The 52537-nt window shown below is 68.4% G+C and carries 39 protein-coding genes and 1 pseudogene; 26 read left to right on the forward strand and 14 right to left on the reverse strand.

The annotated features are described in order from the left end of the window. Positions 1-33 precede the first annotated feature (33 nt). The 6 genes from rplO to rpsH are packed head-to-tail and all read right to left on the reverse strand — an operon-like array spanning position 34 to position 2711. Positions 34-474 carry a 50S ribosomal protein L15 gene (rplO, locus tag ACFUEJ_RS07000; RefSeq protein ID WP_004023566.1) on the reverse strand — a complete coding sequence of 147 codons (441 nt, stop codon included), beginning with the start codon at positions 472-474 and terminating at the stop codon, positions 34-36. After that, positions 471-656, reverse strand: a complete 186-nt coding sequence (gene rpmD / locus ACFUEJ_RS07005; RefSeq protein ID WP_058251976.1) for a 50S ribosomal protein L30 — start codon at positions 654-656, stop codon at positions 471-473. Before rpmD ends, rplO begins: the two co-directional genes overlap by 4 nt. A 2-nt stretch (positions 657-658) precedes the next feature. Beyond that, the gene (rpsE, locus tag ACFUEJ_RS07010) at positions 659-1306 is read right to left on the reverse strand and encodes a 30S ribosomal protein S5 (protein WP_058251977.1); all 648 of its coding nucleotides are present in this window, start codon (positions 1304-1306) and stop codon (positions 659-661) included. Between the two features lie 46 nt (positions 1307-1352). Further along, the gene (gene rplR / locus ACFUEJ_RS07015) at positions 1353-1757 is read right to left on the reverse strand and encodes a 50S ribosomal protein L18 (RefSeq protein ID WP_058251978.1); all 405 of its coding nucleotides are present in this window, start codon (positions 1755-1757) and stop codon (positions 1353-1355) included. Positions 1758-1760: 3 nt separating this feature from the next. Further along, the gene (rplF, locus tag ACFUEJ_RS07020; RefSeq protein ID WP_058251979.1) at positions 1761-2297 is read right to left on the reverse strand and encodes a 50S ribosomal protein L6; all 537 of its coding nucleotides are present in this window, start codon (positions 2295-2297) and stop codon (positions 1761-1763) included. Between the two features lie 15 nt (positions 2298-2312). Further along, positions 2313-2711, reverse strand: coding sequence for a 30S ribosomal protein S8 (rpsH, locus tag ACFUEJ_RS07025; RefSeq protein ID WP_004023571.1), 399 nt, complete (start codon positions 2709-2711; stop codon positions 2313-2315). A 273-nt stretch (positions 2712-2984) separates the two neighbouring features. On the opposite strand from rpsH, the gene ACFUEJ_RS07030 reads away from it, so the two are divergent. The 11 genes and pseudogenes from ACFUEJ_RS07030 to ACFUEJ_RS07080 all read left to right on the forward strand — a co-directional run bounded on the left by ACFUEJ_RS07030 (position 2985) and on the right by ACFUEJ_RS07080 (position 17318). Next, positions 2985-4085, forward strand: coding sequence for a sorbosone dehydrogenase family protein (locus ACFUEJ_RS07030; protein WP_068969971.1), 1101 nt, complete (start codon positions 2985-2987; stop codon positions 4083-4085). A gap of 285 nt (positions 4086-4370) precedes the next feature. After that, positions 4371-4712 carry a cupin domain-containing protein gene (locus tag ACFUEJ_RS07035; protein ID WP_083229291.1) on the forward strand — a complete coding sequence of 114 codons (342 nt, stop codon included), beginning with the start codon at positions 4371-4373 and terminating at the stop codon, positions 4710-4712. Between the two features lie 124 nt (positions 4713-4836). Next, positions 4837-8580, forward strand: coding sequence for a nitrate reductase subunit alpha (locus ACFUEJ_RS07040; protein WP_388028310.1), 3744 nt, complete (start codon positions 4837-4839; stop codon positions 8578-8580). Beyond that, positions 8580-10268, forward strand: a complete 1689-nt coding sequence (narH, locus tag ACFUEJ_RS07045; RefSeq protein WP_388028312.1) for a nitrate reductase subunit beta — start codon at positions 8580-8582, stop codon at positions 10266-10268. The genes ACFUEJ_RS07040 and narH overlap by 1 nt, the downstream gene beginning before the upstream one ends. Continuing rightward, on the forward strand, positions 10265-10930 hold the full coding sequence (gene narJ / locus ACFUEJ_RS07050; RefSeq protein WP_205333226.1) for a nitrate reductase molybdenum cofactor assembly chaperone: 666 nt from the start codon (positions 10265-10267) through the stop codon (positions 10928-10930). Before narH ends, narJ begins: the two co-directional genes overlap by 4 nt. Before the next feature lie 8 nt (positions 10931-10938). Next, positions 10939-11688: a respiratory nitrate reductase subunit gamma gene (gene narI, locus ACFUEJ_RS07055; protein WP_058251983.1), complete on the forward strand. Its 750-nt coding sequence runs from the start codon at positions 10939-10941 to the stop codon at positions 11686-11688. After that, a complete protein-coding gene (locus tag ACFUEJ_RS07060; RefSeq protein WP_078113085.1) occupies positions 11685-12893 on the forward strand; it encodes a NarK/NasA family nitrate transporter in 1209 nt (402 codons plus the stop codon). Before narI ends, ACFUEJ_RS07060 begins: the two co-directional genes overlap by 4 nt. Before the next feature lie 85 nt (positions 12894-12978). Next, entirely contained in the window at positions 12979-13590 is a 612-nt protein-coding gene (locus ACFUEJ_RS07065; protein ID WP_058251985.1) for a DUF4262 domain-containing protein, read from the forward strand. A gap of 138 nt (positions 13591-13728) precedes the next feature. Further along, positions 13729-15129 carry an O-antigen ligase gene (locus tag ACFUEJ_RS07070; RefSeq protein ID WP_068972027.1) on the forward strand — a complete coding sequence of 467 codons (1401 nt, stop codon included), beginning with the start codon at positions 13729-13731 and terminating at the stop codon, positions 15127-15129. Between the two features lie 32 nt (positions 15130-15161). Continuing rightward, positions 15162-15791 (forward strand): annotated as a pseudogene (locus tag ACFUEJ_RS07075) (glycosyltransferase); the annotation flags it as partial. Positions 15792-15824: 33 nt separating this feature from the next. Then, positions 15825-17318, forward strand: a complete 1494-nt coding sequence (locus ACFUEJ_RS07080; protein WP_388028363.1) for a sugar transferase — start codon at positions 15825-15827, stop codon at positions 17316-17318. Positions 17319-17340: 22 nt separating this feature from the next. On the opposite strand, the gene ACFUEJ_RS07085 is transcribed toward ACFUEJ_RS07080, so the two are convergent. Together ACFUEJ_RS07085 and ACFUEJ_RS07090 are read right to left on the reverse strand one after the other, a co-directional pair. Next, on the reverse strand, positions 17341-17481 hold the full coding sequence (locus tag ACFUEJ_RS07085; RefSeq protein WP_165629719.1) for a hypothetical protein: 141 nt from the start codon (positions 17479-17481) through the stop codon (positions 17341-17343). A 257-nt stretch (positions 17482-17738) separates the two neighbouring features. Continuing rightward, the gene (locus ACFUEJ_RS07090) at positions 17739-19181 is read right to left on the reverse strand and encodes a PLP-dependent aminotransferase family protein (RefSeq protein WP_249356183.1); all 1443 of its coding nucleotides are present in this window, start codon (positions 19179-19181) and stop codon (positions 17739-17741) included. A 191-nt stretch (positions 19182-19372) separates the two neighbouring features. On the opposite strand from ACFUEJ_RS07090, the gene ACFUEJ_RS07095 reads away from it, so the two are divergent. The 8 genes from ACFUEJ_RS07095 to ACFUEJ_RS07130 all read left to right on the forward strand — a co-directional run bounded on the left by ACFUEJ_RS07095 (position 19373) and on the right by ACFUEJ_RS07130 (position 29829). Continuing rightward, positions 19373-20488: a DUF559 domain-containing protein gene (locus ACFUEJ_RS07095; protein ID WP_388028317.1), complete on the forward strand. Its 1116-nt coding sequence runs from the start codon at positions 19373-19375 to the stop codon at positions 20486-20488. Continuing rightward, positions 20470-21150 carry a MarR family transcriptional regulator gene (locus ACFUEJ_RS07100; protein ID WP_388028319.1) on the forward strand — a complete coding sequence of 227 codons (681 nt, stop codon included), beginning with the start codon at positions 20470-20472 and terminating at the stop codon, positions 21148-21150. Before ACFUEJ_RS07095 ends, ACFUEJ_RS07100 begins: the two co-directional genes overlap by 19 nt. A gap of 4 nt (positions 21151-21154) precedes the next feature. Then, positions 21155-24583 (forward strand): helicase HerA domain-containing protein, encoded by a 3429-nt coding sequence (locus tag ACFUEJ_RS07105; RefSeq protein ID WP_388028322.1) that lies wholly within the window; start codon positions 21155-21157, stop codon positions 24581-24583. A gap of 46 nt (positions 24584-24629) precedes the next feature. After that, positions 24630-26057, forward strand: a complete 1428-nt coding sequence (locus tag ACFUEJ_RS07110) for an AIM24 family protein (protein WP_226513836.1) — start codon at positions 24630-24632, stop codon at positions 26055-26057. Positions 26058-26138: 81 nt separating this feature from the next. Continuing rightward, the gene (locus tag ACFUEJ_RS07115) at positions 26139-26747 is read left to right on the forward strand and encodes a DUF4262 domain-containing protein (RefSeq protein ID WP_211538351.1); all 609 of its coding nucleotides are present in this window, start codon (positions 26139-26141) and stop codon (positions 26745-26747) included. A 195-nt stretch (positions 26748-26942) separates the two neighbouring features. Continuing rightward, positions 26943-28256, forward strand: coding sequence for an HNH endonuclease signature motif containing protein (locus ACFUEJ_RS07120; protein ID WP_226513837.1), 1314 nt, complete (start codon positions 26943-26945; stop codon positions 28254-28256). Positions 28257-28662: 406 nt separating this feature from the next. Further along, positions 28663-29115 (forward strand): SRPBCC family protein, encoded by a 453-nt coding sequence (locus ACFUEJ_RS07125; protein WP_205333230.1) that lies wholly within the window; start codon positions 28663-28665, stop codon positions 29113-29115. Between the two features lie 441 nt (positions 29116-29556). Continuing rightward, positions 29557-29829 (forward strand): hypothetical protein, encoded by a 273-nt coding sequence (locus ACFUEJ_RS07130; RefSeq protein WP_240199056.1) that lies wholly within the window; start codon positions 29557-29559, stop codon positions 29827-29829. 123 nt (positions 29830-29952) lie between these two features. On the opposite strand, the gene ACFUEJ_RS07135 is transcribed toward ACFUEJ_RS07130, so the two are convergent. Genes ACFUEJ_RS07135 through rplN form a run of 4 tightly spaced genes read right to left on the reverse strand, consistent with a single transcriptional unit; the run spans position 29953 to position 31410 of the window. Then, positions 29953-30138 carry a type Z 30S ribosomal protein S14 gene (locus ACFUEJ_RS07135; RefSeq protein ID WP_004019490.1) on the reverse strand — a complete coding sequence of 62 codons (186 nt, stop codon included), beginning with the start codon at positions 30136-30138 and terminating at the stop codon, positions 29953-29955. A gap of 1 nt (position 30139) precedes the next feature. Then, positions 30140-30721, reverse strand: coding sequence for a 50S ribosomal protein L5 (gene rplE / locus ACFUEJ_RS07140; protein WP_055475154.1), 582 nt, complete (start codon positions 30719-30721; stop codon positions 30140-30142). 1 nt (position 30722) lies between these two features. After that, positions 30723-31040 (reverse strand): 50S ribosomal protein L24, encoded by a 318-nt coding sequence (gene rplX, locus ACFUEJ_RS07145; protein ID WP_005197643.1) that lies wholly within the window; start codon positions 31038-31040, stop codon positions 30723-30725. A 1-nt stretch (position 31041) separates the two neighbouring features. Continuing rightward, positions 31042-31410, reverse strand: coding sequence for a 50S ribosomal protein L14 (gene rplN / locus ACFUEJ_RS07150; protein ID WP_004019493.1), 369 nt, complete (start codon positions 31408-31410; stop codon positions 31042-31044). A gap of 604 nt (positions 31411-32014) precedes the next feature. Between rplN and ACFUEJ_RS07155 the strand changes: the two genes are divergently transcribed. The 7 genes from ACFUEJ_RS07155 (at position 32015) to ACFUEJ_RS07185 (ending at position 51016) form a co-directional block, all read left to right on the forward strand. After that, positions 32015-45898 carry an amino acid adenylation domain-containing protein gene (locus tag ACFUEJ_RS07155; RefSeq protein ID WP_388028329.1) on the forward strand — a complete coding sequence of 4628 codons (13884 nt, stop codon included), beginning with the start codon at positions 32015-32017 and terminating at the stop codon, positions 45896-45898. After that, positions 45895-46152, forward strand: a complete 258-nt coding sequence (locus ACFUEJ_RS07160; RefSeq protein ID WP_137809561.1) for an MbtH family protein — start codon at positions 45895-45897, stop codon at positions 46150-46152. The genes ACFUEJ_RS07155 and ACFUEJ_RS07160 overlap by 4 nt, the downstream gene beginning before the upstream one ends. Continuing rightward, positions 46130-47401, forward strand: coding sequence for an ABC transporter ATP-binding protein (locus ACFUEJ_RS07165; protein ID WP_388028332.1), 1272 nt, complete (start codon positions 46130-46132; stop codon positions 47399-47401). The genes ACFUEJ_RS07160 and ACFUEJ_RS07165 overlap by 23 nt, the downstream gene beginning before the upstream one ends. Then, the gene (locus ACFUEJ_RS07170) at positions 47391-48173 is read left to right on the forward strand and encodes an ABC transporter permease (protein ID WP_058252001.1); all 783 of its coding nucleotides are present in this window, start codon (positions 47391-47393) and stop codon (positions 48171-48173) included. The genes ACFUEJ_RS07165 and ACFUEJ_RS07170 overlap by 11 nt, the downstream gene beginning before the upstream one ends. 91 nt (positions 48174-48264) lie before the next feature. Continuing rightward, the gene (gene sigK / locus ACFUEJ_RS07175; RefSeq protein WP_388028335.1) at positions 48265-48873 is read left to right on the forward strand and encodes an ECF RNA polymerase sigma factor SigK; all 609 of its coding nucleotides are present in this window, start codon (positions 48265-48267) and stop codon (positions 48871-48873) included. 7 nt (positions 48874-48880) lie between these two features. Then, positions 48881-49822 (forward strand): anti-sigma factor, encoded by a 942-nt coding sequence (locus tag ACFUEJ_RS07180; RefSeq protein ID WP_388028338.1) that lies wholly within the window; start codon positions 48881-48883, stop codon positions 49820-49822. 144 nt (positions 49823-49966) lie between these two features. After that, positions 49967-51016 carry an alpha/beta hydrolase gene (locus tag ACFUEJ_RS07185; RefSeq protein WP_388028340.1) on the forward strand — a complete coding sequence of 350 codons (1050 nt, stop codon included), beginning with the start codon at positions 49967-49969 and terminating at the stop codon, positions 51014-51016. A 25-nt stretch (positions 51017-51041) separates the two neighbouring features. Here the strand turns inward: ACFUEJ_RS07185 and ACFUEJ_RS07190 are convergent, their stop codons facing one another. Together ACFUEJ_RS07190 and ACFUEJ_RS07195 are read right to left on the reverse strand one after the other, a co-directional pair. Beyond that, entirely contained in the window at positions 51042-51392 is a 351-nt protein-coding gene (locus ACFUEJ_RS07190; protein WP_388028343.1) for a response regulator transcription factor, read from the reverse strand. 135 nt (positions 51393-51527) lie between these two features. Then, complete coding sequence (locus ACFUEJ_RS07195) at positions 51528-52202, reverse strand: LuxR C-terminal-related transcriptional regulator (RefSeq protein WP_226514275.1); 675 nt, start codon at positions 52200-52202, stop codon at positions 51528-51530. Positions 52203-52537: the final 335 nt, after the last annotated feature.

The raw sequence follows: 52537 nt of genomic DNA on the forward strand, positions 1-52537 counted from the left end.
GCGATGCTGCCGCCCGACCGCGGTGTGTGTCCGTCAGAGTTCGGTGACGCTGCCACCGGCAGCGGCGATCTTCTCCTTGGCGGAGGCGGTGAACTTGTCGGCGGTGATGTCGACCTTGACCGACAGGTCACCGTCGCCGAGAACCTTCACCAGCTTGTTCTTGCGAACGGCGCCGGCCGCGACGAGCTCGTCGACGCCGATGGTGCCGCCCTGCGGGAACAGGCGGGCGATGTCGCCGACGTTGACGACCTGGTACTCGATCCGGTTGCGGTTGGTGAAGCCCTTGAGCTTCGGCAGCCGCATGTGGATCGGCATCTGGCCACCCTCGAAGCCGGCGGGCACGTTCTTGCGTGCCTTGGTGCCCTTGGTGCCGCGACCGGCGGTCTTACCCTTGGACCCCTCACCGCGACCCACGCGGGTCTTGTCGGTCTTCGACCCCGGAGCGGGGCGAAGGTGATGGAGTTTGATGGTCATGCTTGAACCTCTTCGACTGTCACGAGGTGACGAACCGCGTTGATGAGGCCGCGGTTGATCGGCGTGTCCTCGCGGGTGACGGTCTGGCGGATGCCCTTGAGTCCGAGGGTCCGCAGGCTGTCACGCTGGTTGCTCTTGGTACCGATGGTGCCCTTGACCTGAGTGATCTTCAGCTGAGCCATGATCAGACCCCCTGTCCTGCGCGAGCGCGGAGCATACCGGCCGGAGCGACATCCTCGATCGGCAGACCGCGGCGGGCCGCGACCTCTTCGGGACGCTGCAGCATCTTGAGTGCCGCGACGGTGGCGTGCACGACGTTGATGGCGTTGTCCGAGCCGAGGCTCTTGGCGAGGACGTCGTGGACGCCCGCGCACTCGAGCACGGCACGCACCGCGCCACCGGCGATCACACCGGTACCGGGGCTGGCCGGGCGGAGCATGACGACACCGGCGGCGGCCTCACCCTGGACCGGGTGGGTCACTGTGCCGGCGATCAGGGGCACGCGGAAGAAGTTCTTGCGAGCTTCCTCGACACCCTTCTGGATCGCGGCCGGGACTTCCTTGGCCTTGCCGTAGCCGACGCCGACCATGCCCTGGCCGTCGCCGACGACCACGAGAGCGGTGAACGAGAAACGACGTCCACCCTTGACCACCTTCGAGACGCGGTTGATGGTCACCACGCGCTCGAGCTGGTTGCGGTCCTGGTCGCGGCCGCCACGATCGCGACGGTCGCCGCGGCCACCGCCGCGACGGTCGTTGCCGCCGCCCTGGTTGTTCTGGTTGTTGTCGTTACCGGCGGGTCCGTTTCCGCCGTCACGCTGACGTCCGGGCATCAGAGGTTCCCTCCGGTCATGTGGGTGTAGCTGTTCGAGATGGTCATCAGAAGCTCAGGCCTCCCTCGCGGGCGGCGTCGGCGAGCGCGGCGATCCGGCCGTGGTAGTCCTTGCCACCACGGTCGAACACGACGGCGTCGACGCCGGCAGCCTTGGCGCGGGCGGCGATGAGCTCGCCGACCTTGCGGGCCTGCGCGGACTTGTCGCCGCCGGCCGCACGCACATCGGCCTCGATCGTCGATGCCGCGGCCAGCGTCTTGCCGGCCAGGTCGTCGATCAACTGGACGTGGATGTGGCGCGAGCTGCGCTTGACCGCGAGACGCGGACGGGCCGGGGTTCCGCTGACCTTCTTGCGGAGGCGGAAGTGACGGTTGCCGGTCGCCTTGCGACGACGCGTCGAGACGTCCTTGCCGATCGGCTTGCGCACTGTCTTGGTAGCTGAATCACTCATGGCTTACTTACCCGTCTTTCCGACCTTGCGACGGATCTGCTCACCCTCGTAGCGAATGCCCTTGCCCTTGTAGGGGTCCGGACGACGCAGGCGGCGGATGACCGCCGAGATCTCGCCGACTTGCTGCTTGTCGATACCCGAGACCGAGAACTTCGTCGGGGACTCCACGGCGAACGTGATGCCCGCCGGGGCCTCGATCGGCACGGGATGGCTGTAACCGAGCGCGAACTCGAGGTCGCTGCCCTTGGCCTGCACGCGGTAACCGACACCGAAGATCTCCATCTTCTTGGTGTAGCCCTGCGTGACGCCCACGACGAGGTTGTTCACGAGCGAACGGCTCAGGCCGTGCAGCGCGCGGCTGCGACGCTCGTCGTTGGGGCGGGTCACGACGATGGAGTTGTCCTCCTTGGCGACCGAGATGGGCTCGGAGACGGTGAGCGAGAGCTCACCCTTGGGGCCCTTCACGGTGACGTTCTGGCCGTCGATGGTGACGTCCACGCCCGCGGGGATCTCGATGGGGTTCTTTCCGATACGCGACATGTGTTGTTACCTCCCCTACCAGACGTAGGCGAGGACTTCGCCGCCCACGCCCTGGTTGGCTGCCTGGCGATCGGTGAGCAGGCCCGACGACGTGGAGATGATGGCCACGCCGAGGCCGCCCAGAACCTTGGGCAGGTTGGTGGACTTTGCATAGACCCGGAGACCGGGCTTGGAGACGCGGCGCAGACCGGCGATGGAGCGCTCGCGACTCGGGCCGTACTTCAGGGAGACGACGAGGTTCTTCCCGACCTCCGCGTCTTCGGTGCGGTAGTCGGTGATGTAGCCCTCGCGCTTGAGGATCTCGGCGATGTTCACCTTGATCTTCGACGAGGGCAGTGTCACCTCGTCGTGGTACGCCGAGTTGGCGTTACGCAGACGCGTCAAGAAGTCTGCGATCGGGTCAGTCATGGTCATGGGTGACCGTCAACCTTTCTCGTAGCGGTTCCCATACAGCGCCGGTGGCCGGAAAAATCCCGGTGACCTGCGGTGGGCCTTCCACGAAGTGGATAGTTGTTTGGAGAAGGTTCTCGCCGCCGATGCCCTTGGCTTTTCGCCGGCACCGGAGACTATTCAGTTGTGTCCCGGACACCTGAGGTGCACAGGCAACCGGTCTAGTGTAGGGAATCCGCAGCGTAGACCCAAATCGGCACCGGTCGGCAGTGGCGACCATCAGGCACCATCGAGGGTATGGATCGACGCAAACTCCTCAAAACGGGCCTGCTCGGGGCCGGGCTGCTCGGCATCACCGGTACGTCGCTGGTGACCGGGTGCGCCACCGACGATCCGCCGACGCGGGATCGATCCGGCTCGGGTCCGACGGGCACGTCCGCAGACGCCGCGTCGGTCGAGACCGTCGCATCCGGGCTGAACGTGCCGTGGGCGCTGGCCTTCCTCGGTGACGGCGATGCCCTCGTCACCCAGCGCGACGACGCCACGATCGTCCGGGTGTCCCCTGGGGGTGAGGTCCGGACCGTCGGCGAGTTCGCTGACGCCGCTCCCCGCGGCGAAGGCGGGTTGCAGGGCATCGCGGTGGCGCCAGGCGACGAGAGCGCGGTGTTCGTCTACTACACGACCGCCACCGACAATCGGCTGGTGCGCCTGGACTTCGACGGCGACCGGCTCACCCGTCCCCGACCGCTGATCACCGGACTCGACGCGGCCTACAACCATCACGGCGGCGCCCTCGCCTTCGGTTCGGACGGAAGCCTGTTCGTCGCGGTCGGCGATGCCGCCGTACCCGAGGTCGCCCAGGACGTCACCGCGTTGAACGGCAAGATCCTGCGGGTGGACCGGGATGGCCGCCCGTGGCCGGGCAACCCGTTCGGCAACGAGGTCCACTCGTACGGGCACCGCAACGTCGAGGGCCTGGCCTTCGACGGCGCAGGCCGGCTGTGGGCCAGTGAGTTCGGACAGAACCGTCGTGACGAGCTCAATCTGATCCGACCGGGTGGCAACTACGGGTGGCCGGAGGTCGAAGGCGATTCCGATGATCCGCGGTTCGTCGCGCCGGCCGCCACCTGGACCACGCAGGAGGCGTCCCCGGCCGGGCTGGCGATCATCGGCGACCGCGCCTACATGGCCGCGCTCCGCGGCCGGCGGCTGTGGGAGATACCGCTCACGGGGTCGGCCGCCGGCGAGCCGGTGAGCAGGTACGCCGACGAGTTCGGCCGGCTGCGCGTCGTGGCCGCCGCGCCCGACGGCTCACTGTGGTTCGGCACGAGCAACACCGACGGACGCGGCCGGCCGGCCGACGGGGACGATCGTCTGCTCCGGATGCGGCTCGGCTGACCACAGTTCCGGCGCGCGGACCAGAAGCCATCCGACGGGCGCCGATCGGTTCTGTACGGAATCGACAGTTCGATTCTCGAATCATTTCGCGGAACCATTTTCCGAAATCGTCTCATCGCCGGACTCTCATGGGTGCGAGCCCGTCATCACCGGGTGTTTTCGCAACGATTGTGTGGCCTATTCCAGGCGGCAGGATCACCGCGTCGGTCGACAGCGTAACAACGAACTGGCCTCGATCCGCCGAACATCACCTCGTCGCCGCGCCGCGATGTCATGGTGGAACACGTGGATTCGACTCATCTTCCCGAGCTCGTCGACGAGCTCCTGTCCTCGGCCCGCGAAGCGTCGAGCCGACGGGCCTCTCATACGTTGCACGGCAACTCTTCTCGACATCTTCGACAAACGGTGATCGCACTGGTCGCGGGCGCGGCACTGTCGGATCACGACAGTCCCACCGAGGCCACGCTGCAGGTCCTGCGCGGGCGTGTCGTCCTGACCTCGGCGGACGGCGATCCGGCCGGCCGGTGGGAGGGCGCCACCGGCGACCTGGTGACCATTCCGTCGACGCGTCACGGCCTGACCGCACAAGAGGACTCGGCGATCCTGTTGACGGTTGCCACGCGTTGACCTAAGCGACCAGATTGTTTCCCGAATGACCGACGGGTGTATTTCCCACAAACGTTTTCGGCATATCTGATCGACTTTGCGATTCGGGAAGAAACAATTGCCGACCCTCCGTATGGTGTCGCTCATGGCCCGGTCAGAAGATGTACAGGGTTCTGCAGCCACCGCACTGTTGGACATCGGCAGGTTCTTCACCCGATGGGACGAGACCGACGATCGTCGTGTCGTCTTCCGGGACGGCGGTCGGGCGGGTGACGTCTTCTACCGGGATCGATGGAGCCACGACAAGATCGTGCGCTCGACACACGGCGTGAACTGCACGGGCTCCTGCTCGTGGAAGGTCTACGTCAAAGACGGGATCATCACCTGGGAGACCCAGGAGACCGACTACCCCTCGGTGGGCCCGGACCGGCCCGAGTACGAACCCCGCGGGTGCCCGCGGGGCGCGGCCTTCTCCTGGTACACCTACTCCCCCACCCGGGTCCGACACCCGTACGCCCGGGGTGTGCTGGTGGAGATGTTCCGCGAGGCGAAGCGCCGGCTCGGCGATCCCGTGCTGGCGTGGGCCGACGTCGTCGGAGACCCGCTGCGCCGACGCTCCTACCAGCGCGCACGGGGCAAGGGCGGGCTCGTTCGCGTCTCCTGGGACGAGGCCGTCGAGATGGCCGCGGCAGCGCACGTCCACACGATCAAGGCCCACGGTCCGGACCGGTGCGCGGGTTTCTCCCCGATCCCGGCCATGTCGATGGTCAGCCACTGCGTCGGCACCCGGTTCATCCAGCTGATCGGCGGGGTGATGACCTCGTTCTACGACTGGTACGCCGATCTGCCGGTGGCCAGTCCCCAGGTGTTCGGCGACCAGACCGACGTCCCGGAGTCCGGGGACTGGTGGGACGCGACGTACCTGATGATGTGGGGTTCCAACGTCCCGGTGACGCGGACCCCGGACGCGCACTGGATGGCCGAGGTGCGCTACCGCGGCACCAAGGTGGTCTCGGTCAGCCCCGACTACGCCGACAACACCAAGTTCGCCGACGAATGGCTGCCCGCGCAGGCCGGCACCGACGGGGCGCTCGCGATGGCGATGGGACACGTCATCCTCACCGAGTTCTTCGTCCGGCGCTCGACCGGGTTCTTCGACGACTACGTGCGCCGCTACACCGACCTGCCGTTCCTGATCCACTTGGACGAAAAACCGGGCGGGCCGGACGGTGACTCGACCGGCACCGACGTCCCCGGAAAATTCGTCCCTGGGAAGTTCGTGACCGCCGACGAGTTGCCCGGCGCGGAACATGTTGCCTCCGAGGACGTCTGGAAGACGGTGTGCTGGGACGAGGCACGCGATGAGCCGGTGGTGCCCAACGGCTCGATGGGGTTCCGGTACGCCGACTCCGGTGCGGGGCGATGGAATCTCGATCTCGGTGGCGCGCAACCCGCGCTGACACTCATGAGCGATGCGGCCGAATTCGTCGAAGTCGCGTTCCCGGTCTTCGACGCCCCCGACGGCAGCGGCGCCGTGGTCCGCCGAGGTGTCCCCGCGCGGCGGATCGGGGGACGGCTCGTCACGACCGTCTTCGATCTGATGCTCGCGCAGTACGGCGTCACCCGGGACGGGCTCCCCGGCGAGTGGCCCACCGGCTACGACGACGCATCGGCGCCGTACACACCGGCGTGGCAGGCCGAGATCACCGGCGTGCCGGCCGCGGCGGCGATTCGCGTCGCGCGCGAATTCGCCGCCAACGCCGAGGAATCCGGCGGCCGCTCGATGATCATCATGGGCGCCGGGATCTGCCAGTGGTTCCACGGCGACGCGACCTATCGGGCGATCCTGTCCCTGCTCATCCTCACCGGATGCATGGGCCGCAACGGCGGCGGTTGGGCGCACTACGTCGGGCAGGAGAAGTGTCGTCCGATCACGGGCTGGATCTCGCTGGCGAACGCGCTGGACTGGACGCGCCCGCCGCGGACCATGACCGGGACCTCGTACTGGTACATGCACACCGGGCAATGGCGCAACGACGGGTACTCGACATCCTCACTCGCCTCCCCGCTGTCGCGCGGCACGATGGACCACGAGCACACCGCCGACGCCATCGCCCAGTCGGCGCGGCTCGGCTGGATGCCCTTCTATCCCCAGTTCTCCACCAACCCTCTCGACGTCGCCGACGAGGCGACCGCCGCCGTGGATCGCGGTGACGCCGCCGATCCGGCGTCCTACGTCGCAGAGCGTCTGCAGAACGGCCAACTGACATCCGCCATCACCGACGTCGACGCACCCGAGAACTGGCCCCGGACCCTCGTGCTGTGGCGGTCCAACCTGCTCGGTTCGTCGGCGAAGGGCAACGAGTACTTCCTCCGGACCCTGCTCGGCACCCACCACAACGTGCTCGGCGCCGAGAAACCCGAGACCCCGAGGCCTGCCGAGATCCGTTGGCACGACGACATTCCGGAGGGGAAGCTCGACCTGCTGCTGTCGGCGGATTTCCGGATGACCTCGACCACGCTGCTGTCGGACATCGTCCTGCCTGCTGCGACCTGGTACGAGAAGCACGACCTGTCCTCGACGGACATGCACCCGTTCGTCCACGCGTTCACGCCGGCGATCGACCCGCCGTGGGAGGCGAAGTCCGACTTCGACCTGTTCCACCGGCTCGCACGCAAGCTGTCGGACCTGGCACGCACCCACCTCGGTACACGGCGCGATCTCGTCAGCGTCCCTCTGCAGCACGACACCCCCGGCGAGGTTGCACAACCGCACGGCCGGATTCTGGACTGGCGACACGACGGCGTTGTCGGACAGCCAGGCCGGAACATGCCGAACTTCACCGTGGTGGAACGGGATTACACCGCGATCGCGGACAAGCTGGCGTCCATCGGACCGCTCGCGGACACCCTCGGCTTCACCGTCAAGAACGTGACCTACCCGCTCGAGAAACAAACACGCACACTCGCCGAATCCAACGGCGTGATGCTCGGCGGCGCCGGCGACGGACGACCGGCCATCGACACCGACGAGAAACTCGCCGAGGCGATCCTGACGTTGTCGGGCACCACGAACGGCGAACTCGCGGTGGCCGGCTTCGAACAGCTGCAGCAACGCGTCGGCTTCCGCCTCGACGACCTCGCGCGCGGTTCGGAGGAGAAGCGCATCCGCTTCGCCGACACCCAGAAGGCACCCGTGCCGGTGATCACGTCGCCGGAGTGGTCCGGGTCGGAGACCGGCGGCCGCCGGTACGCACCGTTCACGGTGAACATCGAGCGGCTCAAGCCGTTTCACACGCTCACCGGACGGATGCACTTCTATCTGGACCACGACTGGATGATCGACATGGGCGAGTCGCTCCCGATCTACCGGCCGCCGCTGGACATGCACCGCCTGTTCGGCGAACCCAAGCTCGGACCCGACGGCGCCCGGGAGATCACGGTGCGGTACCTGACGCCACACTCCAAGTGGTCGATCCACTCCGAGTACCAGGACAACCTATTCATGTTGTCGCTCTCCCGCGGCGGGCCGATCGCCTGGCTGAGTCCCCAGGACGCCGCCTCGATCGACGTCGCCGACAACGACTGGATCGAATGCATTAACGCCAACGGCGTTTTCGTGTGCCGTGCAATCGTCAGCCATCGCATGCCGGCCGGGGTCTGCTACGTCCACCACGCCCAGGAACGCACGATCGACGTCCCGAAGTCGGAGGCGACGGGCCGCCGGGGCGGCATCCACAACTCGCCGACGCGGCTGCTGGTGAAACCGACCCACCTCATCGGCGGTTACGCCCAGTTGTCCTACGCCTTCAACTATCTCGGACCGACCGGCAATCAACGCGACATGGTCTCGACCATCCGCAAACGCAGCCAGGAGGTGACGTACTGATGCGGGTCATGGCCCAGGTCGGGATGGTGATGAACCTCGACAAGTGCATCGGGTGCCACACCTGCTCGGTGACCTGCAAGCAGGCGTGGACCAATCGGTCCGGCACCGAGTACGTGTGGTTCAACAACGTCGAAACCCGTCCCGGACAGGGGTATCCGCGACGGTACGACGACCAGGAGACCTGGCAGGGCGGCTGGGTCCTCAACCGCAACGGCAGGCTGCGCCTGCGCGCCGGCGGCCGCGTGCGGAAGCTGTTGACCCTGTTCGCGAGTCCGGTCCAGCCGACCATCGAGGACTATTACGAACCCTGGACCTACGACTACCAGACCCTCATCGACGCCCCGCTCGGCGACGATTTCCCGGTCGCCCGTCCCAAGTCCCTGCTCACCGGCAAGGACACCAAGGTCACCTGGTCGGCGAACTGGGACGACAACCTCGGCGGTGCACCGGAACTCGCCGAGCGCGACCCCATCGTCGAGAAGCTCCGGCGCGATTCCGAAGACGCGGTGAAGTTCGGCTTCGAGCAGACCTTCATGTTCTATCTGCCGCGGATCTGCGAACACTGCCTCAATCCGTCATGCATGGCGTCGTGCCCCTCCGGTGCGATCTACAAACGCAGCGAGGACGGCATCGTGCTCGTCGACCAGGACCGCTGCCGCGGCTGGCGGCAGTGCATCACGGGCTGCCCGTACAAGAAGATCTACTTCAACCACAAATCCGGCAAGGCCGAGAAATGCACGCTGTGTTACCCGCGCATCGAGGTCGGGCAGCCGACGGTGTGTTCCGAGACGTGCGTCGGCCGGCTTCGCTACCTGGGCATCTTCCTCTACGACGCCGACGCCGTGACTGCGGCCGCCTCGGTCCCCGATGATCGCGATCTGTATGAGGCGCAACTCGATCTGATGCTCGACCCCGAGGATCCGGCGGTGATCGCCGCCGCTCGACGCGACGGCATCCCGGACGACTGGCTCGAGGCCGCGCGCCGATCGCCGGTCTACGCGCTGGCGAAGAAGTACCGTGTCGCGCTCCCGCTGCACCCGGAATACCGCACGATGCCGATGGTCTGGTACGTCCCACCGCTGTCGCCGATCGTCGACCTGCTCGCCGAGCAGGGTCACGACGCCGAGGGCGCGGGAACGCTGTTCGGCGCGATCGAGGCCCTTCGGATTCCGGTGGAGTACCTGGCCGAATTGTTCACCGCCGGTGACACGGTCGTCATCGACACGGTGTTGCGCCGCTTGGCCGCCATGCGCTCGTACATGCGCGACGTGACCCTGGGCCGTGAACCCGACGCCGGAATACCGGCCGCGGTGGGGATGACCGAGGAAGAGGTGTACGAGATGTACCGCCTGATGGCGATCGCGAAATATGAAGAGCGATACGTGATCCCCACGGCTCATCTCGAACAGGCCGAGAAACTGGACGAGATGGGGTGTTCGCTCGACTACGACGACGGGCCCGGCATGTTCGACTCGTCGCCGTTCGGCGAGGCCAGCGGTCGTCCCGCGCCGGTGTCGGTGGAGACGTTCCATGCGCTGCGTCAGCGTCAGACCACTGACACGGCGGCCGGCGAGCACACGATGGCGGGCCGGACCAACCTGCTCAACTGGGACGGCAACGGGGCCCCGCCGGGCCTGTTCCCCGAACGCGTACCCGGGCCGTCGACTCCCGACGAGGAAGCACGATGAGGGGACCACGGTTGTTCGCACGTCGCTCGCGGGCGACCGACGAGGGCACCGTCATACGGTTGATCGCGTCCTGGTGTCTGAGCTATCCCGACGACGAGGTCCTCGGCCGCGTCGATCTGATACGGGCCGCCCTCGCCGAACAGGACGACTCCCTGGCGACAGAATTGCTGCGACAGACCGTCGATCACCTCGGCGGTGGCGATCCGGCAGCGCTGCGCCGCGAGTACATCGAGCTCTTCGATCTCTCGAAACGGCACACGCTCTACCTGTCGTACTGGTCCGATGGGGACACCCGGCGTCGGGGCGCGTCGCTGGGCGAGTTCAAGCAGGCCTACCGCGACAGTGGATTTCTCGTGGACCTGCGCGGTGAACTGCCCGACCATCTGCCGATCGTGCTCGAGTTCAGCGCGCGGGCCGATCCGGGCCGCGGCGTCGAGCTGCTCGAGAAGCACCGTGCAGCACTGGAATTGATCCGGTTCGCCCTGCTCGGCGCGGAGTCGCCGTACGCCGGGGCGGTGGCGGCGGTGTGCGCCACCCTGCCCAGTCCCTCCCCACCCGACCGGGCCACGGCGCTCGCGATGTGCGCACCCGCACCGACGGAGACCGTGGGCCTGGAACCCTTCGATCCCCGCCTGCTGCCGATCAACCCGACCCGAGCGTGAGGTGACCCGTGGACATCTTCCTGTGGGGCGTGGTGCCCTACGCGACGCTAGGACTGCTCATCGGTGGAACCATCTGGCGCTATCGCTACGACAAGTTCGGGTGGACGACGCGGTCATCGGAGCTCTACGAGTCCCGCCTCCTGCGGATAGCGTCGCCGCTCTTCCACTACGGCGTGCTCGTGGTGATCATCGGCCACGCGATCGGATTGTTGATCCCGGAGTCGTGGACGGAGGCCATCGGCGTCTCGGAGACGCTGTACCACTGGGGTGCCGGGGGTTTCGGGATCCTGGCGGCCGTCGCCACCCTCGTCGGGGTCGCGATGCTGGTGTACCGCAGACGGACCGTCGGCCCGGTGTTCATGGCCACCACGCGTAACGACAAGGCGATGTACCTGGTGCTGGTCACGGCGCTGGTGGCAGGCACCTACATCACGCTGATCGGCACGCTCGACCCGCACGCGCCCGGCGTGAACTACCGCGAGACCGTCTCGCCCTGGTTCCGTTCACTGTTCGTGCTGCAACCGGACGTCACGGCGATGGCGGCGGCGCCCTTGCGTTTCCACGTGCACATCCTGATCGGGATGCTCCTCTTCGCGATGGTCCCCTTCACCCGGCTGGTGCACATCTTCACCGCGCCGGTGCACTACCTCTTCCGTCCCTACATCGTGTACCGAAGCCGCGACCGACGTGTCGCGCCGGGTAACCAGCCCCATCGGCCGGGGTGGGCGCCCGTCGGAGTGAAGGATCGTGATCGATGAGCACCGACACCACGACGCCCGCCATCAGCTCGCGTGCGCAGACCACGAACCTCGCTCTCGCGACACTCGCGTTCACGATCAGCTTCTGGGCCTGGAACCTCATCGGTCCGCTCGGGGTCGTCTACACCGACCAACTCGACCTGAGCGCCACCCAGAAGTCGATCCTCGTCGCCATCCCGATCCTGGTCGGCTCGCTCGGGCGAATCCTGACCGGCGCACTGACCGACCGCTTCGGCGGCCGCCTCATGTTCACCGTTCTGCTGGTCGCCACCATTCCGTTCGTCCTGCTGGTCGCCGCCGCCGGACATTTCGACAGCTACGCGTTGCTGCTCGTCGCCGGCTTCTTCCTCGGCGTCGGCGGGACGACGTTCGCCGTGGGCATCCCCTTCGTGAACGCCTGGTACGACAAGTCCCGGCGCGGGTTCGCGACCGGCGTCTTCGGAGCCGGGATGGGCGGGACGGCGTTGTCGGCCTTCTTCACCCCCCGGTTCGTGTCGTGGTTCGGATACATCGCGACGCACATCATCATCGCCGTCGCGCTCGCGGTGGTCGCCGTGGTCTGTTGGTTGTTCATGCGCGACTCACCCAGGTGGGCCGCGTCCCACGACTCGGTGGTCCCCAAACTGATCGGTGCGGCCAAACTGCCGATCACCTGGCAGCTCGGTTTTCTCTACGCTGCGGCGTTCGGCGGCTTCGTCGCCTTCAGCACCTACCTGCCGACCTACCTCAAGGACGTCTACGACTTCGACCTCCAGGCGGCCGGCACGCGCACCGCCGGTTTCGCGATCGCGGCCGTCATCGCCCGGCCCGTCGGCGGTGTCCTGTCCGATCGCTTCGGACCGCGCATCATCACCGTGATCTCCTGTGGCGGTGCCGCCGTGCTCGCCGTGTGGATGATCACCAAGCCGCCCCTCGAGATACCCGCCGGTCTCGACTTCGTCCTGATGGCGGTCTGCATGGGACTCGGTTCGGGGTCGGTCTTCAGCTGGGTCGCGCAGGCCGCGCCCGCCGAGCGGGTCGGTTCGGTCACCGGGATCGTGGGTGCCCTCGGCGGGCTCGGCGGCTTCTTCCCGCCCATGGTCATGGGGGCCACCTACGACGCGACCACCCACAGCTACACGATCGGGCTCGCACTGCTGGTCGTCTTCGCCACGTGCGCGGCCCTGTTCACCGTGTTCGGCATCCGACGCACGGCGAACACCTGACGCCCGCCTCCCCGGCTGCGGCGTCGGGAGAATTGTCGGGGCCTCGTGTTCTGATGTTCGCACCCGTCGAACAAAGGAGCGATCCATGTCAGACCACGCTGCCGCGATCCGAGGTCTGCCCCGGTGGCATCCCAATCCGCTCATCCGTTCCACCATCGAGACCATCCGGCGCTGCGGCTGGCAGGTGACCTCGGTCGGCGAGGCGGACGCCGAGTTCGACGCACCGCCTGCAGGTGCTCGAACCGAGTGCGGGTTCTCCTACACCTCCGGACTCTCGCTGCACTCGATCCCGGAGCTCTCGATCTACGGCGTCGATCCCCTGACCGCGACGCACGTGCTGAACGAACTGGGCGCCCTGCTCCACCAGGAGGACTGGCGTGATCTCGTCGCCGCGCAGTCCGACATCCCGTTGCAGACGGTCGCCGTGACCGTCCGACTCATCGAGCAACTCGACCACGACGAGCTGCTCCTGGCGAACCTGTTGTTCCCCGACCACCCGAAACTGCAGGTGGTCTGGCCCGACGACCACGGCCACCTCCCATGGGAAGACGGCTACACCCTGCTCCCGATGCACCAGCCGGTGAAGGGGATGCCGCAACTCCTGGATCCCCCGCGCCCGCAACCACGCCTTCTCACAACCGAATCCGGGCCCGACCGAACCCGCCCGCGACGGGCACGTCGCATCTCGGGTCACTGACCTGCGGCCGGCGGCCTCCCGGCGTGTCCGGGGCGACATGTGTCCGTGTTGCCCCGGACAAACGGAGCCCGGAGATGCCACCATGGTTGGTCTGGGGGCTCGAACAGACCACGGGGGCACGTGGAAAGGCAGGTCGGCGTGGCGCACCTCCCGGTCGTGGTCGCTGCACTCGTCGCCCTCGTCCTCGCGGTCGCCTTCGTCGCCGTCATCTACCGGCGTCCGCAACGCGGTCTCCTGGTCTTGGCCGCGCTCACCCCCCTCGACGGTCTCCTCGACATCGCCCCGTTGCCCGGCGTCGCCTCGGCGTGGAAGGAGGGCGTCCTCGCGCTGACGCTGATCTGCGCGGCCAATCGCCGGGTCCGGCCCGCCGACCGGACGGACCCGCCGTTGCAGCTGCCGTGGTGGCCGGCCGCGGCCGTGCTGGTCGCGTTCGGGGTCGTGTCGGCGCTCTACGTCTACGGCCCCATCGGGCTGTACGGCGTCAAGGTCACCTTCTTCTACCTCTTCGTGGTCCTCGCGCTATGGCTGACGCCGTTCGACGCGCTCGACCGCGACCGACTGGTCTCGATCATCATGGCGCTCGGGGTGCTCACCACCCTCGTGGGCATCGGCCAGCAGCTCCTGGGTCCGGCGCGGCTGGTCGAACTCGGCTACACCTTCGGCGAGCAGGTGCGGACGAGCGGTCCGCTGTTCCGGACGTTCAGCACGTTCAATCAGCCCTTCGGTTTCGGACTCTTCGTCATGCTGGCCCTGCTCGTCGGCGGAGCAGTGGCGCTGTCGGACACCGCCCGCCGGCGCAACCGGTTGTTCCTCGTCTGCTGGCCGGTCATGGCGATCACGATGGCCACGTCGGTGGTGCGGGCGGCGATCCTCGGCCTCATCGTCGGTGTGATCTGGCTTGCGGCCCTTCGCTTCCGCCGCCTCATCGCCCCGCTGCTCGCAGTCGGGGTCGTCGCCGTCATCTCGCTGCCGTTCCTGCCGTCGAACATCACCAAGGTGTTCTTCTCGTCGAGCAGCCTGAGTCAGCGCGGCTCCGGGTGGGGTGAGATCTTCGCGAGCATCTGGGTGCACCCGCTCGGGACCGGCCTGGCGTCGAGCGGATCGGCGGCCGACGCGATGTCGGCGGCCCAGGGCGACACGACGCGGACGATCACCGCCGGCGCCGGCGGTACCGTGCAGCAGTTGTCGAAGAACTACCAGCCGGACAACTACTACGTGAAGCTGCTCATCGAACTCGGGCCGATCGGGTTGTGGTTGTTCCTGGCCCTGATCGTGACCGCGATCATCTGGTGCGTGCAGTACTCGCGCCGGATGCCCGACCCGGATGGAGCCCTCGTCCTGGGTGTCAGTGCGTCCATGGTCGCGGCGATGGTGGCCTGCCTGGTCGCCACCTACTTCGAGATCTTCCCGCTCGACTTCTACTTCTGGTTACTGTTGGGAGCTGCTGGATGCGCGACGGCACAACACGAATCACGTACGGTGCGCTTGCACTTCGTCCCGGAGGCAGCGGCGTCCAGACCTACATCCGCGAACTCCTGAGGGCACTGCCCGGCCACGTCGACGGCACCGCCCTGTCCGCAGTCGTGCAGACCGACGCGGTCGGCGAACTGCCCCCGGCGATCACCCCGGTGGAGCGTCCCGTCGCCGACGGTGTCCGACGGGCGGTGTTCGGCGTACTCCCCACCCGCTCGGGCGGCGTGTTCCACGGTCTCGACGTCGACCTACCAGTCGCCGGCCCCGCCACCACGGTCGCGACCGTGCACGACCTGTCGGTGCTCGACATGTCGTCCGCGTCGAGCCGGTTTCGCGCCGCGGGCGAATCCGTACTCGTCCGCACGACCCTCCGTCGGGCCGACGTGCTGATCGCCGTCTCCGAGTTCACCGCCGAACGAATCCGCGAGACCTGCGGACGGGATGCCCACGTCACCGAACTCGCGCCCGCCGACTGGGCCCGCCCACCCGCGCCGGCCGATGTCGAACGGGTTCGGGCGAAATACGATCTGCCGGAACGCTTCGTGATGCAGATCGGCACCGTCGAACCCCGCAAGAACGTCGAACTCGTCGCGGCGGTCGCCCGGCGCCTCGACATTCCGTGCGTGCTCGGCGGCGCGGGTTCGACCGGCCCGGGTGCCCCGTCGTCGGCGGTCGGGCTCGGTTACGTCGATGTCGGGGACCTGCCGGCGCTCTACGCCGCGGCGACCGGACGGGGGGCTGTTCTTTCGGATGGAGTGGACTTGTCGACCCGTGTATCGCAGGCCGAGTTCCCGCAGACCACGAGGCGCACCCCGGTGTACTCGTCGCCCAACGGTCGGCGCACCTTTCACGAGCTGATCCGCGACGATCCCCTGAGCACGATCGTGACCGTGTCGATCGACGTGTTGTCCGCGACGATCGCGGTGGCCGCCGGGATCTGGTGGGTGAGGAGTGGCAGCGGCGCGAACCCGCCGTTGTGGACACTCATCACCTTCGTGCCGATCCTCGTGATCGTCTTCTCCTTGCGCGGGGTCTACCGTCGGGGGCTCAATCGCCGGTTCCTCGACGAGGTCGGCCGGGTCATGACCGGGTGCACGATCACCGCGATGATCCTGCTGTGTTCTCTGCTCCTCCCCTACTCCGACGACAGACCCGGCGCCGCGGTCACCAAGGTGTGGGTGTCGGCGCTGTTCTGGGTTCCGTTCGGTCGTCTCATCCGCGACATCATCCAGCGGAGCCTGCGCAAGAACGGTCATCTGCTGTCCCCCACGCTGATCATCGGCGACGGGCCGATCACCGCACAGGTCGTCGGCCGCATGGTGGCCGCGCCGGAGCACGGTCTCCGGCCGGTCGGCATCCTGGCCGCCGGCGCGCCACCCCGCGCCGATCGGGACGAGGGACCCACCAACGAGATCGCGCAGCTCGGCGGGGTGGACGAACTCGACGACGCGATCCGGGCGACGAAGGCCGAGGTCCTGGTCGTGGCCTTCGCGGTCACCAATGTCGAAAGGCTCACCGCCGCCGTCCGTATCGCCCACCGGCATGGGGTGAAGGTGTGGATCGTGCCGCGCATGTTCGACGTCGTCGGACGCCGCAGTCGGGTCGATCACATCGGCGGGCTGCCCCTGATGTCGGTCCCGCACACCAACCCGCGGGGGTGGCAGTTCCGGACCAAACACATCGGGGACCGGGTGGTCGGAGCCCTGATCCTCGCCGCGATCTCACCGCTGTTCTTCACGCTCATGCTGCTGGTCCGGCTGAGCTCGCCGGGCCCGATCTTCTTCGCCCAGCCGCGGGTGGGTCGCGACGCGCGGGTGTTCAACTGCCTGAAGTTCCGCTCGATGCGGCCCGAGGACCCCGCCGCGGAGAAATTCCGGCCGACCGAGGGCAGCGCACCCGGCGGCGTCGAGGGCGTCGACCGCCGCACCAGGATCGGCAAGATCATGCGCTCGACGTCGATGGACGAACTACCCCAGTTACTCAACGTGATCCGCGGCGACATGAGTCTCGTGGGTCCACGCCCGGAGCGTCCCGAGTACGTCTCGCTGTTCGAGGTGCAGATCCGGCGATACGGCGAGCGCCACCGGGTGAAGGCCGGGGTCACCGGCTGGGCGCAGGTGCACGGCCTGCGCGGTCAGACCTCCATCGCCGACCGCGCCGAGTGGGACAACTACTACATCGAGAACTGGTCACTCTGGCTCGACGTCAAGATCCTGCTCCTGACCGTGCTCGCGGTGCTCAAACGGGCGGAGTAGCCGCGGCCACCCACCCGCGTCGTCACATCGTCGGACGTCGGGTGTCGTACGCGGGGCGATACGGCACCCGTCCCCGTTCGTCGCGGATGGTGACGATCAACGTGCGGGCGACGACGACGAGCAGGATGATACCGCTGACGATCGCGAGGAGCAGTGCGGTCATGACGACCTCCTGACGCCGGAACATGGTGTGCCGGTATTGAATCGCCGATCACGACCTGGTGGTAGATGCCAACCGCGCATCCGTGGACTCAATTGCCCGCCCATGGTGACGCGACTCCGCCGGGCGGCGCCACTGATTTTCTGCCGCGGGCCGGTGCCGGGGTCCGGCGACGGCATCGCCGACGGACAGCATCATCCGGCACACCGCCGAGAAGTGCGGTGCGGCAACGGCACGCAGTCCGCGACGGTCGGTATCTCTCACGCCGGGCGCGTCAACGCGTCCGGTGCCCCCGGGCGATCAAGTGATGCCCATACGTCCCGCAACACGTCGACGCCGGCGGCGAGGTCGTCGGCATCCTCGGTGAACGGAACGCGGATGTAGCGTTCGTGCGCCCCGTCGACGCCGAACTTCGGTCCGGCGCTGATCCGCACACCTCGGTTCAGGGCGGCGGCCGCGAGCGCGGAACTCAGCGGCGCCCCGAGCCCGACCCACATCGCCAACCCACCGTTGACGTCGGGAATCTCCCACTCCGGCAGATGATTTCGTAGAAGTCCGGTGAGCGTGTCCCGGCCGATACGAAGCTGCGCGGAACGAACCGCGAGCAGGTCGTCGTAACCGGCCAAGACCTCGGCGGCGATCTGCTGGTCGATGATCGGCGAACCGAGGTCACCGGCGGGTCGCCGTCGGACGATCCGGTCGACGATGTCCTCGTCGGCACGAATCCATCCCACCCGCAATCCACTCCACACCGTCTTGCCCAGCGATCCGATCGTCACCACCGGCACCGAGGACCTCACCGGCGCATGCGCGGCGAACGGGAAATGGTCCGTCCGACGATCGATGTCGAGCTCGGCAGTCGTCTCGTCGACGAGCAGCGCGGTCCCGGCCCGGCGCGCCGCGTCGGCGAGTCGCTCTCGGTGGGCGGACGGCATCGAGGCGCCCGTCGGGTTCTGGAAATCCGGTATGCAATAAGCCATCTCGGGTCGCATCCGGTTGAGGATCTCGAGGAAGTGGTCCATGTCCCAACCGGCCGCGGTGACCGGCGTCGACACGAGCCGTCCGCCGGCCTCGGCGATCGCCTCGTAGGCGTGCGGATAGGTCGGGGTCTCGACGACCACCCGGTCGGCTCGTCGGAGCAGGGTCCGCGCGACGAGTGCGATGGCGTGTTGCCCACCGAGGGTCACCACGATCTGCGCCGGGGTCGTGGGCAGTCCGCGGTCGGTGTATCGATCGGCGATTCGTCGGCGTAGCAGCGGATCGCCCACCAGGTCGAGTCCGGGCCGGCGCAGCAGGTCGGGCACATTGCCCGTGACCCGCTCGATGATCGCCTCGAGACCGGGCACCGGTTCGGGAACGGCGTGCGCGAAGTCGATCTCGGCAACCGCGCCCGGACCCCTCCGCGGGAGCATCGCGACGGAGCCGGATCCCCGGACGCTGACCAGATAGCCGGCCTCGCGCAGCGCTCCGTACGCCGACACCACCGTGGTCCGACTCCGCCCGAGCGCATCGGCGAGGATTCGCTCGGCAGGCAACCGCGTGTATGTCGCGATCCGGCCGTCGTCGATGAGGAGTCGGATGCGGGCGGCGAGGGCCGCGTAGGCCGCGTCGCCGCTCTCCCACTCACCGAGCAGCGTGACGAGTTGCTTCACCCCGAGGTTCGAGCGAGCCACCGGCCGGCCGATGGCTCGCGGTGCACCCACAGAATCCTCCTCACCGGTCGCCAGGGTCGAACGACGCCCTGCGGCCGTCGACGTCCAGTCAAACGCAGTGCCCGCGGGCACCACAAGGTCCAATCCGCGGTCGGTGGACTGCCGTCGAGCGGTGGTGGCGGTCCGCAGATCACCCGTGACCACCGGGCGGCTGTCGGGTTCGGGCGATATCGTCGGCGTCGATGAACATCCGCCCGTCAGCTCTCGACGCGGCCGTGCGTCCCGGGCACGTGCTCCGTGTCGATGACGTCGACGGCCTCGCCCTGGCCGACCTCGTCGACTCGGTCTCGGCTGACCTACCGGTGTTCCTGGACCATCGCGGACCCGGCGATCGCACCGCCCGGGAGGTCGTCCGGGAGGTCCTCGATGCGCTCGAGGACATCGTCGTCGCCCTCTTCCCGGTCTGGCTCCCGGGCCATGAGCCGGGCCGGCCGGTCGACGCCGACGACGCCGAGGCCACGGCGCGCCTGTTGTGCCGGGACGCCGGCTTCCCCTCGCCCGCCGTCATCCATCTGGCCCGTGCGGCCGCCGGCGCGCGACGTCCCGGCCCCGGCCCCGCCGACGACGCCCGGGCGGCCGCGCTGACATTCCTCCTACGACGGGGATACGGACGGGATTCCGTGGTCCTGGCCGTGCGCGCCGACACCGCGTTGGCCGAGCGGGCCCAGCACGCGGCCGCCGCCGCGTACGAATGGCTGGCCGACCACGCCGACCTCACCGTGTGGCTCACCGCCGACGCCCTGCCCGCGGTCACCAGGGTGCCGGCCATCCGGATCGGAGTACCCGCGGGGCGGCGATTCCCGCCGCCCGGTCCGGTGGAGGCGCTGCCCGATCCGTCGTCGGCCTCGGCGAGGCCCGTCCTCGTCGCCTCGCGTCCGTCGGGGAGACCGGCACCGCACAGCGAGGCCGAGCAAACCCTCGAACGCGCCCTCGCGCGTGCACCGTGGGCTCGCGACCGACAGTGGAACCGGAGTCCGCGCGACCTCGATCCGCTCCACCCCGCGGTGATCGTCGACCTGCTGTGGCCGAGTGAACGCGTCGTCGTGGAGGTCGACGGCGCGGATCATCGCGGCCCGGTAAAGTACGCGCGAGATCGACGTCGCGACAACATGCTTCAGCGTGCCGGATACCTCGTTCTGCGTTACACGAACGACCACGTTCTCGACGACACGTCCCTTGTCGTCGCAGAGCTGGCCGCCGTGATCGCCGAGCGCTCCCGACCACCGGCACCGTCCCGACCGACGCCCGCCCGACCCCCTTCGACCCGCGAGGAGCATCCGTGGACCACGCCCAGCTGACGCCGATCCAGAGTGCGGCGCTGTTCGTCCTGCTGGCCGAGTCCCGAGAGCTCTCCAACCCGGAACTGAAGGAGTTCGGTGCCGCGCTGGACAAGCCTGCTCGCAATCATCTCAACGCCCTCGGCCTCGTCGACTCTCGACTCGGCGCGCGCCGCGCGTACTTCCACACCCTGACCGACCGCGGGTGGGCCTGGTGCGCGGCCGAACTGACATCCGAGCCACCGAAGAGATCGACCGCACCGACGAAGGCCATGTACGCGGTCCTCGCCGGCCTCGCCCGGTACCTCGACGACGAGGACATGCGGCTGCACGAGGTGTTCGGACGCCCCCGTCGCGCCGCCACCGAGGAACCCGCGACCCCGACCGCAACGGCTGCGTCCGACCCGGCGTCGTCCACCGTCGATCCCCGCGACCAGATCGCGGCCGCCTACCGCGCCCGGGCCGTCACGGCGGGCGACTTCGTCCTCGTCTCCGATCTCCGCGCCGACCTGCCCGGGATGAGCGACGAGGTCTTCGACGCCACGATGGTGGAGTTCCAGCGCGCGCCGGGGGTCAGCCTCATCCCGCAGGAAGACCAGGCGTTGCTGACACCGGCCGACCGGGCGGCCGCGGTGACGGTGGGCACGCAATCGTGCCATCTGTTCGCGATCGAGGAGAGCTGATCCGATGGACGCCGACGCCCGTCACGCACTGGAATCGATCCGCCTCAACTGGGCCGACACCCCCGACGACGTGTGGGGCACCGCCGACCCCTTCCACGTCGGGGGCCTGCACGAGGACACCATCGTCGACATCATCCGTTCCTTCGACGACGCCCGTCGTTCGCCGTCGGGGAGTCCGATCGGGGTCACGGTGCGCGGCCCGGCCGGATCCGGCAAGACCCATCTCCTCGGCCGGGTCCGGCATCGTGTCCAAGAGGAGGGCGGGTACTTCTTCCTCGTCAAACTGCTCGACGCCACCGACTTCTGGCGTTCGGTGCTCGTGGCGATCATCGAGGACCTCGGCCGACCGACTCCCCGCCACCGCTCGCAGCTGAATCAGCTCCTCCACCGCCTCGCGATCGACGCCGGGGTCGCGGACGGGACACGTGACGCCGTGACCGGCGGCGCGCCGCTGACACCCGCCGCCCTCGATGACTTCGTCCACGGCGTCTACACCCGCCACTCGCGGCACCGGCGCCGCTCGCAGCACATCCTGCGTGCGCTCGTACTGCTGGAGTACGACGACTTCGCGGCCAAAGACCTCGGCGAGGCGTTTCTGCACCTGGACATCGACGACGCGGAGGAACTCGCCGCCTGGGGAATCCGCAATGCCCGTCTCGGTTATCAGGAAATCGTCGAGAACATCTCGCGGATCATCGCATTCGACGATGCGGCGGTTCTCGCGATCGACCAGATCGACACCCTGATCGAGGCCGGCAAGACCGCCGAGCCGGGCGAGGAATCACAGGTGGAGAAACTGGCGCACGGCCTGATGTCGGTGCGCGACACCATGAGTCGGACCACATGTGTGGTCTCCTCGATCACCGCCGCGTGGGAGTACCTCGCCGGACACGTCATGCGATCAGCGGTTGATCGGTTCCGGTTGCCACCCACCCTGCAACGGCCCGCGAGTGCGGACTTCGGCCGGCTCCTGCTCGCCCGGCGTTTCGCGCCGGGTTTCGCCGGCGTCGGATTCACGCCGCCCCATCCCACCTGGCCGGTCACCGACACCGCACTGACGGCGGCCACCGATTACACCCCGCGCGAGCTGATGGTGACCGTGGACCGCCAGATCGCCGCGATGCTCCGCAGCGACACGTTCGCCGAGATCACCGACCTCTCCGGCGCCACGTCCAAGACCTCCGCCGGCCAGGGCACACTCGCCCTGATCAACCAATCCCGCACCACGACAGACGTTCCTGACACGGGAGCGTCCGCTCGAGGGCGCGCGTCGTCGGCGGGATCGTCGTCTGCAGGGTCGTCGTCTGCGGGGTCGTCGTCGGCGGGATCGTCGTCTGCAGGATCGTCGTCAACCGACTCGTCGTCGACGACCACCTCGGACGATCCCGCGTTCGCGAAGCTCGACCAGCGGTACGCGGAGTTGATCCGGCGTGCCGACCCGCTACCCGCATTGGTACCCGACACCGAGGACCGGATCGTCCCCTCGCTGCTCCATGCCGGATTGGCGACGTGGATCCAGGCACTGTCCCGCGACGCCGACCGCTGGCAGCTCGATGCCCGGCCGGGACCGAAGAGTCCGCTGCACGGGCGGATCCGACAACTCGTCGACCCGAACCGGGACATCGAGCAGTCCTGGAGCTTCCGTGCCATCGCGGCATCGAACGCGCGTGCCGTCCAGACGCGCCTGTCGAGCGCGACGACGACCTCCGGTTTCACCCTCGGCGACATCGAACGCACCCTGGTGATCCTGCGGCGAGATCCCTGGCCCACCGGGCCCAAGACCCGGCAGATGGTCGAGGAACTGCACGATCGGGGCGGACGGGTCGTCGCCTGGACCGAACAGGACATCAAACGGCTGAGCGCGCTGGCACAACTGCGGGCCGAACGGCCCTCGCATCTCCGGGAGTGGATCTCCGACCGCAACCCGGCTGCCGAGATCGCCTTTCTCACCGACATCCTGGGCCCCGCACTCGAGGCGCCGGCGCCACGCGTGCAGTCAACGGATTCCGCGGCAACTACTTCGGACACGCCTGCCAAACGCCACGAGCCCGGCACCGCGGACAAACGCTCGACCACGACGCCACCCCGCGAGACGACGACGGACGAGTTCCGGTCGACCGACCCTCGGTCGGGGACGGCGGGGTACGACACCGCCGAATCGTCGTCGCGAACCGCACCCGCCGGCGAACAGTCGATCACCCTCGGGCGAAGTGTCGCCACCGGCGAGGCGGTGACCGTCTCGCTGCTCGCCCTGCGCAAGCATGTGGCGCTGTTCGCCGGATCCGGTTCGGGGAAGACGGTGTTGATCCGCCGCATCGTCGAAGAGGCTGCCTTGCAGGGCGTTTCGTCGATCATCCTCGACGTGAACAATGACCTCGCACGCCTGGGGACACCGTGGCCGGACGCCGACCCGCGTCCGTGGACGCCCGACGACCGCGAGCGCGCCAAGCGCTACCTGCACGACACCGAGGTCGCGGTCTTCACGCCGGGTCGGGCATCGGGGCGGCCATTGACTTTCCAGCCGCTACCCGACTTCAGCACGGTGGTCGGCAACCCCGACGAGTTCCGTGCCGCGGTCGACTCCGCCGTCGGCGCCCTGATCCCGCATGCCCGGGCCATCGGGACCAGCGCGAAAGCCTATCGGCAGCAAGCCGTCCTGCAGCAGTCCATGGAGGCCTTCGGACGTCGCGGCGGCGGCGCCCTGCAGGCATACGTCGGACTGCTGACCGAACTGCCAGACGACGCGAGCACCCTCGCCGACGCCCCGAAGCTCGCCGCCGAACTCGCGGAGAACCTCAAGGCCTCGATGGCGATCGATCCGGTCTTCGGGGGTGACGCCGCCCCGGCCGACCCGGGGTATCTGCTCACTCCCTCACCGGGTTTCCGGGCCCGGGTGTCGGTCGTGAACCTCGCCGGCCTGGGCACTGACGACCGGCGGGCCGGTTTCGTCAATCAGCTCCAGATGGCGCTGTTCGCCTGGATCAAGAAGAATCCGGCCGCCGACCGGCCACTCGGCGGACTGCTCGTTATGGACGAGGCGCAGAACTTCGCCCCGTCCGTCCGGATGACCGCGGCGTCGAAGAGCACGAGCGCATTGGCGTCGCAGGCTCGCAAGTACGGCCTCGGGCTCATCTTCGCGACCCAGTCGCCCACCGGCATCGACAACAAGATCTCGGCCAACTCCTCGACCCAGATCTTCGGACTGCTCAATCATCCGACGCAGATCGACCGCGCCAAGGAACTCGCCGCCAACAAGGGCAGCAGGATTCCCGACATCGGCAAGCTCCCGGCGGGGACGTTCTACATCGCGAGTGAGGGCGGGCGGTTCGCCAAGGCCGAGACGCCGCTCTGTCTCACCTACCACCCGTCGAGTCCGCCTACCGAGGACGAGGTCGTCGAGCTGGCGCGCTCCACGACACCGCGTCCGCGGTGACGGCCGGGCCCGACTTCGCCGACGGCCGAAGACGATGGTTGGCACAATGGACACCGTGCTCACGCTGACCGCCGGAGAGAACCGTCCGCTGCCGTCGACGGCCGTGACCGTCTCGGTGCGCTCGGCATCGCCGGTCAACACCTCGGCGATCCTGCTCACCGATGCCGGTCGCGTCCGCTCCGACGCGGACCTCGTCTTCTACAACCAGCCCAGCGGCCCCGGCGTCGGATACCGGTCTGCCGGCTCGGCCGACATCATCTCGGTCGACACCGCCGCGCTGCCTCGGGAGATCGCGACGGTCGTCGTCGCGGCGAGCCTCGACGGGACCGGGCCCACGAGTTTCGCGACCGCCGGCGCCCTCAGCGCGACGCTGACCGGAGGCGGCACCGAACTCGTCTTCAGCCCCTCCGGTCTCACCAGCGAAGCGGCCGTCGTGTGCCTCGAGATCTACCGGCGCAACGACGTCTGGAAGGTTCGTGCCGTCGGCCAGGGATACGACGCCGGTCTCGCGGGCCTCGCCACCGCCTTCGGCATCGAGGTCGACGACGAGCCCGCGACGCCGCCTCCTGGACGGCCGCCGCGAGTCACCGATCCGCAGCCCTGGCCGCCGGCCGCGTCGACGCCAACCGCGCCGCCGCCGACACCCGAACCACCGGCCCCGCAATGGAATACACCGTCCACACCGCCGCCTCCGCCCCGGCCTCCGGTCACCGCCCAACCACAGGGAGTTCCCATGCACAGCGATCTGTTCGCGCCGTCCCACGCCGAGGTCACCGGGCAGGGGATCCAGAAGCAGGGAAGCAAGATGTGCCGGGTCGGCCTCGCCGGTGAGGTCATGGCCCGCACCGGCTCGATGGTGGCCTACCAGGGCAACCTGAAGTTCGAGGCGCTCGGCTCGGGCGGCCTCGGACGGATGATGCGTCAGGCGATGACCGGCGAGGGCGTTCCGCTGATGAAGGTCACCGGACAGGGCGACCTGTTCCTGGCCGATGCGGCGTCGGACGTGCACCTCATCGACCTCGACGGTTCCGACGGCCTCACCATCAACGGCGCCAACGTCCTCGCCTTCGACTCCTCGCTGTCCTACGACATCGCCCGTGTGCAGGGTGCCGGCGCGATGAGCAACGCCGGACTGTTCAACTGCGTCTTCACCGGGCGCGGCCGGATCGCCATCACCACCGACGGCACCCCGGTCGTCCTCAACGTCGACGCCGCGACCTATGCCGACCCGCAGGCCGCGGTCGCGTGGTCGTCGAGCCTGCGCACCTCGGTGAAGTCCAATGACTCGTTCAACCTCGGCACCCTGATGGGACGCAGCACCGGCGAACGGTTCACCCTCGAGTTCTCCGGGCGCGGGTTCGTCGTCGTGCAGCCGTCCGAACTCCCGCCCGGCGGGTTCGTCGGCGGGACCGGTGGCGGCGGGTCGGCCGGGTCAGGGGCCGGCGGCGTGTTGGGTGGCATCCTCGGGCGCTGACGAGGCGGAACTCGGACGTCGCCCGAATCTGTCGGTGCCGACTGCTCTACTACGCTCCACCTTCGAACAACAGGAGCGAGCATGACCCACCACTTCTCCGATCTGCGGGGTCTGCCCCGCTGGCACCCCGACCCGCTGGTACGCGAGACGCTCGACCGCATTCGGCGCTACGGTTGGGCGGTGACGGCCGTCAGTGACGAGTGCACGTGTCACTCTCCCGAATGCGAAGCACCTGACTGCTCTTTCGCGTACACCACCGGCCTGCGCTTACACGACCTCCCCGAGTTGGCGGTGTACGGACTGGATGCACGAACGAGTGCATCGGTTCTCAACGAGCTGGGCAGCGTGTTTCACACCTATGACTGGCACTCGATCGTGTCGAATTCGGTTCCCATACAACTGGATTCGCTTGAGGTTCCGGTCACCGTCATCGAACTGGTGGACAAATCCGATCTCATCGTCACCAACGTCCTCTACCCCGACGCTCCGGTCTTGCAGGCGGTGTGGCCTGACGATCTGGGCAGCTATCCGTGGGAAGAGGGTTACACCCTTGCACCGGAACACCAATTCGTGATGGGCGTGCACGACCCGCGAGCGACCGGTGGCGACAGTCCGCGCGTCATCTACCCGCACCCCGGAATGAACCGGGCCCAGCGGCGCAAGGCGGCCCGACGCCGACGCCGACGCTGAGCAGGCGAGCGGCCAGGTGATCAGCCTGAGTTGCGGGGGCCTCAACCGTTCGGTTCTTGTCGGTGCCCCCGGATACAGTGATTTCTACAGGCCACAGATGAAAGACGCATATCGGCAGACGGTTACGCCGGTGTCGAACCAACGATGACGAGAAGCCCTGCCTCCAGTTCCGTCCTGTGATGTGGAAGGTCCGTCATGCCAACAACACTCGCCACCATGCTGCGCCCAGAGACCGAAAGTGTCGAACACTCCGGCGGTGAGGGTTATCTCGCCGTGTTGACTGCGATTCGCGAGGCGCTGTGGGATCTGCCCCCTGGCGGCGCGGAGCCGACCGGCCGTCAAGCGAGCACCGCGATGTCTCTGCTGATCGAACTGCGCTCCATCCTGGACCATCACGCCGCCGTCGGAGCTGCCACCCTCGACCGTCTCGGTGTGGCCCGACAGTCGACCGGCAAGACGTCCGCCCTGCTGATCACAATGGGCGCAGCACCCGCAATCGCGCACCGCTGGTTGCGGATCGGCAACGCACACGCATGGCTCTCTCGGTTGCCCGGTTACACTGCCGACGGCGCGATCCCCGGGGAACACGCCGATGCCGTCGTGAACGGCATAGTTCATGTCGCGCGTCGAGCACCCGAGGGTGTCTGCGCCGAGGAACGAGCAGAGGTCGAGCAGACCCTTATCGCGCAGGCGATGTCCGGCGCCACCCCTGCCGAAATCGCCCAGAAGGCGCGCGAACTGGGCAACGAGTATGCGGTCGAGTCCGGCGGCCTGCATGCTGGCGAGGACCGCACCATCAACGAGTTCACCGTCTCCCCGACCGGGGAAGGCCGGGTCCGCGTACGCGGCGATCTCGACACAGTCATCGGCGAAAAGCTGACCGCGGCAATCGAATCTCTAAACACTCCGAGGCCTGAGCCCGACGGCACCGACGACTCACGGACCACCGGGGCCCGCAACGCGGATGCTCTGGAACTCATCCTCGATGCCGCGGCGGTGGCCGACACCACCCTTGCAACCCCACCAAAGACCCACGTCAGCGTGCTCCTGCCGGCGGCTGCTCCCGACAAGGCCAGCCTGTTGTGGCTGGGTTCGATCAGCCCCACCACCGCGTCCTTGCTTGCGTGCGACTCCTCTGTCACCGACGTGGTCATCGACGGCGACACCGTCCCCCTGGAGATGGGCACTTCCAGACGACTGTTCCCGACGCATCTGCGTAGAGCGATCATCATCCGCGACCGGTGCTGCATCAAATGCGGTGCGCCTGCGGGCCGCACCCACGTCCACCACATCCAGTTCTGGAGCAACGGCGGTTCCACCGACATCGACAACGGGTGCTTGCTCTGCCCGTCCTGCCACGCCCACATCCATGCCGGCCAGTGGGAGATCATCATGGGGCGCGACCGCCACCCGTGGCTGGTCCCACCCGCATCGATCGATCCGATCCGAACGCCATTGCCGGCATACAACCGCCGCACCATGACTCTCGATGACCGGGCCGCAGCCTGATCCACCTCGGTGGTCGATGACCGACTCGTATCGGCGAACGGCCGGAGAGCCCGAGCGCCTGATACTTCTGAAGGCGAATCCGTCGAGAGACGACGCCCCGCGTAGCACCTTTTCGCACCGATCCGTCGGAGCGCGCATGCCCTTTGAGAACTTCATAGTGTTCACGCCCGACCTGTGGTGCGGGTGAACTGCGTAAGGCCCCACCTCCCTGGTGGGGGGTGGGGCCTTACAGCGCGACTGTCAGGCCAGTGCGAAGTCACCAGCTCGACTTCTGGCACACCGGCAAGTCGACGTCGCAATTGGGTGGCATCCGTGGGCGCTGAGCCCCAACGGGATCTCGTAGCGAGAAACGCTGCCATAGTTCGCTTTTCGCCATGCAGTCCGGCGGGCGGGTAACGTCGACGTCATGCCCGAAGCAAGTGCGACCGTCCTCGTCCGACAACCCCTCACCACGGTGTGGGAGTACTGCCTCATCCCGGAGCACGTCGCGGCGCTGACGCCCGGCGTGATCGGCGTCGAGACCGTCACCGACGGGCCGGTCTCGGTCGGGACCGTCTGGCGCGGCCAGATGAAGGGGCTCGGCCGCGCCGTCGACTGGACCGGCGAGTTCACGCGGGTGGATGCGCACACCGCCACCGAGTTCTCCTCCACAGAGTCACCGCTCGAGTTCGCCATCTCGGCCACGTTCGCGGAGGTTGGTCGCGGCGTCGAACTCACCTACCGCATCCGCAACGCCGGCGTCGGCGGGGCGGTCGGGAAGCTTACCGACGCGCTGGCGATCCGCGCGTATCAGCGGTCGCTCGCCGCGAACGCGAAGAAGCTGCCGCGCCTCGTCGACGAATGGACCGCCACCCGCTGACGACGACGCGATACGAGGAGTGCGATGTCGGCATCAGTCCACGAGCAACGATCTCCGACGGAGAAATCCATGAGGACGGCGGTCACGAAAGTCCTTGTTAGACATACGAATCGGGGACAATTCGGACGTAGCCTTCGCGGTCGACGGGGAGTACTCTGACCGGCGGATGCATCTCGTCCGGACCGTGATCCCCACCCGCCCCGAGATGGCGTGCGGCGTGGGCCCGGCCCTGCCGTCCTACAATCGTCCGCACACAAGGGATTTCGTCATGCCCGAATCCAGCGCATCCGTCACCGTCAAGCAACCACTCGAAACCGTCTGGGAGTACATGTCCGCTCCCGAGCACACCTTCCGGGATCCGTCGAGATCATCCCGCTGTCCGATGGGCCGCTCGCCGTCGGCTCGCAATGGAAGGGTAAGACGGCAGTCCTCGGGCGGACCATGGAATGGCGCGGGGAGTTCACCCGCGTCGACACATGCAAGGAGACGGAGTTCCAGTCCGTCGAGGCGCCGTTCCCGTTCACCACGCACATCTCGCTGGAGGAGACCTCCGACGGCGTCCAGGTGACCTGTCGGATCACGTCCTCGACCGGGTTCGGCGGGGTGTTCGGCAAGATGGCCGACCCCATCGTCAACCGCATCTACCAGCGGTCGCTCACCGCGTCGATCGAGAGCGTCCCCGACCTCATCGAGGAGTGGCTCGCTCAGCAGTGACACGACTCAGCAGTGACACGACAACGGCCCCACCTCGCCGAAGCGAGATGGGGCCGCTGGGGAATCGGTAGCACGAATGCGCTCCATGAGCGCATTCCTGCTACGAAATCCGTCGGGTGAAAATCACCAGCTGGACTTCTGCACGCCCGGCAGCTCGCCGGCGTGCGCCATGTCGCGCAGGCAGATACGGCACAGGCCGAACTTGCGGAACACCGAGTGCGGGCGGCCGCACTTGTTGCACCGGGTGTAGGCCCGCACGGCGAACTTGGGCTTCTTGTTGGCCTTGTTGACCAGAGCCTTCTTTGCCATGTCAGTTGTCCTTAACGTTGTTGTCCTTGAACGGGAAGCCCAGGGCACGCAGCAGCGCCCGGCCTTCGTCGTCCGTGGTGGCCGACGTCACGACGGTGATGTCCATACCGCGGGGCCGGTCGATGTTGTCGATGTTGATCTCGTGGAACATCGACTGCTCGTTCAGGCCGAACGTGTAGTTGCCGTTGCCGTCGAACTGACGGTCCGACAGGCCGCGGAAGTCGCGGATACGCGGGAGGGCGATGGACACGAGACGGTCCAGGAACTCCCACATGCGGTCGCCACGGAGGGTGACGCGCGCACCGATCGGCATGCCCTCGCGCAGCTTGAACTGTGCGATGGACTTGCGAGCGCGACGGATCTCCGGCTTCTGGCCGGTGATCTTGGCCAGATCCTCGACGGCGCCGTTGATCAGCTTCGCGTCACGGGCGGCGTCGCCGACGCCCATGTTCACGACGACCTTCACGACGCCCGGGATCAGCATCACGTTGGGGTATTCGAACTCTTTGTTCAGCGTGTCCTTGATCTCCTCGCGGTAGCGAGTCTTCAGGCGCGGCTGGATCTTGGGTTCAGTAGAGGTCATGTCAGATGTCCTTCCCGCTCTTGCGCGAGATCCGGACCTTCTTGCCCGTTTCCTCGTCGACGCGGTAGCCGACGCGAGTCGGGTTGCCGTCGGAGTCCACGACCATCACGTTCGAGACGTGGATCGAGGCTTCCTGGGTCACGATGCCTCCGGAGGAGGCACCGCGCTCGTTGGCCGACGCGGCGGTGTGCTTCTTGATTCGGTTGACGCCCTCGACGAGGACACGCTGGGTCTTCGGGAAGGCCTGGATGACCTTGCCCTTGGCGCCCTTGTCCTTGCCCGAGATGACGATCACGGTGTCACCCTTGTGGACCTTCATGTCAGATCACCTCCGGTGCCAGCGATACGATCTTCATGAACTTCTTCTCACGCAGCTCACGGCCGACCGGGCCGAAGATGCGGGTTCCGCGGGGGTCGCTCTCACCCTTGAGGATGACGGCGGCGTTCTCGTCGAAGCGGATGTAGCTTCCGTCCGCACGACGGCGCTCCTTGGTGGTGCGCACGATGACGGCCTTGACGACCTCACCCTTCTTGACGTTGCCGCCCGGGATGGCGTCCTTGACAGTGGCGACGATGACGTCGCCAATGCCGGCGTAGCGCCGCGAGGAACCGCCGAGCACGCGGATGCACAAGATCTCCTTGGCACCGGTGTTGTCGGCGACTCGCAGGCGGGATTCCTGCTGAATCACTCGTTAGTCTCCTTGACCTGGCTTCTTATGTACGGCGGATTTCCGACCCGACGCACACGGTCTGTTGCCATCGAACACACGCCTGCCTGGGGTTTTGACCAGGTTGTGACACCCGGGCCGTCCGCCCCAGTGGGTTCGTGAGCCGATTCGCGACACAGCGGCGCCGCAGGCAACCCCACAAGTGTAGGGGAATGCCCAGGTCCCGGCCAAATCGATGGTCCCGGCGACCGAGCGGGGGTTTCGGATGACGCCGGGCCGGCAAAGTTTTCCGCGCACTGACCCATCTGGGGTGCACCGCCACGCGAAGCACCCATGAGACGAGATCGACCAGACACAAGCCCGTCCGGCGAGCAATCAGTGCGAGCCGGAAGGGAGCGAAACACGGGGGGCGTGTCAGCGCCGGGGGTAATTCTCGGCTGCCGATCGTGAGCCGAACGGTCACCATGCTCCCCGGGCTCCGCAGTTCAGTCCGACAACTGCGGCCTGACGGCAAGTCCTCGACTCGGGGCCACCAGCCCCGTGAGCGATGACCGGAGTTCGAATCCCCCAGTCCGAGCCGGGTTCGACGCTGCCGTGCGGGCACGCACTCACAGGGGAGGCACGCGTGACCACAGACGACGCGGTCCGGAACACCGTTGCTACCGACATCGACACCGACCTGACGATCCCGATGACCGCCGCTCAGCGCGGCATCTTCTACGCCCAGCAGCTCGAGCCGGACGTGCCGATGACCATCGACGCGTTCGTCGAATTCCGCGGCGACACATCGGGTCCGCAGGGCGAGAGCGGTGACGACCCACTCGTCGACGTCGATCCGGACATCATGCAGCGTGCTGTCACCCTCACCGAGAGTGAGACCGAGGCCCCGCTGCTGCGGCTGATCCCGACCGACGACGGCGAACCGATGATGGTTCTCGACCGGTCGCAGCACGTGGTGCTGGGTCGACAGGACTTCTCAGACGCCGAGGACCCGCGCGCGGCCGCACTGGCCTGGATCGACCGCCGGCGAAGTGCCAGCTCAGACGTCTTCGCCGACAACATCCTCGAGACACACCTGCTCAAAGTGGGTCCCGGACACTCGATCTGGTATTGCCACGGTCACCACATCGGCTTCGACGGCTATGCCGCGATGTACATGATGCTTCGTGTCGCCTCGCATTACACGGCGATCGTGAACGGAACGCCGCCGCCGATCGCGGACACCGCGTCGATGGTCGACATCGCCGAGTTCGACCGCGAGTACCGTGCCTCCGCCAAGTTCGCCGAGGACCGCGAGCACTGGGCGTCCCATCTGGCCGATATGCCCGAGATGACCACTCTCACCAGCCTTTCCGCTCCGGCCGCGCCGTTGTCGGTCGTCCGATCGGCGGTCCTCGACGACACCCTCGTCGCCCGGATCCGCGAGCTCGGACACAGCCACCGGGTCCGGCCGGCGTCGGTCATCACCGCTGCGGTGGCCGCCTACGTCGCGCGCTACACCGACCGCGACGAGGCCATGCTGAGCCTGCCGGTCGCGGCCCGCGACCGCGACGTGCTGCGCACCTCGGCGGGTCTGACCTCCAACGTCGTCCCGTTGCGTATCGCGCTCCACGACGATTCCGCCACCGTGACCGATCTGCTGAAATCGGTCAACGCGGAGATCAAGTCCGCCGTCCGGCACCAGAAGTTCCGGCACGAGGACATCACCTCCCAGATCCTCGGGGCAGCGGGGGCGCGGCGTGGCTTCTTCGGCCCGCTCGTCAACGTCATGCTGTTCTTCCAGCACATCGACTTCGGCCCGCTCAAGGGCGAATTGCACGTCCTGTCCACCGGACCGATCGAGGACCTGTCGGTCAACGTGTACGACAGCCTCGACGGCGGGATGACCCTGGACCTCGAGGCGAATCCGAACATCTACCCGGACGACGACATCACCACCCACCACCGTCGTCTCGTCGACTTCGTGACCGCCTTCGTCGGTGCGCCCGGCGACACGAGGATGTCGGACCTGCACCTCCTGACCGACGCCGAACGCGAAGCGCTGCCCGAGCGCATGACCGGGGAACGGGTCGACCACGGCGCCACCACCCTCGTCGACCTGCTCGACGACGCGGCCCGGGCCCACCCCGACGAGACCGCGCTCACCGACGCGCGGGACGGGCGTTCGCTCACCCATCGCGAATTCACCGACGCGGCAACGCAGCTCGCGGCGGCACTCACCCGGCGCGGGATCGGTCCGGAGAGCGTCGTCGGCGTTCAGCTGCCCCGCAGCACGGACCAGATCCTGGCGCTGCACGCGGTGATCCGTGCCGGCGGCGCATTCCTGCCGATCGACCCGGCCGAGCCGGCCGACCGGCTCGGGCACATCCTCGAGGTGGCCGCCCCCGACCTCGTCATCACCGACACGGTGCTGGCCGAACTGCGTGCCGACAAAGGGGTCGCCGCGGCGACAACGCCCCCGGGCCCCGACACGGCCGCGTACGTGCTGTTCACCTCCGGTTCCACCGGCAAGCCGAAGGGCGTGGTCATCACCCACCGCGCCATCGTCAACCGCCTCGCGTGGATGCAGGCCCGCTACGAGCTCGCACCGGACGACCGGGTGCTGCAGAAGACCCCGTCCACCTTCGACGTGTCAGTCTGGGAGTTCTTCTGGCCGTTCACCACCGGCGCGGCAATGGTCGTACCGACTGCCGACGGTCATCGCGACCCCTGGTATCTGCGTGACGTGATCGCCGAACACCGCGTCACGACACTGCATTTCGTGCCCTCGATGCTCGCCGCCTTCACCGCGGCACTCGACGCCGACGATGCATCGGAGCTGACGAGCCTGCGCCGCATCTTCACCAGCGGTGAGGCTCTGACTCCCGCGACGGTCGGTGCCGCCGCGATGCTGACGTCCGCTCCGATCCACAACCTCTACGGCCCCACCGAGGCCGCGATCGACGTCACCCACCACGACCACTGCCGCGCCGACGTCCCGGTGATCCCGATCGGCTCCCCGGTGTGGAACACCGGTGTCCACGTGCTCGACCACCGCCTGCGGCCGCAACCGCCCGGCGCGATCGGCGAACTCTATCTCGGCGGCGTCCAGCTGGCCCGCGGCTACCGGTCGCGCGCGGACCTGACGGCATCGCGATTCGTCGCCTCGCCCGCGGCGCCGGGCGAACGGCTCTACCGCACCGGCGATCTCGTCCGTCTGAACGCCTCCGGCGAGCTGGAGTACCTCGGTCGCACCGACTCACAGGTCAAGATCCGCGGCCAGCGGGTCGAACTCGGCGAGATCGAGTCGACCCTCAGCCGGCTGCACGGTGTGACCGCCGCGGGCGTGGTCATCCGGGACGATCTGGTCGCCGGTGAGCCCACGATCGTCGGTTACGTCACCGGCACCGGACTCACCGACACTGACCTACGAGCCGGACTCCGAACCGCGCTACCGGATCACATGATCCCCACCGCGATCATGGTCCTCGACGCACTGCCCACCACCGCCAACGGCAAGCTCGACCGCCGTGCTCTGCCTCGGCCCGATCTGCGGACCCGCCGCGAGTTCGTCCCGGCCCGCACCGCGCTCGAGCGCTTCGTCGTGGCGACCGTCGCCGATGTGCTCGACCTGCGCGACGGCATGTCCGACGAGGTGGCGAACGAGGCTCCCGCCACGGCTCCGGCGTCGGTGTCGCTGAGCGACAACTTCTTCGAGATCGGCGGGACGTCACTGTCGGCGACACGGATGGCCTCGCGGCTGTCTCGCGCCATCGGCCATCGGATCGGGATCCGTACGGTGTTCGACGCCGACGACCTCGCCGGCCTAGTAGCGGCCCTCTCCGACCTGGGCGTCGACACCGATGAGCCGGCCGTCGGCTCCGCCTCGGTCCCCTCCGACGACACCGCCGGGCGGACCGTCTCCGGAGCCGTGCCGCTGTCCCCGGCCCAGCATCGGCTGTGGCTCGCGACACGGTTGGACCCCACGTCCTCGGCGACCTACAACATGCCGTTCACCGTCCGCTTCGTCGGCGCACTCGACACCGACGCACTCCGGACGGCCCTGGTCGACGTCGTCCGCCGACACGAGCCGCTGCGCAGCGTCGTCGCCGAGATCGACGGTGTGGCATGCATCTCCGCGATCGACCCGGACGCGGTCGACGTCGACCTGCCAGTCCTCGCGACCGGTGACGTCGCCCAGTGCCCGGACCGCGACTTCGCCTCGCTCCCCTTCGATCTGGCCGCCGAGATCCCCGTCCGTGCGCGCCTCGTCCGTACCGCCGACGACGATCATCGACTCACGATGGTCGTCCATCACATCGCGGCCGACGGCTGGTCGCTGGCCCCCCTCGCCGGCGACCTGGCCACGGCCTACCGCGCCCGCCGCGACGGCGCCGAGCCCGAATGGACGCAGCTGCCGGTCTCCTACTCGCAGACCAGCGCCGCACGTCACGCATGGCTCGACGAGAGTCCGCATGCCGCAGCCGAACTCGAGTTCTGGCGGGACACCCTCGACGGGGCGCCGGGCGAGACCGAGCTGCCCCTGGACCGTCCCCGAAGCCGGGATTCGGAGGTGACCGGCCGGTCCGGATCGTCGGTGACCTCGACCATCGACCCCGACACCTACGGCGCGATCCGGACCATCGCGACCGAGGCCGACGCCACGGTCTTCATGGTGCTCCACGCCTCGGTGGCGCTCCTGCTCCGTTCCCTCGCGCAGTCCTCGGACGTCATCATCGGCACACCGGTGTCCGGACGCGGCGACGCCGACCTCGACGACCTCGTGGGCATGTTCGTCAACACGCTGGCGTTGCGCACCGTCGTCGACAAGGACCTGCCGTTCGCCGACCTGGTGGCACATGTCCGGGACACCGATCTGAACGCGTTCGACAACGCCGACATGCCGTTCGACCGGCTGGTGACCGAACTGAACCCGGCCCGTTCGGGCAATGTCCACCCGTACTTCCAGGTGTCGATGGCCCTGGAGGACCGCTCCGCCATCCGGCTCGACTTCGCCGGGCTCTCGGCGACCGCATCCCGCGTGGACACCGGTCGCACCACCTTCGATCTGCAGTTCACGTTCACCGAGGTGCGCGGGGCGACCGGCGAGCCCGCCGGCCTCACCCTCGAGATCGGTTACGCCACCGCTCTCTTCGACCGGGACACGGTGGCCGGACTCGGTTCGCGCCTGGGCCGCATGCTGGAGGCGGCGACCGCGGACCCGAGCGCCCCGATCGGCGACCTGCCGGTGCTCGACCTGCACGAGCGTCTCGATCTCGTCCCGGCAGTCGGCGAAGGCCGCCGTCCGGTCGAGCACCTGACGCGGCTGCTGTCGGCGGCCGCGGAGTCCTCGCCGCACCGCGTCGCGGTGACCGACGGGATCCGGTCGCTGACCTACCGTGAACTCGACGCGGCGTCGAACCAGCTGGCGCGGGCGCTCATCGACGGTGGCGCCGGACCTGAGAACCATGTGGCCGTGGCACTTCCGCGCAGTGTCGAGTGGATTGTCGCGATGTGGGCGATCGCCCGCACCGGAGCCGCCTGGCTCCCGGTCGATCCCGCGTATCCGTCCGGCCGCATCGAACACATGCTGACCGACTCGGGCGCACGACTGCTCGTCACCGATCGGTCGTCCGATCCCGGCGCCGGGCCCGCTCTGAGCACAGTCGTCCTCGACGACCCCGCGATCCGCGAATGGATCGAAGCCGAATCAACGGATCCCATCGCGGACTCGGAGCGACGAGGCGTCCTCGACGTCGACCAGCCCGCCTACCTGATCTACACATCGGGGACCACCGGCACGCCCAAGGGCGTCGTCGTCAGCCACCGCGGACTCGCCGACTTCGGCGCGCAACAGGTTACGCAGTACGGGATCACGCCGACCAGTCGGACGATGCACATGGCGTCACCGAGTTTCGATGCGTCGGTACTCGAGATCCTGATGGCGGTCTCGGCCGGATCGACGATGCACATCGTTCCGCCGGGGATCGTCGGCGGCACCGAACTCGCCGAGCTGATGCGCGAAGCGCGGATCACACATGCCTTCCTCACGCCGTCGGTACTGACGACCATGACGCCGGACGACGTCCCCGATCTCGAGGCACTCGTCATCGGCGGCGAGCACCCGAACTCCGAGGTGGTCCGCACCTGGTCGACCGGCCCGAAGCTGTTCAACGCGTACGGTCCCACCGAGACCACCGTGGTGGCCGCGGTGTCGCCGCCGATCAGTCCCGACTACACGACGCTGACCATCGGCCGGCCCATCCGCGGCATCTCCGCGCTGGTCCTGGACGAGCGCCTGCGTCCGGTCGCCCCCGGCGCGATCGGCGAGTTGTACATCGCCGGTGAGCATCTCGCCCGCGGGTACCACGGCGTCCGACCGCTGACATCCAAACGCTTCATCGCCAACCCCTATGGCGATCCCGGCGAGCGCATGTACCGAACCGGCGACCTCGTCCGGTGGACCTCCGATCACGAACTCGAGTTCCGCGGGCGGGCCGACCATCAGACCAAGATCCGCGGGCATCGCATCGAACTCGGTGAGATCGACGCCGCCCTGGTCGCCGACGAGTCGGTGCGGGCGGCGGTCACCACCACGCACGGCGAGGGCGACCGCGCCCATCTCGTGTCCTACGTGACCGTGACCGCGGGCGCCCACGGGCAGGCCGCTGCGGTGCGAGACCGATTGGCACAGCGCCTGCCGCGGCACATGATCCCGTCGACGATCATCGAGCTCGACGAGATCCCCACGACCCCGATCGGCAAGGTCGACCTCCGGGCACTGCCCGCGCCGGAGCCGGGATCGGTGGACGGCGACGTGGCGTTCGTCGCGCCGCGCAACCCCCTGGAGCAGGCAGTCGCCGATCTGATCGCCGAGCGTCTCGAGCTGGAGCCGGGCACCATCGGCCGCGATCATGACTTCTTCGATCTCGGCGGCAACTCGTTGCTGGCGACCCAGATCGTCGGCGCACTCGAGAGTCTCACCGGGCGACGAATCCCCGTCCGCGAGGTCTTCGACCACTCGACCGTCGCCGGCATCGCCCGGCTCGGCGGCGCCGACGAGGGTGACACCGCCCTCGTCGAGGCGCGGACGCTCGCCGACCTCCGGCACGATCCGGACAGCCCGGCGCGACCGGGACCCGCGCAGCAGCAGCTCTGGTTCCTCAACCAGCTCGCGGGCGGTGCCGAGGCCGATCCGGGTCTAGCCGACTCCGACAACGGTTCGTCGACAGCCGATTACGCCATCGCCTTCGCGCTGGATCTGCGTGGCGATCTCGACGTGGACGCCCTCTCCGGCGCGCTCCGATACGCCGTCGACCGCCACGAGATGCTGCGCACCGTCTATCCCGAGCACGACGGGCGCCCCGACCTGGACGTACGTCCCACCGACGAGGTGCAGACCGAACTCACCGTCGTCGAGACGACTTCGGCGGAGTGGCCGGCCCAGGCGCAGGCGCTGGCGCGTCGTCCGTTCGACCTGACCGTCGACGTACCGCTGCGCGTCGCGCTGCACCGGATCGACAGTGACACCGCGCATCACAAGCTGACCCTCGTCATCCACCACATCGCGGCCGACGGTTGGTCGATGGTGCCGCTGCACCGCGACATCACCACCGCCTACGCCGAACTGCGGACGGCGGCCGAGAACGGTACCGAAGCCGCGGTCACCGCCGCTCCGCCGGCCCTGGACTATCGCGACTACCTGCGCTGGCAGGCCGATCACCTCGAGACCCGGACCGATCTGGCCGACCGGTGGCGACAGGACCTGGACGGGATCGATGTCGGTCCGATCCTCGTGCCCGACGCGCCGAGCGGGTCCGCCCGCACCGCGGGCGTGGTCGAGGTCGACTTCGACGCCGAACTGCGCAGCCGCCTGTCCGCACTGGGCGGCGGCCGGGCGACCGAATTCATGTGCGTGCATGCGGTGTTCGCCGCGCTGCTGCATCGGCTGAACGCCGACCCGGAGGTTCATGTCGCCGGTTCGGCGTCGGACATCGTGATCGGCACCCCCGTCGCCGGACGCGCCGATCCCCGGCTCGCCGACATCGTCGGCATGTTCGTGAACTCGGTCGTCCTCCGGACCCCGGTCGACGGGAGCCAGGGGTTCGCGGCCCTGCTCGACTCCGTCCGCAGCCGCGACCTGGACGCGCTGGCGGGCGCCGACATGCCGTTCGAGCAGATCGTCTCGATGCTCAATCCGCCTCGCACGGACCGGCATCCGATATTCCAGATCGCGCTGGCGTTCGACGCCGGGGTCTCTGACACCCTCGAACCGGACCACACCAGGGTTGATCTGCCCGGCCTGCAGGTCGTCGCCGAGGAGATCGAGACCGCGGCCGCCCGGTTCGACCTCGAACTGCGAATCCGCAATGGGCGCGCGCGGTTCACTTATGCGACCGATGTCCACACGCGCGAGCGCGTCAGCGAACTGGCCCGGATGTTCGTCGATCTCGCACGCGCGGTCGCCGCGGATCCGTCGACACCTCTCGACGACCTGGCCGTGACGGCCGATCTCGTGGACACCGCCGGGACCGCCGATCTCGCGGACTCCGCCGATCCAGCTGTGCGCGACCACCGCTCGATCGAGCCGCGGCATCTCGCCGACATTCTCGCCGACACCGTCATCGACCATTCCGATCGCGTGGCGGTCGAGGACGGAGACCGCACGCTGACCTACGCCGAGATCGATCGGATCTCCACGCGCTGGGCACTCACCCTGCGCGATCTCGGGGTCGGCACCGAGGACGTGGTCGCGATCGCCGTCGATCGCAGCCTGGAATCGGTGGTCGCCACATGGGCCGTGACGAAGGCGGGCGCGGCCGCATTGCCGGTCGACATGCGTTACCCGGCCGAGCGGATCGCCCACATGATCGCCGATTCGGGCGCCATCCTCGGCATCAGCAGCGCCGACCACCGTCGCGATGTGCCGCACGACATCTGGTGGCTGACCCCGGAGGATCTGCGCACCGGAGAGCGCGCGGGCTTCCGGCCCCCGGCCCGGCACCCGGATTCGATCGCCTACATCGTCTACACCTCCGGCTCCACCGGAAAACCGAAGGGCGTCAGCGTTTCCCATCGCGGCCTGGCCGCGTTCGCCCAGACCCAGCGGGAGCGGTACGAGGTCGGCCCCGGCGATCGCACCCTGCTGTTCGCCTCCCCCTCGTTCGACGCATCGATGCTGGAGTTCCTCCTCGCGGTCGAGTCCGGCGCGACGATGGTGGTGGCACCGACGACGATCTACGGTGGCGACGAACTCGTCGAGTTCCTCGACGAGCGCAAGGTGACCCACGCGTTCATCACGCCGTCGGCGCTCGCCGCCGCGGCACCCCATCCGCTCCCGCACCTGCGGACCCTCGGTGTGGGCGGCGAGGCCAGCACCCCGGAACTGGTGGCGCGCTGGGGAACCGGCCGTCGCTACATCAACTCTTACGGGCCGACCGAGACGACCATCGTCGCGACGATGTCGGCGCCGCTGCGCCCGGGTGAGCCGATCACCATCGGCACGCCGGTCCACGAGTGCACCGCACTCGTCCTCGACCACCGGTTGCGCCCGCTGCCCGACCACGTCCCCGGCGAGCTCTACCTCAGCGGGCCGGGAGTGGCACGGGGCTACCTGGGGCGCCGCAGTCTGACCGCCGGCCGGTTCGTGGCCTCCCCCGACGGAAACGGCGCCGTCATGTACCGCACCGGTGACATCGTGCACCGCGACGCCGACGGCGCGCTGACCTACCACGGTCGCAGTGACAACCAGGTGAAGGTCCGCGGTTTCCGCATCGAACTCGACGAGGTGAGTGCGGCACTGGCGGCCGTGGACGGAATCGACTTCGCCACCACCGTCGTCCGCGGCGAGAGCGCATCGGCCACCCTGGTCGGTTACGTGACGCGGTCGGGCGGGGCGGCCGGCACTGCAGACGCCCCGGAAACAGTGGACAGCGCAAAGGTGTTGGAGTCGGTCCGCAGCCGCCTGCCGCGCCACATGGTCCCGTCCGCGATCGTCGTGCTGGACGAGATCCCGCTGACCGGCAACGGCAAGCTCGACCATCGGGCACTGCCGGAGCCGTCGGCGAGCAGCATGTCGTCCGTCGGTCGCGCACCGCGCGGTGATGCCGAGACCGCACTGGTCGGCATCGTCGCCGACGTGCTCGGCCTCGCCCGCGAGGAGATCGGAGCCACCGACGACTTCTTCCTGCTGGGTGGCACCTCGCTGCAGGCGACCACCCTGGTCAGTCGGATCAACCGGGTGTCGGCCGACGGTCGCCTCCGCGTCCGGGACGTCTTCGACCACCCGACCGCCGAAGCCCTCGCGGACCTGATCAGCCTGCCGGCCGACTGGGTACCGACCGCGGAGTCCGACGAGTCGTCGGGTCGCCCGGTCCGACGGGAGACATTCCCGCTCGCGCCGGTCCAGCGCCGCCTGTGGTCGCTGGCGGCGGCCGACCCCGGGTCGACCGAGTACCTGATGCCCTTCGTCCTGCGACTGACCGGGGACATCGATCTCGCGGCCCTCCGCGGTGCACTCACCGATGTCGTCGCCCGGCACACCAGCCTGCGGACGGTCTTCGAGGCGGTCGACGGGACACCGACGGGCCGGGTGCTCGACGATCCCGCGGCCGTCGTCGGCTCGCTGACCCCCGTCGTCCCCGCGGACCCCGACGCGCTGATGAGCGAGATCGCGCGCCTCGCGTCGACGCCCATCGACCCGACCACCGAGGCGCCCTTGCGTGCCACGGTCGTCGCCGACCCCGGTGCGCGTGGCGAGACCGCGACGCACATCCTCTTGCTCGTCGTGCATCACATCGCCGCCGACGGCGCGTCGTTGCCGACCCTCGTCGGCGACCTGGCGCAGGCCTACCGAGAACGACGCGCCGGCCGCGCCGAGACCTGGGATGCGGCCGCTCTCGACTATCGCGACCACGCCGTCGAGAGTGCGACGGCGCCCGCGGCGACCGACGAGCTGGGATTCTGGACCGATCACCTGGCAGGTGCTCCCGCCGAGAGCACGGTGGAACCGGTCGGCGGCGGCAGACGTGGTTCGGGTGCCCGGTCGGTGAGTCTGCCGCTCCCGGCACACACCCGGGCGGGCCTCACCGCCTTCGCCCGTGAACAGTCGACGACGCCGTTCTCCGTCCTGCACACCGCACTGGCGATCCTGCTGCACCGTCTGGGCGTCGGCGATGACCTGGTCATCGGCAGTCCGGTCGACAACCGCACCGGGATGACCGGCGTCGACCGTGACTACAGCGGCGTGGTCGGCATGTTCGTCAACATGGTGCCGCTGCGCAGCCACCTGCGCAGCGCGGAGACCGTCGCCGCACTGGTCCGCCGGACCCGCGACACCGACATCGACGCCCTCGATCACCGCGGGGTGCCCTTCGACGACATCGTGACCGCGCTCAATCCCGAACGCGCGCACGGTCGACACCCGCTCTTCCAGGTGGCGTTGTCGGTGCACGACTTCGCCGGTGGCGCGCCGACCCCGGAGGGCGGTGCTGATTCCCTCGCCGGGACCGCCGTTCCGATGGACGACGACCTGATGGCCGAGGTGGCCGAATTCGAGTCCCTCGCCGCCAAGTTCGACCTGCAATTCACCGTCACCGGCCTGGGCGCGACCGACTCCGACACCGACGCCGCCGTCCAGATCACCTACGACGCGGCGCGATACGGCCACGACGACGCCCAGATGCTGGGAACGCGGCTCATGCGCGTGTTGCGCGGCATGCTCGGCGACCCCGGACGCGCGATCGGCGACATCCGCATCACCGACCCCCTCGAGGTGGCCGAGCGCACCCCCGCTCTCGGACCGCGCGGCAACGCACCGACGACGCTGGACGTGCTGATCGCCGATGCGGTGCGGCGGCACCCCGACGGGCTCGCCGCGATCGGGCAGCCCACCGCGGACGGCGAGGGCCCCGAGACGCTCACCTACGCCGAACTCGACGCCCGCTCGAACCGGCTGGCCCGGGTCCTCCTGGGCCGCGGGGTGGGGGCCTACTCGCGCTCGGACGACGAGCCGGGCACCGAGGGACCCGACGTCCGGTCGTCCCGCGAACCGGTGGTCGCGATGGCGATCAGCCGTTCCATCGACTCCCTGGTGGCGATCTGGGCGATCGTGAAGGCCGGCGCCGCATACGTTCCCATCGACCCCGAGTATCCCGCCGACCGCATCGCGCACATGCTCGACGACAGCGGCGCGCAACTGGTCGTGACGACCTCGTCGTCGTGGGAACGCATCGCGGAGAGCTCGGCCGGGAGCGAGGTACCGACCCTCGTACTGGACGCCGCGTCGACCCGGACCCGCATGAAGCACTCCTCGCCGGCGCCGATCACCGACGCCGAGCGGGCGTCGACGATCCGCCCGGATCAGTTGGCCTACATCATCTACACGTCGGGATCGACCGGTAAGCCCAAGGGCGTCCTGGTCCCGCACAGCGGGTTGCGCGCGGTGCACGACGAACTCGCGGAACGGATGAACCCCGGACCCACGTCCCGCGTGTTGCACTTCGCCTCACCGAGTTTCGACGCCTCCGTGCTGGAGATGCTGCTCGCGCTGGCCGGTTCGTCGGCACTGACCATCGTCGAACCCCACGTCTACGGCGGCACCGCGCTCAGCGATGTGATCAGGACGCGCCATGCGACGCATGCGTTCATCACCCCCGCCGCGGTCGCCAGCATGGACCCCGCCGCCGTGCCGTCACTGCGCGCACTCGCGGTCGGTGGCGAGGCCTACGGAACCGACCTCGTGCGGCGCTGGTCGCCCGGTCGCACGATGATCAACGTCTACGGACCCACCGAGACGACGATCATCACGACCGGCAGCCGGTCGCTGACCCCGAACACGCCGCTGACGATCGGCACGCCGAACAACGGCGTCGGCGCGCTCGTCCTCGACGATCGGCTGCATCCGGTGCCGCCCGGCGTCACCGGCGACCTGTACCTGACGGGCGTGCAGCTCACGCGCGGTTATCACCGTCGGCCCGGCCTCACCGCGGTCCGATTCGTCCCGGCTCCGATGGTCACCGGGCCCAGGTTCGCCGGCCAACGGATGTACCGCACCGGCGATCTGGTCCGCTGGACCGACGACGGGCAGCTCGTCTACGTCGGCCGCAGCGATTCCCAGGTGCAGGTCCGCGGATTCCGCATCGAACTGGGTGAGATCGACGACGCGCTCGCCGCCGAACCCGACGTCGACTTCGCCGTGACACTCGTGGACGGCACCGGGGCCCAGGCGATCCTGCGCAGCTACGTGACCGCGACGCGCGGGCACGAACCCGATCCCGCCGACCTGCGGCGCCGGGTGGGACGACGGCTGCCGCGGCACATGGTGCCGGTGTCCGTCTCCGTGCTCGAGAACATTCCGCTGACCCCCACCGGCAAACTCGACCGCGCGGCGCTGCCGACCCCGGCCGTCTCCGCCTCGGGCCGGGCGCCGGCCCCCGGGACCGAGACGACCATCGCCCGCGTCTTCGCGGAGGTGCTCGAGGTCGACCTCGATGCCATCGGTGCCGACGACGGATTCTTCGACCTGGGTGGCAACTCCCTGATGGCCACCGCCGTGACCGGCAAGCTGAGCGAGCTCACCGGACAGCACCTGGCGGCGCAATCGCTGTTCGGGGCCCCGAGTCCCGCCGAACTCGCCGAGCTGCTCGACGGAGGGGCGCACTCCGACGGGGACACCGGACCGTCGGCCTCCGGTCTCGACACCCTCCTGCCGTTGCGCCGCACCAGCAGCGACGCCGGAAGCGATGCTCCCGCACCGCTCTTCGTGGTCCACCCGGCGATCGGACTGTCCTGGAGCTTCACCTCCCTGCTGCCCCACCTGCCTGCCGACCGCGCGGTCTACGGCCTACAGCACCCGGCGTTCGCCGGTGATCCGTGCCCGCAGACGATCGCCGACCTCGCCCAGGTGTACGTGGCGAAGCTGCGCACGGTGTCACCGGAGGGGCCGTACCACCTGCTCGGGTGGTCGCTGGGCGGGTTGATCGCCCACGAGATGGCCGTGCAACTCCAGGAGGCCGGCGAGACCGTCGAGCAACTCGTCGTGCTCGACAGTTACGTCGTCGCCGAACGGCCCGACCTCGACACCGAGGCGTCGATCGCAGAACTCATGCGCGAGTTCGGACTCGACGTCCCCGACGGTGGCGAGGAGGGCACCGAGCCCTCGGTCGCGGACGCGTTCCGCGTCATCTCCGCGGCGGGCGGCGCGCTCGGTGGCTTGTCCGAGGAGACGCTCACGACCGTGCACGAGGTGTTCCGCCACGCGTCCCCACTCGCCCGGAACTGGCGACCCCGGGTCTTCGACGGCGACCTCACCTTCGTCACCGCGACCGTGGACGCGCACGACGGCCCGCCGGCGGTCACCGACTGGCGCAGCAAGGTCACCGGTCGCGTCGTCGAGGTCCAGGCGACCAGCACCCACGCACGCATGTTGCTGCCGGAGAACGTCTCCGAGTGGCTGACCGCAATCGAATCAGGCCCGATCGAACCAGACCCGGGCACACCGGGAATCGCAGCACAGGAGGAGGAATCATGACGAACCCGTTCGACGACACAGAGGGGACCTTCCGCGTCCTCGTCAACCACGAGAACCAGCATTCCTTGTGGCCGGACTTCGCCCCCGTCCCCGACGGTTGGACCGTCGTGTTCGGTCCGTCGGGTCACGACGAGTGCCTCGAGTATGTCGAAGAGAACTGGCGAGACATGCGGCCCGCCAGCCTGATCCGCGCGATGGAACGTTCGCAGAACAGTGAGAGGGAGGCCACACATGGGGCGGCACAGTATGGCTGACATGACGTCGGCCGAAACCACTCCGGCGACCAACTCGTCGCCGACCGGTCCGGCCACGGTTCCCGGCGAGACATCCACCGAGGGCGTCGCCCCTGCCCGCAACGCCCTCGAGCTCCGCGGTCTGCGAAAGACCTTCCGCACCGGGCTGTTCGGCCGAGGTCGCCGCGTCCATGCCCTCAACGGCCTGGACCTGACCGTGCCCGCCGGCACCGTGCACGCGCTGCTCGGCCCCAACGGAGCCGGCAAGACCACCACCGTCCGCGCAGTCGCGACGCTGATGAAGCCCGACGAGGGCAGCGTCGTGGTCGACGGCGTCGACGCCCTCGCCGATCCCGGCGCCGCCCGCAAGATCATCGGCGTGTCCGGGCAATACGCCGCCGTCGACGGGAACCTGACCGGTTTCGAGAACCTGCGGATGGTCGGTCAGCTGTACGGACTCTCCCGGGGCGAGGCCTCGGCACGGGCGCGCGAACTGATCGCCGACCTCGCCCTGCAGGACGCCGCCGACCGCCCGATGCGTACCTACTCCGGCGGCATGCGCCGCCGGCTCGATCTCGCCGGCGCCCTGATCAACCGACCGTCCTTGGTCATCCTCGACGAACCGACGACGGGACTGGATCCCCGCGGGCGACGCCAGATGTGGGAGGTCATCACCGAACAGGTCGCGAACGGCGCAACGGTCCTGCTCACGACGCAGTATCTGGAAGAGGCCGACGCTCTGGCCGACGAGATCACCGTCATCGACCACGGGACGATCCGGGCCCAGGGCAGTGCCGCCGACCTCAAGGCCTCCACCGGTGCGTCGATCCTCACCATCGAGGTGCGTTCCGACGGGACCGCTCACGACGAACTGGTCGCCACGACCCTCGCCGAGGTCGGACTCGGCATGCCCGAACGACTCGACGAGTCGGATCGCTCCGACCGCGAACCCGGCCCGGCACACAGCGACAACACACGGTGGTCCCTGCCGGTCAGCGACGGGAGCCGTAGCGCGGTCGCCGCCGTCCGGGCGCTCGACGCCGCCGGAATCGTCGTCGTCGACGCCACCGTCGCCACGCCGACCCTCGACGATGTGTTCCTGGCCCTCACCGAGCGGGACACGCCAGGAAGCGATGGCGGCAGTGACCCCGGTGGCGACACACCGACCACAGCCGATGCCGAGACCACCGTCATCCCGAGGGTGGCCGACGCCGATCCCGACCTGTCCCACGCCCCGACGACCCGAACGGACCGACTCCATGCTCACTGACACCGCAGTGCTGGTCGAGCGGAACCTGCTCACCGTCAAGCGAATTCCCACCCTGCTCATCAGTGCCACCATCCAGCCGCTGATGTTCGTCTTCCTGTTCGCGTACGTCTTCGGCGCGACCTTCGGCGGGGGTTCCTACCGGGAATTCCTGATGGCCGGCATCTTCACGCAGACCGTCGTCTTCAACGCCGCCTTCACCACGGTCGGCCTGGCCAACGACACCTCCGACGGCATCGTCGACCGGCTGCGGTCGCTACCGATGTCCCGGTTGGGCGTCATCAGCGGCCGTGTCACCTCGGACATGCTCCTGGGCGTCGTCGGCCTCGCGGTGATGGTCGCGTGCGGGCTCGCGATCGGCTGGCGGGTCCAGGGCAGTGCCGGCGACGCCGCCCTCGCCTTCGGCATCATCGGACTGTTCGCGCTCGCCATGGCGTGGGTGGGTGCGGTGACCGGTCTCGCCGCGCCGAATGTCGAAGCCGCACAGAGCATCGGGTTCTTGTGGATGTTCCCGGTCACGTTCCTGTCGAGCGCGTTCATCTCCGCCCAGAGCCTGCCGGGTCCGCTGCGCGCGATCGCCGAGTGGAATCCGGTGACGGCAGTGGCGACCGCGTCCCGGCAGCTCTTCGGCAACGAGGCACCGCCGACCTTCCCCGAGGCCACCGGATGGGTCGCCGACCACGCGGTCGGATACTCGGTGGGATCGGCACTGGTCATACTGGCGGTGTGCATACCCGCCTCGCTCATCCTGTACCGCCGCGCCGCCAACCGGTGATCTGCAGGTCAGTGATCCATGGATTCGCGATCGGTAGCCCCGGGATCGACGATCACCCGAGAAATCCCTACGTCTTCGTTACCGTGGAACCGTGACACCGGACGATGGCAACGCGGCCACCGACGCGCACCACGGACGCGGGGGCGAAGCACAGATGCTGCGGGAGTTGCTGGCCGCAGCCGCGACAGGCGATCGGACCGCGTTCTCCACGCTGTACGACCGCACGAGTTCACGGATCTACGGACTCGCGTTCCGCGTCGTGCGGGACCGTCAGTACGCGGAGGAGATCGTCCAGGAGGCGTACCTGCAGTACTGGCAGAAGGCCGGCGAGTACCAGCCCGGGCGCGGTTCGGTCATCACATGGATGATGACCATCGCCCACCGGCGGGCCGTCGACCGCGTCCGATCCGAGGAGCTGCAGCAACAGCGCATGTCGCAGTACGGCGCGGTCTCGGTGGAGACACCGCGGAACATACCGCTCGAGGTCGTTGTGCAGACCGACGAGGCGCGTACGCTACGAACATGTCTCGGCACGCTCACGGAACTGCAACGGAGCTGCATCGAGATGTCGTATTTCGGGGGCCTGACCTATCCCGAGGTCGCCCGGCACACCGATACCCCCTTGCCCACCATCAAATCTCGGATTCGAGATGGCCTGCGTCGGTTGAGAACCTGCCTGAAGACGCACGAGGACGCCTGATCCCACAATGACCACATCCGATACGACCGGGGACCGCGGGGCCACCTGGCTCGACGACCACGTCGAATTGTTCGCCGTCGGCGCGCTGACCCCCGACGAGACCAGACGCGTCGAGTCAGAACTCGCCGCACTTCCACCCCACGAGCGGGCGGAACACGACGCCCAGATCGCCGACATCCAGGCGGCCATGGCGGGTTTCGCGACGACGTATGCGCTCGACGCACCGCCCGAACTCCGGGACCGGGTGCTGCAGCACGTCTTCGAGGGTGCGGCGCTGACCCCGGAGGCCTACGTACCCTCGGGCATCGATCCGGGCCCGCAGAACCCGGCCGCCGCGGTCGATCCCGTCCCGCCGGTCGCACCCGCGGGAACGGGCCGATCCGGCGAGAGCGACCTCGCGCCGCCGCCGCCGGTCGAATTGCGGCCCCGCGACTCGCGCCACGGACAGCATCGATCGGGTGGAACCGCGCGGCGCCCGGCACGCGCAACGGCGATCCTGGCGGCCGCGGCGGTGACCGTGGCCGTGGCGCTGGGGGCAGGCGTGCTCATCGGTCGCACCACCGCCCCCGAGTCGTCCACCTCGTCGACGGCGCTCAGCGACTCCCAGCGTGAGGTGCTCGGGGTACTCACGGCCGCGGACGCGTCCGTGAGCGTCGAGCCATTGGCCGACGACCGGGGCACCATCGCGGTGGTGACGTCCGAATCGGCCGACCAGGCGGTCGCGCTCCTGCGGGACCTGCGCACGCCGATCCCGGCCGACAGCACCTACCAGTTGTGGCTGGTGGGAGGCGCACCGCAACCGGTGTCGGCCGGACTGATCCCCGGGGACGACACCGCCCCGGTGGTGGTGGACGACGTGCGTGGGTCGAGCGTGCTCGCGGTCACCATCGAACCGGCCGGCGGTTCGCCGCAGCCGACGACACCGATCCTGGCCCAGGTCGCCCTCTAGGCCGGCGAGAATTCGATCCTTCGGGTGACAGCCCTGGCGATCTCCGCTCGTATCGTTCTTCTGTGTGCGGACGATCCATAGACTGTGGGGCCGGCACGTCGGCGCGTCCGGCCCGACGGGATCTCGAGAACGAGTAGGTGCGATGTGAACGGAATCGGTCGTCGGGAACAGCGGCAGCGACATCCCGGCGGGTGGCGAGTCCTCGCCGGGTTGCTGACGGTGGGTGCGGTCATCGCGGGCCTCGCGACCGCTCCCGGGGCCCCGGCGATCGCCGCGCCGTCGTCCCCCGACGGTTCCCGCATCGTCGACTCCTACACCGATGACCCGCAGCAGGTGACGCTGCTCGTCCACTCCGCCTCGATGAACCGCACGGTCCCGGTCACGGTGCTCACGCCACGGGATCGGACCCGGCCGGCACCCACCCTGTACCTACTCAACGGCGCCGGTGGCGGGGAGGACTCCGCGACCTGGGACGCACGGACCACCTACAAGCGGTACTTCGCCGACCGGCACGCTTATGTCGTCACCCCGATCGGTGGCGCCTACTCGTACTACACCGACTGGCAGCGCGACGATCCCGCTCTCGGCCGCAACAAATGGCAGACCTTCCTCACGAAGGAACTGCCGCCCCTGATCGACGACGAGTTCGACACCACCGGCGTCAACGCGATCGCGGGGATCTCGATGGCGGGAACCTCGGTGCTCAATCTCGCCATCGCCGCCCCCGGGTTGTACCGATCCGTCGCCGCCTTCAGCGGGTGCGCTCGGACCAGCGACCCGGCCGGCCAGCAGTACATCCGATTGGTCGTCGAGGACCGCGGTCAAGCGGACATGACCAACATGTGGGGCCCGCTCGACGGTCCCGGCTGGCGAGCCAACGATCCGTACCTGAACGCGGCGAAACTGCGCGGCAGCAAGGTCTACATGACGACCGGGACGGGAGCACCGGGTGTCCACGAGCAGCTGACCGACCCGAGTATCGCGGGCGACGGTTTCACGCTGGCGAACCAGGCGATCGTGGGCGGCGGGATCGAGGTCGCCATCGACATCTGCACCCGGCAGATGGTCGAGCGTATGCGTGCGCTCGACGTCCCGGTCGAGGTGAACTTCCGCCCGACCGGCACCCACTCATGGGGTTACTGGCAGGACGACCTGTACCGGACCTGGCCGCGTATCGAACGCGACCTGCGCTGAGCGCTCAGTATTCGAGGGCCAGGCCTCACCACTGGTCGAGACCGGTGTAACCGTCCTGGAGTGCTCGCGCGAAAAGGTGGGTTTTCGTCGGCGCACTTCGCCCGACCGCGGTGTACTTCGCCCGGATGCGCGCAAGGTGCGTGCTCACCGTGGACGCCGAGATGAAGAGTCGTGCGGCGGCATCTTCTTTGGACTCGGCGGCTAGCCAGGCGAGCAGAACCTCGACCTCCCGGTCCGACAGACTCGGACGTGTCACTGCCGCTGAGCGTTCGACGGGAACCAGGTAATCAACCGGCTTGGAACGTTGCCGTGGCACGACTCCGTGCCGCGGTGCGGCCGCCGTCCCGGCTCGGAAGATATCTGAAGTGACCGTCATTGTTCCCATCCCCTGTTCAGACCGGCGCTATCTCGTGTGTCCCCGACGCCCCAAATCAATCTGTTTCAACGTTAAGACGGCGTAGTAACTGTCGGTAGACCCAGAAATGGGGACTCGACTCCCGCGGCCATGCCGTCAGCCATGTCTCGTTCGCCCCCAGGCCCCGTCGGGTGTTGACCGTCCCTCGTGCCGGTACCGCTGCGGCACCGGGAGCCATCCGTCTTCGACGGCACGCTTGAAGAGATCCACCTTGGTGCGCGTCGGCCGCCCGGCGTCCGCATACTTCTGGCGAATCCGCTTGAGGTACTCGTTGACCGTCTCCGCGGAGACCCCGAGAGCAGCCCCGACTCGGGCCGACGTCTCGCCGGACGCGTACAGCGCCAACACTTTCTGCAACTGAGGCGACAGGTCGACAGTCGCCAGTTCGGGGTCGCCGTCTATAGCGGCAGCCCATTCTGTGGTGAGGACCGCCCGGCCGTCGGCGGCCGCCCGGATGGCGTCGATGATGACCGACTCGTCCGCCGACTTGAGCACCACGCCGAGCGCTCCGGCGCGCGCCGCCGATCTCAACAGCGCCGGATGCTCTCCAGAGGTGTACACGACGGTGGCCACTCCGGCCGCCGACAATGCGTTGACGTTCTCGCGGGGCGTGGTGCCGTCGTCGAGACGGAGGTCCAGCAGGACCACGTCGAGCTGCATGACACTGAGCACGCCGGCAACCGTCGTCGCCGAGCAGACCAACGAGATGTCCGAAACCGGGTCCAACACTCGTTCGATTCCCCAGATCGGGGACCGATGGTCGTCGACCATTCCAACCCGGATCGCTGCATGACCCTCCGACGAATCCTCGTCGATCAAGGTCGTCTGCTCGTCGTTCACCAACACCCCCACGAGGCACATGCGAGACTCTCAGCCTTTACTCAGCTTCACGTTACTGAAACCTCGACCAAAGCTACGTGCCGAGTCGGACATATCACCCGTCGGAGTGCGAAACTGCACCAACTGGTCCCGATCTGACAGCTGGCGTGTCCACATTCTTGGGGACACCACCCGGATGGGTGCCGCCGGGAGCGAAGGCATGCAAGACTAGAACATGTTCTAAAAGGGTGATCGTGCCGGCGCCAGCCGGCGACAAACCGACCAGC

This window comes from Gordonia sp. NPDC057258 (genome assembly GCF_042668985.1).
GTDB lineage: Bacteria > Actinomycetota > Actinomycetes > Mycobacteriales > Mycobacteriaceae > Gordonia > Gordonia hongkongensis.

Excerpts from the sequence above, each read along its gene's own strand:
- rplO (WP_004023566.1), bottom strand. The coding sequence starts at position 474 with ATGACCATCAAACTCCATCACCTTCGCCCCGCTCCGGGGTCGAAGACC.
- rpmD (WP_058251976.1), bottom strand. The coding sequence starts at position 656 with ATGGCTCAGCTGAAGATCACTCAGGTCAAGGGCACCATCGGTACCAAG.
- rpsE (WP_058251977.1), bottom strand. The coding sequence starts at position 1,306 with ATGCCCGGACGTCAGCGTGACGGCGGAAACGGACCCGCCGGTAACGAC.
- rplR (WP_058251978.1), bottom strand. The coding sequence starts at position 1,757 with ATGAGTGATTCAGCTACCAAGACAGTGCGCAAGCCGATCGGCAAGGAC.
- rplF (WP_058251979.1), bottom strand. The coding sequence starts at position 2,297 with ATGTCGCGTATCGGAAAGAACCCCATCGAGATCCCCGCGGGCGTGGAC.
- rpsH (WP_004023571.1), bottom strand. The coding sequence starts at position 2,711 with ATGACCATGACTGACCCGATCGCAGACTTCTTGACGCGTCTGCGTAAC.
- ACFUEJ_RS07030 (WP_068969971.1), top strand. The coding sequence starts at position 2,985 with ATGGATCGACGCAAACTCCTCAAAACGGGCCTGCTCGGGGCCGGGCTG.
- ACFUEJ_RS07040 (WP_388028310.1), top strand. The coding sequence starts at position 4,837 with ATGGCCCGGTCAGAAGATGTACAGGGTTCTGCAGCCACCGCACTGTTG.
- narH (WP_388028312.1), top strand. The coding sequence starts at position 8,580 with ATGCGGGTCATGGCCCAGGTCGGGATGGTGATGAACCTCGACAAGTGC.
- narJ (WP_205333226.1), top strand. The coding sequence starts at position 10,265 with ATGAGGGGACCACGGTTGTTCGCACGTCGCTCGCGGGCGACCGACGAG.
- ACFUEJ_RS07060 (WP_078113085.1), top strand. The coding sequence starts at position 11,685 with ATGAGCACCGACACCACGACGCCCGCCATCAGCTCGCGTGCGCAGACC.
- ACFUEJ_RS07065 (WP_058251985.1), top strand. The coding sequence starts at position 12,979 with ATGTCAGACCACGCTGCCGCGATCCGAGGTCTGCCCCGGTGGCATCCC.
- ACFUEJ_RS07085 (WP_165629719.1), bottom strand. The coding sequence starts at position 17,481 with ATGACCGCACTGCTCCTCGCGATCGTCAGCGGTATCATCCTGCTCGTC.
- ACFUEJ_RS07095 (WP_388028317.1), top strand. The coding sequence starts at position 19,373 with ATGAACATCCGCCCGTCAGCTCTCGACGCGGCCGTGCGTCCCGGGCAC.
- ACFUEJ_RS07105 (WP_388028322.1), top strand. The coding sequence starts at position 21,155 with ATGGACGCCGACGCCCGTCACGCACTGGAATCGATCCGCCTCAACTGG.
- ACFUEJ_RS07110 (WP_226513836.1), top strand. The coding sequence starts at position 24,630 with ATGGACACCGTGCTCACGCTGACCGCCGGAGAGAACCGTCCGCTGCCG.
- ACFUEJ_RS07115 (WP_211538351.1), top strand. The coding sequence starts at position 26,139 with ATGACCCACCACTTCTCCGATCTGCGGGGTCTGCCCCGCTGGCACCCC.
- ACFUEJ_RS07120 (WP_226513837.1), top strand. The coding sequence starts at position 26,943 with ATGCCAACAACACTCGCCACCATGCTGCGCCCAGAGACCGAAAGTGTC.
- ACFUEJ_RS07125 (WP_205333230.1), top strand. The coding sequence starts at position 28,663 with ATGCCCGAAGCAAGTGCGACCGTCCTCGTCCGACAACCCCTCACCACG.
- ACFUEJ_RS07130 (WP_240199056.1), top strand. The coding sequence starts at position 29,557 with ATGGAATGGCGCGGGGAGTTCACCCGCGTCGACACATGCAAGGAGACG.
- ACFUEJ_RS07135 (WP_004019490.1), bottom strand. The coding sequence starts at position 30,138 with ATGGCAAAGAAGGCTCTGGTCAACAAGGCCAACAAGAAGCCCAAGTTC.
- rplE (WP_055475154.1), bottom strand. The coding sequence starts at position 30,721 with ATGACCTCTACTGAACCCAAGATCCAGCCGCGCCTGAAGACTCGCTAC.
- rplX (WP_005197643.1), bottom strand. The coding sequence starts at position 31,040 with ATGAAGGTCCACAAGGGTGACACCGTGATCGTCATCTCGGGCAAGGAC.
- ACFUEJ_RS07160 (WP_137809561.1), top strand. The coding sequence starts at position 45,895 with ATGACGAACCCGTTCGACGACACAGAGGGGACCTTCCGCGTCCTCGTC.
- ACFUEJ_RS07165 (WP_388028332.1), top strand. The coding sequence starts at position 46,130 with ATGGGGCGGCACAGTATGGCTGACATGACGTCGGCCGAAACCACTCCG.
- ACFUEJ_RS07170 (WP_058252001.1), top strand. The coding sequence starts at position 47,391 with ATGCTCACTGACACCGCAGTGCTGGTCGAGCGGAACCTGCTCACCGTC.
- ACFUEJ_RS07180 (WP_388028338.1), top strand. The coding sequence starts at position 48,881 with ATGACCACATCCGATACGACCGGGGACCGCGGGGCCACCTGGCTCGAC.
- ACFUEJ_RS07190 (WP_388028343.1), bottom strand. The coding sequence starts at position 51,392 with ATGACGGTCACTTCAGATATCTTCCGAGCCGGGACGGCGGCCGCACCG.
- ACFUEJ_RS07195 (WP_226514275.1), bottom strand. The coding sequence starts at position 52,202 with ATGGTCGACGACCATCGGTCCCCGATCTGGGGAATCGAACGAGTGTTG.